51 protein-coding genes and 1 pseudogene (1 of these 52 running past the window's edge) are annotated in these 56,186 nt (G+C 72.2%); 19 read left to right on the plus strand and 33 right to left on the minus strand.

The window, feature by feature from the left end; all coding sequences use genetic code 11:
* Window positions 1–212 (plus strand): pectate lyase (locus tag AB0J42_RS30950; protein WP_364300650.1); only part of this gene is annotated, 212 nt, incomplete at its 5' end.
* Window positions 213–262: 50 nt separating this feature from the next.
* Here the strand turns inward: AB0J42_RS30950 and AB0J42_RS30955 are convergent.
* A complete protein-coding gene (locus AB0J42_RS30955; RefSeq protein ID WP_364300652.1) occupies window positions 263–649 on the minus strand; it encodes a nuclear transport factor 2 family protein in 387 nt (128 codons plus the stop codon).
* A gap of 482 nt (window positions 650–1,131) precedes the next feature.
* Here AB0J42_RS30955 and AB0J42_RS30960 point away from each other — a divergent pair, with 482 nt between their 5' ends.
* Both AB0J42_RS30960 and AB0J42_RS30965 read left to right on the plus strand, forming a co-directional pair.
* Complete coding sequence (locus AB0J42_RS30960) at window positions 1,132–1,695, plus strand: hypothetical protein (RefSeq protein ID WP_364300654.1); 564 nt, start codon at window positions 1,132–1,134, stop codon at window positions 1,693–1,695.
* A 90-nt stretch (window positions 1,696–1,785) separates the two neighbouring features.
* Window positions 1,786–1,929: a hypothetical protein gene (locus tag AB0J42_RS30965; protein ID WP_364300656.1), complete on the plus strand. Its 144-nt coding sequence runs from the start codon at window positions 1,786–1,788 to the stop codon at window positions 1,927–1,929.
* A gap of 90 nt (window positions 1,930–2,019) precedes the next feature.
* Here the strand turns inward: AB0J42_RS30965 and AB0J42_RS30970 are convergent, their stop codons facing one another.
* The 13 genes from AB0J42_RS30970 to AB0J42_RS31030 all read right to left on the minus strand — a co-directional run bounded on the left by AB0J42_RS30970 (window position 2,020) and on the right by AB0J42_RS31030 (window position 19,851).
* Window positions 2,020–3,033 (minus strand): methyltransferase, encoded by a 1,014-nt coding sequence (locus tag AB0J42_RS30970; protein ID WP_364300658.1) that lies wholly within the window; start codon window positions 3,031–3,033, stop codon window positions 2,020–2,022.
* Window positions 3,034–3,102: 69 nt separating this feature from the next.
* Window positions 3,103–4,413 (minus strand): MFS transporter, encoded by a 1,311-nt coding sequence (locus tag AB0J42_RS30975; RefSeq protein ID WP_364300660.1) that lies wholly within the window; start codon window positions 4,411–4,413, stop codon window positions 3,103–3,105.
* Entirely contained in the window at window positions 4,410–8,588 is a 4,179-nt protein-coding gene (locus AB0J42_RS30980) for an amino acid adenylation domain-containing protein (protein WP_364300662.1), read from the minus strand. Before AB0J42_RS30980 ends, AB0J42_RS30975 begins: the two co-directional genes overlap by 4 nt.
* Window positions 8,585–9,235, minus strand: a complete 651-nt coding sequence (locus tag AB0J42_RS30985; protein WP_364300664.1) for a DUF6875 domain-containing protein — start codon at window positions 9,233–9,235, stop codon at window positions 8,585–8,587. Before AB0J42_RS30985 ends, AB0J42_RS30980 begins: the two co-directional genes overlap by 4 nt.
* Entirely contained in the window at window positions 9,232–10,533 is a 1,302-nt protein-coding gene (locus tag AB0J42_RS30990; RefSeq protein WP_364300666.1) for an NAD(P)/FAD-dependent oxidoreductase, read from the minus strand. Before AB0J42_RS30990 ends, AB0J42_RS30985 begins: the two co-directional genes overlap by 4 nt.
* A gap of 6 nt (window positions 10,534–10,539) precedes the next feature.
* The gene (locus tag AB0J42_RS30995) at window positions 10,540–10,719 is read right to left on the minus strand and encodes an MbtH family protein (protein ID WP_364300668.1); all 180 of its coding nucleotides are present in this window, start codon (window positions 10,717–10,719) and stop codon (window positions 10,540–10,542) included.
* Window positions 10,716–12,146: an amino acid adenylation domain-containing protein gene (locus AB0J42_RS31000; RefSeq protein ID WP_364300670.1), complete on the minus strand. Its 1,431-nt coding sequence runs from the start codon at window positions 12,144–12,146 to the stop codon at window positions 10,716–10,718. Before AB0J42_RS31000 ends, AB0J42_RS30995 begins: the two co-directional genes overlap by 4 nt.
* A 24-nt stretch (window positions 12,147–12,170) precedes the next feature.
* Window positions 12,171–13,346 carry a nucleotide disphospho-sugar-binding domain-containing protein gene (locus tag AB0J42_RS31005; protein ID WP_364300672.1) on the minus strand — a complete coding sequence of 392 codons (1,176 nt, stop codon included), beginning with the start codon at window positions 13,344–13,346 and terminating at the stop codon, window positions 12,171–12,173.
* A complete protein-coding gene (locus AB0J42_RS31010) occupies window positions 13,343–13,609 on the minus strand; it encodes a phosphopantetheine-binding protein (RefSeq protein WP_364300674.1) in 267 nt (88 codons plus the stop codon). The genes AB0J42_RS31005 and AB0J42_RS31010 overlap by 4 nt, the downstream gene beginning before the upstream one ends.
* A 968-nt stretch (window positions 13,610–14,577) precedes the next feature.
* Window positions 14,578–16,617 carry a beta-galactosidase gene (locus tag AB0J42_RS31015; RefSeq protein WP_364300676.1) on the minus strand — a complete coding sequence of 680 codons (2,040 nt, stop codon included), beginning with the start codon at window positions 16,615–16,617 and terminating at the stop codon, window positions 14,578–14,580.
* Window positions 16,618–16,695: 78 nt separating this feature from the next.
* Window positions 16,696–18,048: a sugar ABC transporter substrate-binding protein gene (locus tag AB0J42_RS31020; RefSeq protein ID WP_364300678.1), complete on the minus strand. Its 1,353-nt coding sequence runs from the start codon at window positions 18,046–18,048 to the stop codon at window positions 16,696–16,698.
* Window positions 18,049–18,090: 42 nt separating this feature from the next.
* Window positions 18,091–18,969 (minus strand): carbohydrate ABC transporter permease, encoded by an 879-nt coding sequence (locus tag AB0J42_RS31025; protein WP_364300680.1) that lies wholly within the window; start codon window positions 18,967–18,969, stop codon window positions 18,091–18,093.
* 3 nt (window positions 18,970–18,972) lie between these two features.
* Complete coding sequence (locus tag AB0J42_RS31030) at window positions 18,973–19,851, minus strand: sugar ABC transporter permease (protein ID WP_364300682.1); 879 nt, start codon at window positions 19,849–19,851, stop codon at window positions 18,973–18,975.
* A gap of 207 nt (window positions 19,852–20,058) precedes the next feature.
* Between AB0J42_RS31030 and AB0J42_RS31035 the strand changes: the two genes are divergently transcribed.
* From AB0J42_RS31035 to AB0J42_RS31065, 7 genes are all read left to right on the plus strand, one after another.
* Window positions 20,059–21,051 carry a LacI family DNA-binding transcriptional regulator gene (locus AB0J42_RS31035; RefSeq protein WP_364300684.1) on the plus strand — a complete coding sequence of 331 codons (993 nt, stop codon included), beginning with the start codon at window positions 20,059–20,061 and terminating at the stop codon, window positions 21,049–21,051.
* Between the two features lie 87 nt (window positions 21,052–21,138).
* Window positions 21,139–22,176 carry an aromatic ring-hydroxylating dioxygenase subunit alpha gene (locus AB0J42_RS31040; protein ID WP_364300686.1) on the plus strand — a complete coding sequence of 346 codons (1,038 nt, stop codon included), beginning with the start codon at window positions 21,139–21,141 and terminating at the stop codon, window positions 22,174–22,176.
* Window positions 22,173–22,379, plus strand: a complete 207-nt coding sequence (locus AB0J42_RS31045; RefSeq protein ID WP_364300688.1) for a hypothetical protein — start codon at window positions 22,173–22,175, stop codon at window positions 22,377–22,379. Before AB0J42_RS31040 ends, AB0J42_RS31045 begins: the two co-directional genes overlap by 4 nt.
* Window positions 22,376–23,308 carry a PDR/VanB family oxidoreductase gene (locus tag AB0J42_RS31050; RefSeq protein ID WP_364300691.1) on the plus strand — a complete coding sequence of 311 codons (933 nt, stop codon included), beginning with the start codon at window positions 22,376–22,378 and terminating at the stop codon, window positions 23,306–23,308. The genes AB0J42_RS31045 and AB0J42_RS31050 overlap by 4 nt, the downstream gene beginning before the upstream one ends.
* A 10-nt stretch (window positions 23,309–23,318) precedes the next feature.
* The gene (locus AB0J42_RS31055; RefSeq protein ID WP_364300693.1) at window positions 23,319–24,065 is read left to right on the plus strand and encodes an IclR family transcriptional regulator; all 747 of its coding nucleotides are present in this window, start codon (window positions 23,319–23,321) and stop codon (window positions 24,063–24,065) included.
* Between the two features lie 170 nt (window positions 24,066–24,235).
* Window positions 24,236–25,513, plus strand: coding sequence for an acyltransferase (locus AB0J42_RS31060; protein ID WP_364300695.1), 1,278 nt, complete (start codon window positions 24,236–24,238; stop codon window positions 25,511–25,513).
* Between the two features lie 95 nt (window positions 25,514–25,608).
* Entirely contained in the window at window positions 25,609–26,142 is a 534-nt protein-coding gene (locus AB0J42_RS31065) for a DUF5666 domain-containing protein (protein ID WP_364300697.1), read from the plus strand.
* A 68-nt stretch (window positions 26,143–26,210) separates the two neighbouring features.
* Here the strand turns inward: AB0J42_RS31065 and AB0J42_RS31070 are convergent, their stop codons facing one another.
* Window positions 26,211–26,405, minus strand: coding sequence for a hypothetical protein (locus AB0J42_RS31070; protein ID WP_364300699.1), 195 nt, complete (start codon window positions 26,403–26,405; stop codon window positions 26,211–26,213).
* A 131-nt stretch (window positions 26,406–26,536) separates the two neighbouring features.
* On the opposite strand from AB0J42_RS31070, the gene AB0J42_RS31075 reads away from it, so the two are divergent.
* Window positions 26,537–27,973, plus strand: a complete 1,437-nt coding sequence (locus AB0J42_RS31075) for a flavin monoamine oxidase family protein (protein WP_364300701.1) — start codon at window positions 26,537–26,539, stop codon at window positions 27,971–27,973.
* 257 nt (window positions 27,974–28,230) lie between these two features.
* On the opposite strand, the gene AB0J42_RS31080 is transcribed toward AB0J42_RS31075, so the two are convergent.
* From AB0J42_RS31080 to AB0J42_RS31095, 4 genes are all read right to left on the minus strand, one after another.
* Entirely contained in the window at window positions 28,231–28,473 is a 243-nt protein-coding gene (locus AB0J42_RS31080; protein ID WP_364300703.1) for a hypothetical protein, read from the minus strand.
* Window positions 28,474–28,597: 124 nt separating this feature from the next.
* Entirely contained in the window at window positions 28,598–30,688 is a 2,091-nt protein-coding gene (locus AB0J42_RS31085) for a hypothetical protein (RefSeq protein ID WP_364300705.1), read from the minus strand.
* On the minus strand, window positions 30,685–32,256 hold the full coding sequence (locus AB0J42_RS31090; protein WP_364300707.1) for a peroxidase family protein: 1,572 nt from the start codon (window positions 32,254–32,256) through the stop codon (window positions 30,685–30,687). Before AB0J42_RS31090 ends, AB0J42_RS31085 begins: the two co-directional genes overlap by 4 nt.
* Window positions 32,253–33,527: a cytochrome P450 gene (locus AB0J42_RS31095; protein ID WP_364300709.1), complete on the minus strand. Its 1,275-nt coding sequence runs from the start codon at window positions 33,525–33,527 to the stop codon at window positions 32,253–32,255. Before AB0J42_RS31095 ends, AB0J42_RS31090 begins: the two co-directional genes overlap by 4 nt.
* A gap of 189 nt (window positions 33,528–33,716) precedes the next feature.
* Between AB0J42_RS31095 and AB0J42_RS31100 the strand changes: the two genes are divergently transcribed.
* The gene (locus AB0J42_RS31100) at window positions 33,717–34,655 is read left to right on the plus strand and encodes an acyl-CoA desaturase (protein WP_364300711.1); all 939 of its coding nucleotides are present in this window, start codon (window positions 33,717–33,719) and stop codon (window positions 34,653–34,655) included.
* A 16-nt stretch (window positions 34,656–34,671) separates the two neighbouring features.
* On the opposite strand, the pseudogene AB0J42_RS31105 reads toward AB0J42_RS31100, so the two are convergent.
* The 3 genes and pseudogenes from AB0J42_RS31105 to AB0J42_RS31115 form a co-directional block, all read right to left on the minus strand.
* Window positions 34,672–35,955: pseudogene (locus AB0J42_RS31105) on the minus strand (MFS transporter); the annotation flags it as partial.
* 148 nt (window positions 35,956–36,103) lie between these two features.
* Complete coding sequence (locus AB0J42_RS31110) at window positions 36,104–38,635, minus strand: FG-GAP-like repeat-containing protein (RefSeq protein ID WP_364300713.1); 2,532 nt, start codon at window positions 38,633–38,635, stop codon at window positions 36,104–36,106.
* An 82-nt stretch (window positions 38,636–38,717) separates the two neighbouring features.
* Window positions 38,718–42,584, minus strand: coding sequence for a hypothetical protein (locus AB0J42_RS31115; RefSeq protein ID WP_364300714.1), 3,867 nt, complete (start codon window positions 42,582–42,584; stop codon window positions 38,718–38,720).
* 463 nt (window positions 42,585–43,047) lie between these two features.
* Here AB0J42_RS31115 and AB0J42_RS31120 point away from each other — a divergent pair, with 463 nt between their 5' ends.
* Window positions 43,048–43,572 carry an LmbU family transcriptional regulator gene (locus AB0J42_RS31120; protein WP_364300765.1) on the plus strand — a complete coding sequence of 175 codons (525 nt, stop codon included), beginning with the start codon at window positions 43,048–43,050 and terminating at the stop codon, window positions 43,570–43,572.
* On the opposite strand, the gene AB0J42_RS31125 is transcribed toward AB0J42_RS31120, so the two are convergent.
* Genes AB0J42_RS31125 through AB0J42_RS31140 form a run of 4 tightly spaced genes read right to left on the minus strand, consistent with a single transcriptional unit; the run spans window position 43,573 to window position 46,493 of the window.
* Complete coding sequence (locus AB0J42_RS31125; protein ID WP_364300716.1) at window positions 43,573–44,475, minus strand: polysaccharide deacetylase; 903 nt, start codon at window positions 44,473–44,475, stop codon at window positions 43,573–43,575. It lies immediately after the preceding gene.
* 36 nt (window positions 44,476–44,511) lie between these two features.
* On the minus strand, window positions 44,512–45,174 hold the full coding sequence (locus AB0J42_RS31130; RefSeq protein ID WP_364300719.1) for a response regulator transcription factor: 663 nt from the start codon (window positions 45,172–45,174) through the stop codon (window positions 44,512–44,514).
* Complete coding sequence (locus AB0J42_RS31135) at window positions 45,171–46,292, minus strand: histidine kinase (RefSeq protein ID WP_364300721.1); 1,122 nt, start codon at window positions 46,290–46,292, stop codon at window positions 45,171–45,173. Before AB0J42_RS31135 ends, AB0J42_RS31130 begins: the two co-directional genes overlap by 4 nt.
* Before the next feature lie 18 nt (window positions 46,293–46,310).
* On the minus strand, window positions 46,311–46,493 hold the full coding sequence (locus tag AB0J42_RS31140) for a hypothetical protein (RefSeq protein WP_364300723.1): 183 nt from the start codon (window positions 46,491–46,493) through the stop codon (window positions 46,311–46,313).
* A 69-nt stretch (window positions 46,494–46,562) separates the two neighbouring features.
* Here AB0J42_RS31140 and AB0J42_RS31145 point away from each other — a divergent pair, with 69 nt between their 5' ends.
* From AB0J42_RS31145 to AB0J42_RS31160, 4 genes are all read left to right on the plus strand, one after another.
* Complete coding sequence (locus AB0J42_RS31145) at window positions 46,563–47,117, plus strand: DUF2975 domain-containing protein (RefSeq protein WP_364300726.1); 555 nt, start codon at window positions 46,563–46,565, stop codon at window positions 47,115–47,117.
* Complete coding sequence (locus tag AB0J42_RS31150) at window positions 47,117–47,365, plus strand: helix-turn-helix transcriptional regulator (RefSeq protein ID WP_364300729.1); 249 nt, start codon at window positions 47,117–47,119, stop codon at window positions 47,363–47,365. The genes AB0J42_RS31145 and AB0J42_RS31150 overlap by 1 nt, the downstream gene beginning before the upstream one ends.
* A gap of 156 nt (window positions 47,366–47,521) precedes the next feature.
* Window positions 47,522–48,736: an MFS transporter gene (locus tag AB0J42_RS31155; RefSeq protein WP_364300731.1), complete on the plus strand. Its 1,215-nt coding sequence runs from the start codon at window positions 47,522–47,524 to the stop codon at window positions 48,734–48,736.
* Window positions 48,733–49,305, plus strand: coding sequence for a hypothetical protein (locus AB0J42_RS31160; protein ID WP_364300734.1), 573 nt, complete (start codon window positions 48,733–48,735; stop codon window positions 49,303–49,305). Before AB0J42_RS31155 ends, AB0J42_RS31160 begins: the two co-directional genes overlap by 4 nt.
* Window positions 49,306–49,370: 65 nt before the next feature.
* Here AB0J42_RS31160 and AB0J42_RS31165 read toward each other — a convergent pair whose 3' ends face one another.
* Entirely contained in the window at window positions 49,371–49,790 is a 420-nt protein-coding gene (locus AB0J42_RS31165; protein WP_364300767.1) for a DUF5980 family protein, read from the minus strand.
* A 162-nt stretch (window positions 49,791–49,952) separates the two neighbouring features.
* Between AB0J42_RS31165 and AB0J42_RS31170 the strand changes: the two genes are divergently transcribed.
* Window positions 49,953–50,390 carry an NUDIX domain-containing protein gene (locus AB0J42_RS31170; protein ID WP_364300736.1) on the plus strand — a complete coding sequence of 146 codons (438 nt, stop codon included), beginning with the start codon at window positions 49,953–49,955 and terminating at the stop codon, window positions 50,388–50,390.
* Window positions 50,391–50,396: 6 nt separating this feature from the next.
* Here AB0J42_RS31170 and AB0J42_RS31175 read toward each other — a convergent pair whose 3' ends face one another.
* From AB0J42_RS31175 to AB0J42_RS31185, 3 genes are all read right to left on the minus strand, one after another.
* Window positions 50,397–52,454, minus strand: a complete 2,058-nt coding sequence (locus tag AB0J42_RS31175) for an MMPL family transporter (protein WP_364300738.1) — start codon at window positions 52,452–52,454, stop codon at window positions 50,397–50,399.
* Between the two features lie 89 nt (window positions 52,455–52,543).
* Window positions 52,544–53,803: a sensor histidine kinase gene (locus AB0J42_RS31180; RefSeq protein ID WP_364300740.1), complete on the minus strand. Its 1,260-nt coding sequence runs from the start codon at window positions 53,801–53,803 to the stop codon at window positions 52,544–52,546.
* Between the two features lie 79 nt (window positions 53,804–53,882).
* Entirely contained in the window at window positions 53,883–54,605 is a 723-nt protein-coding gene (locus AB0J42_RS31185) for a DUF4097 family beta strand repeat-containing protein (protein ID WP_364300742.1), read from the minus strand.
* Between the two features lie 217 nt (window positions 54,606–54,822).
* On the opposite strand from AB0J42_RS31185, the gene AB0J42_RS31190 reads away from it, so the two are divergent.
* On the plus strand, window positions 54,823–55,479 hold the full coding sequence (locus tag AB0J42_RS31190) for a response regulator transcription factor (RefSeq protein WP_364300744.1): 657 nt from the start codon (window positions 54,823–54,825) through the stop codon (window positions 55,477–55,479).
* A 105-nt stretch (window positions 55,480–55,584) separates the two neighbouring features.
* On the opposite strand, the gene AB0J42_RS31195 is transcribed toward AB0J42_RS31190, so the two are convergent.
* The 3 genes from AB0J42_RS31195 to AB0J42_RS31205 form a co-directional block, all read right to left on the minus strand.
* Window positions 55,585–55,794, minus strand: a complete 210-nt coding sequence (locus tag AB0J42_RS31195; RefSeq protein WP_364300746.1) for a DUF397 domain-containing protein — start codon at window positions 55,792–55,794, stop codon at window positions 55,585–55,587.
* Between the two features lie 97 nt (window positions 55,795–55,891).
* Window positions 55,892–56,092 carry a DUF397 domain-containing protein gene (locus tag AB0J42_RS31200; RefSeq protein WP_364300748.1) on the minus strand — a complete coding sequence of 67 codons (201 nt, stop codon included), beginning with the start codon at window positions 56,090–56,092 and terminating at the stop codon, window positions 55,892–55,894.
* Between the two features lie 89 nt (window positions 56,093–56,181).
* Window positions 56,182–56,186: the 3' end of a DUF397 domain-containing protein gene (locus AB0J42_RS31205; RefSeq protein ID WP_364300750.1), read on the minus strand. It continues 205 nt past the right edge of the window; the window shows 5 of its 210 coding nt (coding positions 206–210); its start codon lies beyond the right edge, outside the window; it ends in the stop codon at window positions 56,182–56,184.

Here is a 56,186-nt window from a genome sequence, read left to right on the forward strand (position 1 = left end):
ACGGCATCACCGCCCGCTCCACCAAGGTCCTGGCCGGGATCAACACCAACTGGGGCGACACCGCCCGCTTCCGCCGCATCACCGTCTACGGCAACGCCACCATCTGCGAGAAGTACCGCGGCGTCCCCAAGGGCAGCGAACCCAGCAAGATCGGCGAAGGCGCCGACGGGACCAACTGCCTGTACTCCTCCTCCGACATCACCTACCGCTAGCCCCCTCCGTCCACCGGCCCGTCACCCGTGATGGGCCGGTGGACGCCTGTTCACGGCGTCCGCACCGGGCTCGCGTGGGCGGCGATCACCCGCCAGCCCGAGCCGGGGACGTGGATCCAGGTCCGGGTGAAGTGCAGGCGGGCGGCGAAGGGGACGCCGTCGAAGGTGCCTTCCAGGGTGCCCCGGAACCAGGTGACACCCGTGGTCCCGTCGGCCAGGACGACCAGGTCCTCCTCCTCGACCTTGGTGAGTTTCTGCCGGCCGGATCGCTGGATGTCGAGGTCGTCCTGCTTGGTGTAGCGGGCGCCGTCCGGGCCTCCCGTGTAGATCAGGCGGTCGTCGAGCAGTTCGGCGAGGGCGGCGGCATCGCCCGCCAGCTGTGCTCTCTGCAGGTCGCGCTCGGCTTCGCGGAGCGCGGTGGTGAGATCGTCGCTCATCGGCCCCTCGTCGTCTTCGGCGTACGGGTCCATCGAAGAGCCTCCGGTGCCCCTTGAGCAACCCTGAAGGGCCCATTTTCGGATATATCTAGATAATCGCCTTCATGTGACATTCGGGGGCACCGCCGCAATTCACTGGTCATATATCCGGGGATTGTGGAACGTACCATCATCCAGGAGTAGATCATGGCTAGCATTGGGAGAATCATGCACTCTCAGGGCAAGAGCCCGCCCGAGATATCGCGAGGAATTCTCATTGATGAGCGGCAAGCGCACGCCGGCCGTGAGGCGTCTGGCGGAGAAGGCGCTTCTCAATCTTCCGGTCACGGTCATTCTGACCGCGGCGACACCGGGTCTCGGGCTCGCCGCCGCGGTGGTCCAGGGCCGGGGCCCTCGCCGCCGTCGTCTCCCTGCTGATCGTCTCCGCCTCGCTGACGGGCGTCTCCGCATGGCTGCGCAGCACCCACAGCGGCTACCGGGAGGTGGCCGCGCTGCTGGCCCGGACGCTCTCCGGCGGCGGGTTACCGGTCATCGTCACGCTCGGGCGGCTGACCAGCAAATACTCGGCGAACGAGGCCAAGCCGCCGGGTGAGGCCCTCAAGCACCAGGTGCTGCGCGCGGCGCGGCGGACGGCGAGCCACACCAGGGAGCCGTCGCTGACGCGGGCCGCCTACTACGAGTTCGGCCAGGACGGATATCTCCATCTGGTCGACGCGCTCTGGGACCCCGGCGCTCCCCGCCGGATGATCGGCGCCGACGGCGACCACGATCAGGATCTGCTGCAGTTCGCCTCGAACCCGCTGCGGGGAAAGCGCGTAGATGATATCGAAGCAGAAGACAGCTTCCTGGACATCTTCGAGATAGGAAAGCGCCGATACCGGAGTTGCATCGCCTGTGCCGTCGGTGTCAAGGAAGCGGATTTCAAGGATGGCCTTCTGGTCGTGGTCTCATCCGAGCCGAAAGCGTTCGCCGAATCCGATCTCGAAGCGCTGCGCCTTCTGGCCGGGGCTTTGGCCGCCGGTCTGGCGCACGTGAAGGGTCTGTGAGACCTTCCTGGTAAGGCATCGACGAAACGTCCGAAAGTGAAAGGGTCTCAGATGAGAAGTCGGTCTCCTAGCGGCGACGATGTCGTCGACATGGCTGAGCGGGTCGCGGACGAACAACTCGACGCGGACGTCTACTACGAAGACGTCGAACGCCGTGCCGTGCTCCTGGTGGAGCAGGAGGCCAGGAGACACCGCGCCAAGCAGGGGTTCTGGGGGCTGGCGAGCAAGGCCTGAGCCGGCGGGCCGGGACGCCGCGCCGGTCCCGGCCCGGTGAGCCGGAACCGTCACGACCGTGACCGGGCCTCCGGAGGGCGGGGAGGAAGGCTACGGCGCGGTCGCCGTCACCAGGGCGTGGGACGGCGAGCGGGCGAGGCCCCGCCACGGGCCGGGAGAGCATCCCGCCGCCTCCAGCCACCCCGTGATCGTCTCGGCCGGGTACAGGGCGCCGCCCTGGGTGTGCCACAGGTTGAGCGAGAACCCGGCCGCGAAGGCGAGGTCGGCGGCGCCGCCCGGGGGCTCGGGCGGGCTCTCCATGACGACCAGCAGCCCGCCCGGCCGCAGGGTGCCCGCAGCCCTGGCGACGAGGGCGGCGGCGTCGGCGGCGCCGAACCCGTGGAGCACGTTGCAGAGCAGGGTCACGTCCTGGTCGCCCGGCAGGTCCGCGGTGAGCAGGTCGCCCTCCCGCCAGGTCAGCGGCCCGTCGGTGCGCTCGGTGACGGCGGCGTCGACGATCGTGCCCGTCAGCCCGGGGACGGCGCGGCAGAACTCCCCCGCGTACAGCCCGTGGCCGCCGCCCAGGTCGAGCAGGCTCTTGCCGCCCTCCGGCACCCGCACCAGCGACACCACCTCCTCCGCCAGCCACTCGGCGAGACCGAGCTGCATCTGGTGGAAGGTGGAGGAGAGCTCGGGGCGGCCGGCGAGCCAGTCGTAGAAGCCGCCCCCCGGGATCCCGGAGCGCACCGCGCCGGCCAGCCCGGTCCACCGCTCCTCGATGATGGTCTGCCAGAGGCCGCGGATGCGTCCGTAGTCGGTGGGCGAGTCCGAGCAGAGCCACGCCGTGGTGGCGGGCGTGTTGGCGTGCCTGCCGTCGTCGCGCCGCACGTACCCGGTGGTACGCAGGACGCCGAGCAGTTGCTCCAGCCCGGCCGGGTCGGCGCCGGTCACGGCGGCCAGCTCACCGGTGGTGCGCGGCCCGGCGGCCAGCGCGTCGAACACGCCGAGCGTACGTGCGGCATTGACGGCGTGGCAGGCCATCAGGCCGATCAGGTCGAGCATCGGCGCCGGGGCGTCTCCCCGGCGGAAGGCGGCCGCCTCGTCGGGCGGCGGATCGACCGGCATGAGCGTTCCTCTCAGGCGTTGTGCGGAAGCCCCGCCCGCCCCGGTGAACGGGCGGGGATCCAGCGGTTCTCAGGCGACCGGGGCCAGGACGACGGGGGGCTGGTCGTCCAGGCGGCGCAGGGCGGGCAGGGCTGCCAGGACGGCGGCCATGCCGAGCAGGAGCAGGCCGTCGAGGAGCATCACGAGGGCGATCCCGCGGCCCTCGCCGACGCCGACGATCAGGCCCGCGGTGTCCGCCAGCGCGCCGCCGGGCTGCAGCGCCGGGTTCAGCAGGTGCTCCGCGAGGGGCGCCGCCAGCATGTAGCCGACGGGGACGGCGGCCGAGCCGAGCGTGTGCGCGGTGCCCATGACCCGCCCCAGCATGGCGGGCTCGACGCGGCTCTGCAGCACGGCGTGCGCGCAGCCGTTCACGACGGGCAGCGTGAACAGGAAGGCGGAGGCGGCCGCGCCCACCAGCAGCGGCGAGGGGGTCAGGGAGTGCAGCACGAGGAACACCCCGCCGAGCCCCATGAACGCCGTCATCCCGACGATCTTCCGCTTCGGCCCGCCCCAGGCGCCCATGACCAGGCCGCCGGCGAGCATTCCCGCCCCGCCGGCGAACATCAGCACGCCCAGCACGCCGGGCCCGGCGAAGGACAGGATCAGCGGCTGCACCAGCACCCCGGCGACGGCGAAGGTGAAGTTGAACCCGGTCAGCGCCGCCACCAGCCCGGTCAGCCCGGCCTTGGCGCGCAGGTGCCGCCACCCCGCCCCCAGGTCCTCCAGGACCGCGGACCGGTCGGTGGTCTCGTTGGGCCGCAGCACCGCGGCGGGCAGCCGGATGAACAGCAGGGCCATCATCGCCACGCCGAAGGTGGTCAGGTCGATCCCGACCACGCCGATCATCCCGACCGTGGCCAGCAGTGTGGCGCCGAGTACGGGAGCGGCGATCTGGATGCCGCTGGCCAGGTGCATGAGCCCGTTGGCGCGGCCCAGATGCCGTTCCGGGATGAGCAGCGGCGTCATGGCCTGGTAGGCGGTCAGGTGGAAGACGCCGCACGCGCCGCCGACGGCCCCGGCCAGGGCGACGTGCCACACGGCGAGCGCGTCCGCCCAGATGAGCAGGGCGACGGCGACCGTCGCCACCGCCGCCAGGGAGTCGGTGAGGATCATCACCCGGCGCCGGTCGAACCGGTCGACGACCACTCCGGCGAACGGGCCGATGAGGATGCCGGGCAGCATGCCGCTGAGGACGACCAGCGCGAACTGCGTCGGCGACCCGGTGCTCTGGTACACCCACACGCCCAGCACGAACGTGGTGAGGCTGGACCCGACGGACGACAGCAGGGACGCCGTCCAGATCAGCGCGAACCTGAAGATGTCCGTACGTGCCGGGCTCATGCGTTGATCACCTCCATGCGGCCGGCGTACAGCCTGATGAGGTCGCCGTCGGCGGGCGGGCAGACGATCCCGGCGCGGGCGAGGACCCGCTCGGTGTGGCCGCAGTCGAAGACAGGCCGCCGGAACTGCGGGTCGGCCGCCTCCAGCGTCTGGGCGAACGGCGCCATCGGGCTGTCGGGGCCCAGGGCGGCGGCCCGCGCCCGCCAGGTGTCCCACGGCACGCAGTCCGCGCCGAGGGCTTCGGCGATCTTCCGGTAGGAGATCGTCCGGCTGTTGAAGTAGTGGTAGTCGCCGGTCGTCTCCGGGTCGGCGATCAGGTGGCCGATGGCCGCCGCGACGTAGTCCACGGGCGCCAGGTCCTCCTCGATCGGCAGGTCGGGCACCAGGCCCAGGCGGACGCAGGTGGCCAGCATGCGGCCGAAGTGGTCGCCCGGGTTGCCCGCCCCGGTCCGGCTGTGGCCGCTGACCCGCGCGGGCCGGTGCACCACGACCGGCAGTCCCCGGTCGCGGGCGCGGCGCACCAGCCGGTCGGCGATCCACTTGCTCTGGTCGTAGCCAGTCTCCAGCCCGGCCGGGTCGTCGGGGGCGACCGCCTCGGTCAGCACCCGGCCGTGGTGGGGCCGGCCCAGGAAGACGCCGAGGGTGGAGACGAAGTGCAGGCGGGCGCCGCCGAGCCCGGCCAGCCGCAGGGCCTCGACCGTGCCGCCGACGTTGACCGGCAGCATGCGGTGGAGGCTTTCGTGGAAGTTCACCTGGCCGCCGTTGTGGCAGATCACCTCCACTGTGGCGGCCAGCTCGGCGAACGACTCCCGCTCCAGGCCGAACCGGGCCGCGCCCAGATCGCCGGGCAGGCCGCGGATCCGGTCCGGCGGGGCGTCGAGGCCGTAGGCCCGCAGGTTGTCCAGCACCCGCTCTCTGGCCTGCTGCTCGCCGGACGCCCTGACCAGGCAGATGATCTCGGCATCGGTACGGGCCAGCAGCTGTTCGATGAGGTGGGCGCCGAGGAAGCCGGTGGCCCCGGTCAGCAGGATCGCCCGGCGGCGCCCCGCGTCCCCGGTCCGCACCGTGAAGTCGGCGGGCAGGACGGCGAGCGACTCCAGGTCGTGGTGCTCCTGTTCGACGCCGCCGCGCTCGGCCACGGCGGCGAGCTCGGCCAGGTCGGACGTCTCCAGGACGGCGCGCAGCGGCAGGTCCGCGCCGAGCTCCCGCCTGATCTCGGCCACCACCCGGCCGGCGAGCAGCGAGTGGCCGCCCACGTCGAAGAAGTTGTCCGACCTGCGCACGTCGGGGATGCCGAGGACCCGCTGCCACACCGCGGCCACCGCCGCCTCGGCCGGGCTCGCCGGCGGCTCGCCCTCCGGTCCCGGCGGTGGCGGCAGCCGCTCCTGGTCGACCTTGGCGTGTGCGGTCCGCGGGATGGACTCGACCAGGACGAACGACGACGGCACCAGGTAGCCGGGCAGCCGGTCGCGCAGGAAGGCGCGTAGCGTGGCCGGGGTCAGGTCCTTGGCGGCAGTCGCGGCGTAGGCGACGAGACGGTCGCCGGAGACGACGACGGCGCTGTCGGTGACGGCCGGATGGGCCCTGACGGCGTGCTCGACCTCGGCCGGTTCGATCCGGTGACCGCGGATCTTCACCTGGCGGTCGCGCCGGCCCAGGAACTCGACCTCGCCGCCCGGCCGGATGCGGGCCAGGTCGCCCGTACGGTACAGGCGCGCCCCCGGCGGGCCGTCCGGGTCCGGGACGAAGGCCGCGGCCGTCAGCGCCGCCGCGCCCACGTACCCGTCGGCCAGCCCGGCCCCGCCCAGGTGCAGCTCGCCCACACCGCCGATCGGCACCGCGCGGCCCGAGCGGTCCAGGACGCGGGCGCGGACGTGCGGCAGCGGCCTGCCGATCGGCACCCGGCCCAGGTCGCCGAGTTCGTCGGTGCCGCCGATGCGGTGCACGGTGGCGCAGACGGTGGCCTCGGTGGGGCCGTAGTGGTTGAACAGGTCGCACCTGCCGCGGGTCAGCCGCTGCCAGGCGCGCACGTCCTCGACCGGCACCTCCTCGCCGCCGACCATCATGATCTCGACCGGCCAGCTCTCGGGGACGCCCGTCTCGGCCAGGTCGGTGACCCAGCGCCGCCACAGCGCCACCGGCGCGTCCACGGCGGTGACCCCGTGCCCGGCGCAGAACCGTACGAGTTCCGCGCCGTCGAGCCGGGCCGGCTCGGGATGGATGACCAGCGTGCCGCCGGAGGTGAGCACGGGGAACAGGTCGCCCACGGAGGCGTCGAACGTGAGGGGCGGCAGCATCAGCACCCGCTGCCCGGGGCCGAAGCCGTGCGCGTCGACGAACGAGCGGTTGAACTCCGCGACGGCCCCGTGCGGCACCACCACCCCCTTGGGCTCCCCGGTCGACCCCGACGTGAAGATCACGTACGCGGGGTCCCCTGGGCGCAGGTTTCCGCCCGCGACGTCCGGGCCGTGCGGCCCGGCGGGCGGGGCGGGGGGCGGCAGCTTCGTTCCCGGGTAGGCGTCCAGCCCGGCCAGCAGGTCGGGCGGGGCGATGACCGCGACCGCCCGGGCCCGCTCCAGGAGAGCGGTGACGCGGGCGGGCGGGTGTGCGGGGTCGAGCGGCAGGTACGCGGCGCCGGCGAGCATGACGCCGAGGATGGCGGAGATCCCGTCCGGTCCCGCGGGCAGCGCGACGCCGACCACCGGCCGGGTGTCGCCGGTGAACGGGCCCAGCCGAGCCGCCACCTCCCGCGCCCGCGCCACCAGGTCTCCGTACGTCAGCCGCTCCCCCTCGGCCACCACCGCGGCCTGGTCCGGGGTCTGTCCGGCTTGACGCACGATCTGGTCGGCCACACTCTCCCAGCCCCCGGACACGGAGGCCGGGGCGGCGGCTTCGGGGCCGGTGTGGAAGGGGATGTGGCTGAGGCGGAGGTCGGGGTCGGCGGTGAGGGCTTCGAGGGCGACCATCAGGTGGTCGGCCAGGGTGGCCACGGTCTCCGGGTCGTACAGGTCGGCCGCGTAGTCGAAGTACAGCTCGATCTCCTCGCCGACCGTCACGTACAGCGTGAGGTCGAAGCGGGCCTCGGGGCCGAGCAGCGACCAGTGCTCGACCAGCAGGTCACCGGCCCTCCGGACCGGCTCGCCCACGTGGTCGACGGCGAGCATGACCTGGAAGAGCGGGTTGTGGCTGAGGTCGCGGCGCCCTCCGGTGAGCTCGACGACCTCGTCGAAGGGGGTGGAGCCGTACGCGAGGGCCTCGGCGACGGTGCGCCGGCTCATCGCCCGCACGTCCGCCACGGTGGGGTCGTCGCCGAGTGCCAGCCGCAGGGCGACGGTGTTCGCGAACATGCCGACGGTCCGCCCGAGCTCGGGCCCGGTCCGGCCGTCCATGGGGCTGCCGATCACGACGTCGTCCTGGTCGGCGCAGCGGGCCAGGGTGGCTCCCAGGGCCGCGAGCATCATGGCGAACACCGTGGTACGGGTCTTGCGGGCGCCGTCGACCAGGGCGGTGCGCAGGTGCGGAGGGAGTTTCCGGCGGTGCTGCCCGCCGCGGCCGCTGGGCACGGCGGGGCGGGGCCGGTCGGTCGGCAGGCCCAGCAGGGTGGGCGCCCCGGCGAGCCGCTTGCGCCAGTACTCGCGGGCGGCACGGGCACGCTCCGGGCTGCCCTGGCCGAGCCGGGCGACGTACTCGGAGAACGGGACGACGGGCTCGGCGGGCTCGAACGTCCCCGCGAGCATCTCGAGCAGCTCGCCGAGGAGGATCCGCAGCGAGTGGCCGTCGCACACGGCGTGGTGCAGGCAGAGCGCGAGCACGTGGTCGTCCGGGCCGAGTCTGACGAGCAGCGCCCGTACGAGCTGCCCGCCCTCCAGCGCGAACGGCCGGGCCACGAACGCGTCGCAGATGGCCTGCGCCTCGGCCTCGTCGCGCGCCTCGGCGGTTTCGAGGCGCAGGGAGGCCACGTCGCTCACGATCTGGACCGGGCGGCCGTCGTTGTCGGCCATGGTGGTGCGCAGCGGTTCGTGCCGCGCGGCCAGGCGGTTCAGCGCCAGGGCCACCCGTTCGGGGTCGAGCGGGCCGCGCAGCCGGTGGCCGCTCGCGATCTGGTAGCCGGACGGGTCGGCCTGGTGCAGGAACCAGAGCCGTTCCTGGGCCGGCGTCAGCGGGAAGGTCGTCATGACTTGGTCACCAGGTTCCGCAGGTGGCCGGGCACCTGCTCGCCGAACAGGTCGCGGTACGCGGCCAGGTGGGTCTCCTCGGACATGAGGAAGGGCAGGTCGGTGGGCACCATGTGCCGGATCACCAGCATCGGCACCGGGCTGCGCAGCGGGCGGAAGCCCGGGTTCCACAGCCCGGCCTTCTCGGGCGGCCCGTCGTGGAACTCGCCGATCATCAGGCCGTGGACCACGTACGCGTCCTTGAGCGCGCACTGCGCGGCGTCGATCACCTCGCGGGCGTCGCGCATGCCGGGGAGCAGGACGAGGATGGTCGCGGACTGCGAGCCGGGCCTGCCGCGGGGCGCCAGGTCGAGGAACCAGTCGCGGTAGGGGGCCAGCAGGGTGCTCAGCGACTCGACCGTGTGGCCGCCGCCGGGCTGGACGGCCAGCCGGAAGGTCCGGCGTTCCAGGGACGACTGCGCGTACGGGCAGACCGGCCCGATCCGGCCGAGGTCCGGATGCGGCCGGCACAGGTACTCGCGGGCCCAGGCGACGACGGCCCGCAGATCCGCGCGGTGCTCGCCGATCAGGGGGTGGGGTACGGGGTCCTGGTCGAGGTCGTCCGGGTCGAACAGGACGAGGTCGTCGTCGTGCGGGTGCTTGATCATCGGTGGTTCCTCCGGTGGCGCCGGAACGCGGCGAGCAGCCCGGCGGCGCCCAGGCCGGCCGTGGTCGCGGCCAGCGCGGCTGCCACCCGGTCCTGGCGCCGGGCGCGCCGCAGCGCGTCGCCGTACGGCACGGTGGTATGCGAGACGAGCGTGTACAGCGGCACCCACGTGCGCGGGAAAGCCTTGTGCAGCAGCAGGTCGAGCCGGTTCTTGGCGAGGCGGAGCGGCGAGCGCATGCCGTCGCGCAGCTCCAGGAAGTTCAGCTCCGACAGGTCCGCCAGCACGTCGGTGTGCGGCTTGCGGGCGCGTTCATAGGCGGAGAAGGCGGCCTGCCTGTCGTACGGGTGACGGGCCAGCATGCGGTCCAGGACGAGGCAGTCCTCGAAGGAGGAGTTCATGCCCTGGCCGTAGAAGGGGTAGATGGCGTGGGCGGCGTCTCCGAGGATGACGAGCTTGTCCTGGTAGTGCCACTGCTCGGTCCGTACGGTCGTGAGGTGGCTCATGGGCGCGGCGGTGGCCTGCTCGTCGAGGTCGGGCACGAGCGTGGCGAGGTGCGGGAACACCTCCGACATCCGCTCCGGCGACTCCTCACGCGGCACGAACAGCGTGACGGTCAGGCTGTTGTCGACGTTGGGGTGAGCCACGCCGAGCCCGCGCTCGCCCGGCCAGATGTGCAGCGCCTCCAGCGGAATGGCGGGCGCTCCGTCGGGCGTCGCCCGGATCGTCACCTCCTTGTAGCCCCATTCGAGGTACTTGCGGCTGAAGTCGGCGGGCAGGCCGCGCTGCAGCTCGGTCCGGACGAGCGAGGACGCGCCGTCGGCGCCGACCACGAAGTCCGCGTCGAGCCGGGTGCCGTCGGCGAGGGTGACGCCGGGGGCGTCCCGGTCGACGCCCACGCACCGGTTGTCGAAGTGCAGCCGCACGCCGGGCTGCTTCTCGGCGTGCTCGACCAGCAGGCGGACCAGCGCGTCCCGCCTGATCGAGTGCAGGATTTCCGACGGGTCCTTGCCGTAGGGGTAGAAGGCGGGTTCGCCGCCGTTGTGCACCATGCGCCCGCGCATCGGCACGGACAGCCGCCGGGCCTCCTCCCACAGGCCGACCTCGCGCAGGGACGTGATCGCCCGCGCCGACATGCCGAGATTGATGGACCGGCCGCCCTCGTGGCGGACGGCGCGCGGGTCGGGGCGGCCCTCGACCATGTCGACCTGGTGTCCGTGGCGGGCGATCATGCTGGCCAGCAGGGGGCCCGCCAGGCCCGCTCCGACGACGACGGCCCGGGTGTCAGCGGTGGTTTCCATGCCGGTTCACCTTCCGCCGCGCGTACTCAGGGGACGCAGGTCGGTCCAGACGGCCTCGATGTGCGCCAGGCACTCTTCCCGGGTCCCGGTGAAGCCGGTGGCCCGCCAGCCGGGGGGCGGCTCCCGGTCCGCGGTCCAGATGGAGTACTGCTCCTCGTGGTTGACCACCACCAATGTGTCGCTCACACCTTCTCCTCAAGGGCGCGCCGATCGATCTTTCCGTTCGTGTTCAGTGGCATGGAGTCCAGGGGGATCACCCGGGTCGGCACCATGTACGCGGGCAGGGTGGTCGCGAGCCGGCTGCGCAGGTCGGGGCAGGCGCCGACGATGAAGGCCACCAGGGCGTCGCCGGAGACGACGGCCACCGACTGGCGCACGCCGGGCAGGGCGTCCATGGCGGCCTCGATCTCGCCGAGTTCCACGCGGTGGCCGCGCACCTTCACCTGGGTGTCGATCCGGCGCAGGAACTCCAGGCCGGCCTCCGTGCGCCGCACCAGGTCGCCGGTCAGGTACAGCCTGCCGCCGGGCTCCCCGTACGGGTCGGGGACGAAGCGTTCGGCGGTCAGGGCGGGCCGGCCGAGGTATCCGGTGGCGAGGCCCACGCCGCCGATGGCCAGTTCGCCCTCCGCGACCTCGTTCAGGCCGTCGTCCACGACGTGGACGGTGGTGCCGGGCAGCGGGTCGCCGATGGAGATCGCCTCCGCGTCGTGGGGCACCTCCCACGTGGTGGTCCAGATGGCGGCCTCGGTCGGGCCGTACAGGTTGAGGAGCCGTCCGACTCTGGGCCGCAGCTCCTGGGCCAGGGCGACGGGCAGCGCCTCGCCGCCGGTCATCGCGGTCAGCCGGGGGTCGCGGAATCCGGCGTACAGCAGGACCCGCCAGCCGGACGGGGTGGCCTGCATGTGGGTCACGCCCTCGCGCTCGATCAGGGCGGCGACGCGCTTGCCGAGGATCGCGGCGCGGGAGTCGAGGAGGATCAGCCGGGCGCCGGTCATGAGCGGCAGGCAGATGTCGAGGATGGAGATGTCGAAGGTGGGCGAGGCGACCGAGAGCCAGACGTGGTCCTCGGTCGTGGAGAGCAGCTCTCCCATGCCGGCCAGCAGGTTGGACAGGCCGCGGTGGGTGGCGACGACGCCCTTGGGGCGGCCGGTGGAGCCCGAGGTGTAGATCACGTACGCGGGGGACGCGGGGTCCGGGGTGACGGCGGGGACGGGGGCGGCCGGGGGGTGCTCCTCGTCCAGCCGGATCACCGGCACGGCGGTGGTGACCGGTTCGCTCTCGGTGAGCAGCAGTGCCGCGCCGGAGTCGGCGAGCACGAGTTCGAGGCGGGCGGGTGGGTGGGTGGGGTCGAGGGGCAGGTACGCGGCGCCGGTCCGCAGGACGGCGAGCATGGCGGCCACGAAGGCCGGCGACTTGGCGGCGCAGATGGCCACGAGCGTGCCGGGCCCGGCTCCGGCGGCGGCGAGCCGGGCGGCCAGCCGGTTCACGGCGTCGTCCAGCTCGCCGTACGTCAGCCGCTCGTCGCCGGCCACCAGCGCGGTCTTGTCCGGGGTGGTCGCCGCGTGGCGCCCGAATAACTCGATAACACTTGGGAGCGCTCCCAAGAGGGTCATGGTCAAACTCCGCTTCAACGGGGATCAGACGGTCAGCAGTTCCTCGATGGCCTGGGCGGCCGCCGGCAGTCCCGGCTGCGCGGCCTGCGCGTACGGGGCCACCCGATCGCGGTAGCCCTCGTCGGCCAGCGCGGCCCGCAGCAGCGGGACGATCTCCTCCGGCGTCCAGCGCCGCTCGGGCAGCCAGGACCCGAGGCCGAGCCTGGCCAGCCGCATGCCGTTGTCGGAGCGGTCGAAGCCGTGCGCCAGCAGCACCTGCGGGACCTGTGCGGCCACGGCCCTGACGACGGTGCCGATGCCGCCGTGGTGCAGCACCAGGCGGGCCCGTCCCATGACCTGATGGAAGGGCAGCCGGGGGAACCAGGTCATCCCGTCGGGCAGAGTCTCGGGCACCAGGTCGCGGTGCCGGGCCACCACCAGGGCAGGCAGGCCCGCGGCAGCGCAGGCCGCCACCGCGGCGTCGTAGAACTGCCTGCTGATCATGCGGCCGGTGCCGCCCGTCACGATCGCCGCGCCCTCGTCGAGCAGGCGCTCGGCCTCCGGCGGAACCAGATCGGCGAAGGTGTCGTCGCCGTAGGGCGCCCCGGTCAGCCGCGCCCGCGACGGCGCCTTGACCCCTGCCTGGTCGAACCATTCCGGCCAGAGCCCCAGGTGCAGCCGGGCGGAGGTGAACCAGGCGGTCCAGTCCTCGATCGGCTTCAGCCCGAGCGAGGCGCGCACCTCGTTCAGGGGGTCTCGCATGCTCTCGCGGTACAGGTGCACGGTCGGGCGTTCCGACATGTACTGCACCGGAGTGACCGCGACCCAGGCGGTCGGCACCTCCAGCAGCTCGCCGACGAAGAGCGTCGAGAGCGCCGTGGTGTGCCGCCCGACGAACACCGTCTCCCCAGGGGTGTGGCGGGCCTTGAGCGTCTCGCACTCGAACTTGATCTGGTCGTACAGCCCGGTGGCGTCGTAGAAGCGCCGCCAGCGGTCCATCCCGGAGCCGAGCAGGATCGGCGTGTCCTCCAGGAACCGCTCGTACTCGCGCTCGGTGTCGACGGCCGTGAACCCCAGCCCTTCGCGCCGGGCCACCTCCCCGAAGGGGGCGTGCGTGAGAAGCTCGACTTGGTGCCCGCGGTCGCGCAGAATCCGCCCCAGGCTCACGAACGGCAGGACGTCGCCGTGCGTGCCGTGGGCGACCATGACGACGGTGGTCAAGAGCCCTCCCCCGCCGTGACCCGGGCTCGCGCGCTCTCACCGAGGGCGCGGGCCGCCTCGGCGACCGTCAGGCCCTCGACGAAGAGCACCTCGACCGGCAGCTCGATCTGGAACTCGCTCTCCACCATCGCCAGGAACTGGACCATGGCCAGCGACTGGCCGCCCAGCTCGAAGAAGTCCTGGTCAGCGGAGGTGACCTCGACGCCGAGGATCTCGGACCACAACCGCATGACCTCGTTCTCGAAGACGTCGAGTATTGCCATGACACCTACTTCTGGTAGTGCGGAAACGGACACCGTCACCCAAACGGGTAGGGTCGTGCGCCGTCGAAGGTTGGGCATGGAGCGGAACCTGCCCCCGGTCAGCAAGATCACGGGAGCGCTCCCAATTGGAACGCTAAGCGCGCGTCGATATGTGAGTCAACCTTTTCAACTTCCCCTTCTCATCTGTTAGGAGAAGGGTTGGGAGCGCTCCCAGAACTCTGTTCGGTTTGCCCGCCAGGGCTTGACACGGGAGGTGATCCCCTGCCGGCCCGCGCCCGGCCGCCCGGGCCTCCCGTGCGGATCAGACCGTCGCCGGACAGCTCGCCGGCTCCGGCGTACGGCTCCCGTCGAAGGGTTTCGACACCTCTCCGGAATCGCTGAATCCACTTCCGAATTTATTATTCGGCTTTATTCGCGATCGCCATTCAATGGTCTTATATCCGGGGTTTCCGGAAGCACTGTGATTGAGGAATTCACGGCTACGCGGCATCGAGAACCACGCACCGCGATGGTTCAGGGCCGGGGACCTCGCCGCCGACGGCGACCATGATCAGGACCTGCCGCAGGTCGCCTCGAACCCGCTGCGGGGAAAGCGCGTGGACGATATCGGGGCAGAAGGCAACTTCCTGGGTGCCCGAGTTGGCGAAGCACCGAAACCGGAGCCGCACCGCCCGCGCCGCCGGTGTCAAGGAAGCGGATATCGAGGATGGCCGCCCCGTGGTGATCTCGTCTGAGGCGAAAGCTTTCGCCGAATCCGATTCGAATACCGCGCCGTGCTCCCGGTGGAGCGGGAGGCCAGAAGACACCGCGCCGAACAGGGGTTCTGGTGGCCCGCGAGCACGGTCTGACTGACGGGCCGGGACGCGCGCCGGTCCCGGCCCGGTGAAGTCAGAAGGACGGGTCAGAGAGAACCTTGATCATCAACCCCGAACCCGGATCTTGTGGAGAACGTCCGCGCCGCCCCGTGGTCAGGCACCGCACCGCAGCACCTGGACCTGGCGGGGGCCGAGGGTGAGGTCCGCGGCCAGGGCCGGGCCGTGGAAGGGCTCGCCCGGAAGCCCCGACAGATCCACCCCCTGATCGGTGCGGTTGATCACGAACCAGTAGTCGTCCGTGCCGTCGGTGCGGATCGCCAGGTCGACCAGGCCGCGCAGCTCCGGCGGCAGCTCGGAGCCGACCCCGGCGACCTCCAGCAGGCGGGGCAGGAGCACGGCCAGGCCGTCCGGCCCGAGCCGGGTGGAGACGTAGCAGGCTGTCCCGGTCTCCGTGCGGCGCAGCGTGATCGCGGGGCGGCCCGCCTGGTCTCCGGTCTTGTACGTGGCCAGCACCTCGGTCCCCGGGCCGGTGCGGGTGATCTTGTCGGTCCACAGGGTGCCGGTGACGCCGAGGTCGAGTTCCACGGCGTCGCCGTCGAGCAGCGGGGCGAACTCCTCGATCCGGATGCCGAGCAGGTCGCGCAGCGCGCCGGGGTAGCCGCCGAGCCGTACGTGGTCGTGCTCGTCGACGATGCCGGAGAAGTACGTGGTGACCAGATGCCCGCCTGCCGCCACGTACTCTTCGAGCCGCCGGGCGAGCGGGCCGGGCACGACGTGCAGAATCGGCGCGACGAGCATCGCGTAGCCGGAGTAGTCGGCGCCGGCGGGGATCACGTCGGCGCGGACGCCGGCGGCGAGGAGCGCCGAGTACCAGTCGAGCGCCTCCTGCCGGTAGCGCAGGTGTGAGGTGGGGTGGGAGTCCAGCTCGCTGGTCCACCACGACTCCCAGTCGAACACGATCGCGACCGGCGCGGGGCGGCGGCGGCTGCCCGCGATCGGCGCGAGGGCGGCGAGGGTGGCGCCCAGGCCGGCGACCGAGCGGAACACGTCGCTGTCCCGGCCCGCGTGCGGCAGCATCGCCGAGTGGTACTTCTCGGCGCCGCCCGCGGACTGCCGCCACTGGAAGAAGCAGACGGCGTCGGCGCCATAGGCGACGTGGGTGAGGGAGTCGCGGGCCAGCGCGCCGGGCTGCTTGGCGAGGTTGACCGGCTGCCAGTTGACGGCGCTGGTGGAGTGCTCCATCAGGTACCACGGCCGGCCGCCGGCCAGCGAGCCGGTGAGGTTGGCCGAGAACGACAGCTCGTCGCGCGCCTGCGGCCCCGGCTGCACGTAGTGGTCGTTGGAGACGAAGTCGACCTCGCCGGCCCAGTCGGCGTAGTTCATGCCCTTGGTCTCGCCCATCACCATGAAGTTGGTGGTGACCGGGATGTCCGGGGTGAGTTCGTACAGGATCTCGCGCTCGGCGCGCAGGTAGTCCTTGAGCGCGTCGGAGGAGAACCGCTTGAAGTCGAGCTGCTGGGTGGGGTTGGGGAAGGTGGCGGCCAGGCGCGGCGGCAGGATCTGCGCCCAGCCGGAGTAGTGCTGCGACCAGAACGCGGTGGCCCAGGCGCGGTTCAGCTCCTCCAGCGTGCCGTACCGGCGCCGCAGCCACTCCCGGAACGCGGCGGCGGCGTCGTCGGAGTAGTCGTAGATGTTGTGGCAGCCCAGCTCGTTGGAGACGTGCCAGGCGGCGAGCGCCGGGTGGCCGCCGTAGCGTTCGGCCATCGCCCTGACCAGCCGGAGCGCGTGCCTCCTGAAGATCGGGGAGGTGGGCCGCCAGTGCTGGCGGCCGCCGTGCCAGACCGTGCGCCCCTCCCGGTCGACGGGCAGGACCTCCGGGTGCGCGGCGGTCAGCCAGGGGGGCGGCGAGGCCGTGGCGGTGGCCAGGTCGGCCGCGATGCCGTTCGCGTGCAGCAGGTCCATCACCTCGTCGAGCCAGGCGAAGTCCCAGGTGTCCTCGCGCGGCTGGATCCGCGCCCAGGAGAAGATCGCGAGGGAGACGATGTTCACCCCGGCTTCCCGCATCGCCCGCATGTCCTCGTCCCAGACCTCGCGCGGCCACTGCTCCGGGTTGTAGTCGGCGCCGAACGCCAGCCGTGCCCGTGCCGGCTCCGACGGCCAGCGCAGCCACCGGTGACCCAGGTCAACTTTCACGGACGACTCCTGTTCTGTGGTGTTCCTCGGACATGACGACGCCCGCCGCGTGCGCGGCGGGCGCCTCTCGGGGGTGGCTCACCGCATGGTGAAGCCCTGCTCCTCGCCGTACTTGACGGACGCGTCCTGCCAGTTCTTCAGCGCGTCCTGCAGCTTGACGCCGGAGGTGTACGCCTGACCGGCGGTGTCGTTGAAGATGCTGTTCGCGTACACCTGGAAGGGCAGGTACGACCAGCCGGGCACGACCTGGGCGGCCGACTCGGCCAGCACCTCGTTGACCTTCTGGCCGCCGAAGTAGCCGAACTCCTTGTTCAGGAACGCCGGGTCCTTCAGGTGGGCGGTGGTGGCGGGGAACGCGCCCCCGTCGAGCCGGGCCTGCACGCCCTCGTCCACGGTGGCGTACTTGACGAAGGCGTAGGCGAGGGCCTTGTTGCCGCTCGCCTCGGGGACGGCCAGGGAGCTGCCGCCGTTCTCGGCGGTGGCCTGGCCGCCCGCCTCCCACTGCGGCATGGGGGCGACGCGCCACTTGCCGTGCGCGGCCTTGACGCCGGACTCGAGGTTGGCGGGCATCCACGCGCCGATGACCAGGGTGGCGATGGTGCCGTCGCCGAGGCCCTTGTACCAGGCGTCGGTCCAGCCGGTCACGGGCGCGACCAGCTTGCCGTCGATGAGCTTCTGCCAGGTCTCGGTGAACTTCCGCGTGCCCGGCTCGGTGAAGTCGATGCCGACGGTGGTGCCGTCGACCGTGTACGGCTTGCCGCCCGCCTGCCAGATCATGCTGGTGGTGAAGCCGGCGTCGCCGGTGTCGCTGGTGATGTAGGCGCCGGGGTCGGCGGCGTGCAGCTTCTCGGCGGCGGCGACGTACTCGTCCCAGGTGGCGGGCACCTCGATGCCGTGCTTGTCGAAGACGTCCTTGTTGTAGAACAGGGCCATCGGGCCGGAGTCCATGGGCAGCCCGTAGACGCCGGAGCCGGCGTGGACCGAGCCCCACGGGCCGGGAGTGAAGGTGCCGTCCAGTTCGGCGGCGCCGAAGGAGTTCAGGTCGGTGAGCGACTTCGCGAGGGCGAACTGCGGCAGCGCGTAGTACTCGATCTGGGCGACGTCCGGCACCCCGGAGCCGGCCTTGATCGCGTTCTGCAGGGCGGTGTACTGGTCGTTGCCCGTCCCGGCGTTGACCAGGTCGACCTTGACCTTCGGATACTCGGCCTGGAAGTCGGTGACGACCTTGTCCAGGGTGGGCTCCCAGGCCCAGACGGTGATGGTGCCGCCCTCGTCCAGGGCCTTCTGGAGATCGGCGTCGGAGACCGAGGCGGCGGCGGTGTCCTGCGTGCTGCCGGTGCCGGGGTCGCCGGCGGAGCCGCAGCCCGCGGCGGCGAGCGACACGGCCAGGGCTGCTCCTGCCAGGAGGGTGCGGCGGCGGGTTGTCGTCATTGATTCACCTTTCGGGGGTTTTTCCGGGGGTGGTGGCGCCGATCACTCCTTGACGCTTCCGGCCGTCAGGCCCGACTGCCAGTACCGCTGGAGCAGCAGGAACGCCGCGATCAGCGGCACGATGGTGAGCAGCGATCCGGTGATCACCAGGTGGAAGACGGCCTCGCCGCCCGCCGTGCCGGCCTGCTTGTTCCAGGCGTCGAGGCCGAGGGTGAGCGGATACCAGGCCGGGTCCTTGAGCATGATCAGCGGCAGGAAGTAGTTGTTCCAGGTGGCGACCACGTTGAACAGCAGGACGGTCACGGTGCCGGGCGCGAGCAGCGGCAGGGCGATCCGGAAGAACGTCTGGAACTCGCGGGCGCCGTCCACCCGGGCCGACTCCAGCACCTCCCGGGGGACGGCGTCGGCTGCGAAGGTCCACATCAGGTAGAGGCCGAACGGGGAGACGAGCGACGGGATGATGATCGCCAGCGGCGTGTTCGTCAGGCCGAGCTGCGAGAACATCAGGAAGGTCGGCACGGCCAGCGCGGTGCCGGGCACCGCCACCGCCCCGATCACGATGGCGAAGACCGCCTTCTTGCCCGGGAAGTCGAACTTGGCCAGCCCGTAGCCGCCGAGCGCGGCCAGCAGGGTCGCGCCGCCCGCGCCGAGCACCACGTAGAGCAGGGTGTTGAGCAGCCAGCGGGTGAAGACGCCGCCGTCGTAGGTGAAGGTGGTGGCGATGTTCTCGAACAGGGCGAAGTCGCCGGCGAACCAGAGACCGAAGGAGTCCATCAGGCCCTCCTGGGTCTTGCTCGCGTTGATCACCAGCCAGGCCAGGGGCAGCAGCGTGTAGAGCAGCATGAGCCCGGTCAGGGCCGTCAGCAGCGGGTCGCGCCGGTCGCGGATGGAACGGCGCCGCACGGCGGGGCGGATCTTCATGGCTCAGACCGCCTTCCGCATGCCGCGGAGCTGGACCAGGTAGGCGATGACCATGGTGATGACGCCCATCACGATGGCCACGGTCGCCGAGTAGTTGAACTGCTGGCCCGCGAAGGACAGCGAGTAGGCGTAGAGGTTCGGCGTGAAGTAGGTGGTGATGGAGTTCGGGGCCAGGGCCTTGAGGATGCTCGGCTCGTTGAACAGCTGGAAGCTGCCGATGATCGAGAAGATGGTGGCGATGACCAGTGGCCCGCGCAGCGCGGGGAGCTTGATCGCCCAGATGATCCGTAACTGCCCGGCCCCGTCGATCTCGGCGGCCTCGTACAGCGAGGGGTTCACCACCCGCAGCGCCGAGTAGAGGATCAGCATGTTGTAGCCCACGAACTCCCAGGTCACGATGTTGCCGATGGCGGCGAGGATGAGATCGGGCGAGAGCGGGTCGGGCAGGGTGATCCCGAAGGCGTCGTTGAGGTTGCCGACGAGACCGAAGCGCGTCCCGTACATGAAGCCCCACATCAGCGTGGCGACGACGGCGGGCACCGCGTAGGGCAGGAACACCGCGATGCGGAAGAACCCCGACCCGTAGAGCCGGCCGCTGTCGATGGCGAGGGCGACCAGCAGCGCGAGGAACAGCATGATCGGCACCTGGACGGCCAGGAAGAGCGCCACCCGCCCGAACGCCGACCAGAACTGCGGGTCCTGCAGCACCTTGACGTAGTTGTCCGCGCCGACGAAGGCCGTCCCGCCCACTAACCGGGTGCGGAACAGGCTCAGGTAGATCGAGTAGGCGATCGGGGCCAGGAAGACGAGCGCGAACACCGTCATGAACGGCCCGACGAACCGCCAGCCGGTCCACGACCGCCGCCGAGCTTTCGAGACCACCGGCCCACTCCTCTCGTCGCCTATGTTTACGTAAACATAGCGCCGATGTTTACGTAAACATCGTTGCGGTATGGTGGCACCCGTCACGACAGAGGGTCAAGAGCGACTTCCGGAGGAGCGCGACAGAGCATGGATCCGGACCGTCAGCCCCCCAGCCTCCGGGGCGGATCCGGCGTTCCAGGCGGACGCCGCAAGCAGCGCGTCTCCATGGCCGACGTCGCCAAGCTCGCCGGCGTGTCCTCCCAGACCGTCTCCCGGGTCTCCAACGGCCACCCCAGCGTCACCGGCACCACCCGCGAGCAGGTCCTCGCCGCCATGCGGCAGCTCGGCTACCGCCCCAACAGCGCCGCCCGCGCGCTGCGGTACGGGCAGTTCAACACGATCGGCGTGATCCTCTTCAACCTCGACTCCACCGGCAACAGCCGGACCGTCGAGGCCATCGCCACCCACGCCGCCGCCGAGGGCTACGCGATCACCCTGATCCCCATCGACGTCCCCACCCAGGACAACGTGCTGGGCGCCTTCACCCGGCTCGACGAACTGGCCGTCGACGCCGTCATCGCCATCATGGAGATCCACCTGCTCGACGCCGGCACCGTGAAGCTCCCTCCCGACACCCACATCGTGGTCGTGGTCGACTCCGACGCCGGAGACCGCTACAGCGTGGTCGACACCGACCAGGCCGAAGGCACCCGCCTGGCCGTCCGCCACCTCCTCGACCTCGGCCACCACACGGTCTGGCACGTCACCGGCCCCGAGACGTCCTTCGCCGGCCAGCGCCGCGCCCACGCCTGGCGGCTCACCCTGGAGGAGGCCGGGCGGCCGGTCCCCCCGCCGCTGCACGGCGACTGGTCCGCCGAGTCGGGTTACGCCGCCGGTCTCCGGCTCGCCGACGAGCCGTCCTGCACCGCGGTCTTCGCCTCCAACGACCAGATGGCCCTCGGCCTGCTGCGGGCCTTCCACGAGCGGGGCCGGCCGGTGCCCGCCGAGATCAGCGTCGTCGGCTTCGACGACCTCGCCGACGCCGCCTGCTTCATCCCCCCGCTGACGACCGTCCACCAGGACTTCGCCGAGGTCGGCCGCCGCTGCGTGCAGGGCGTGCTGCGCCAGATCCGCGGCGAGGCCGCCTCCCGTCCCGGCACCGACCTCGTCCCCACCCGCCTGGTGATCCGCCAGAGCACCGCCCCGCCGCCGTCCTGATTCTTTTCCGGCATCCGGGAAAGCCGATTCCCCTCCGAGGTGAACGGGGTCACGATCGTGCCCGGGAACCAACGAAGGAGCCGCACGATGCCGGGCATTCCCCGCGATCAGTGGTACGTCGCCGCGTACGGGAGCGAGATCGGACAGGAGCTGTTCGGCCGCACCATCTGCGGCGAGCCGATCCTCTTCTGGCGCACCCGCGCCGGGACCGTCACCGCCGTGTCCGACCGCTGCGTCCACCGGCGCTTCCCGCTCTCGCAGGCGCCCAGCCGGCTCGTCGACGACCAGGTGGTCTGCGGCTACCACGGCTTCACCTACGGCGCCGACGGCGGCTGCGTCGCGGTCCCCGGCCAGAGCCGGGTGCCCCGCACCGCCCGGCTGAAGAGCTACCCGGTCGTCGAGCTGGACTCGTTCGTCTGGGTCTGGATCGGCGACCCCGCCCTGGCCGACCCGGACCGCATCCCCCGTGCGCCGTGGCTGACCGACCCCGCCTACACGACCGTGGCCGGGATGGAGCCGCTCAACGCCCGCTTCGAACTGCTGGTGGACAACCTGCTGGACCTGTCGCACGAGACGTACCTGCACGGCGGCTACATCGGCACCCCCGAGGTCGCCGCCACCCCGATCACCACGGAGGTGGACGAGGAGGCCGGCGTCATCTACGTCAGCCGCCGCATGGACGACGCCGAGTGCCCGCCCTTCTACGCCAAGTCGACCGGCCTGACCGGGCGGATCATGCGCTGGCAGGACATCGAGTACACCCCGCCGTGCCTGTACAAGCTGCACTCGCGGATCGCCCCGCTCGGGGTGCTCCCCCGCCCGGACGGCACCGACCCGGACGCCTTCCACGTCGAGGTGGTGTACGCGATCACCCCGGAGACGGAGCACACCACCCACGACTTCTGGGCGGTGGCCCGCGACTTCGCCCTCGACGACCAGAGCGTGTCGGACTTCCTCGCCGAGCAGAACCGGACCGTCGTCCTCCAGGACGTGGCCGCGCTCGACGTGCTGGAGCAGGTGATCGCCACCGAGCCGGAGGGCTACCAGGAGCTGTCCATCAACATCGACACCGGCGGACTGGCCGCCCGCCGCATGCTGGCCAAGCTCGCCGCGGCGTCGTCATGAGCGCGGGCCTGCTGCGGGTGGTCTGGGTCCCGGGCAGCGACCTGCTCCGCGGCGTCTGCCACTGCGGCGCCACCCACGTGGCGGACGGCCCGATCGAGGTCTGGGACTGGCTCCTCGCCCACCCCCACGGCCACGAACCCCCACTGCCCGACCACGCCTCCCCTGCGAGCCGTGTGCTTCCGTCGCGCGGAGCCTCGCCATGACCGTTGAGCGGAAGCTGGTGGTGCACGCCCGCGACCAGGCCGCCGACGGCGTCATCACCCTCGACCTCCGCGACCCGTCCGGCGCCGGCCTGCCCGCCTGGACCCCGGGTGCGCACCTCGACCTCGTCCTCGCCCCCGGCCTCGTCCGCCAGTACTCCCTCTGCGGCGACCCGGCCGACCGCACCACCTGGCGCATCGCCGTCCTGTACGAGCCGGACGGCCGCGGCGGCTCGGCCCGGGTCCACGACGAGGTCCACCCGGGCACGATGGTCCTCACCCGCGGCCCGCGCAACAACTTCCCGCTCGTCCCCGCCGGCGACTACCTGTTCATCGCCGGCGGCATCGGCATCACCCCCATCCTCCCGATGATCGCCGCCGCCGAGGCGTCCGGCGCGCGCTGGCGGCTCGTGTACGGGGGCCGCAGCCGCACCACGATGGCCTTCGCCCGCGCCCTGCACCAGACCCACGGCGCCAAGGTGACCCTCTGGCCGCAGGACGAGCACGGGCTGCTCGACCTCGACACGATCCTCACCGGGTGCGCTCCGGACACGCTCGTCTACTGCTGCGGCCCTCCCCCGCTGCTGACCGCCGTCCAGGAACGCCACCCGCCGCACACCCTCCACCTGGAACGGTTCACGCCCGTGGAGACGACCGCCCCGACCGGCGCGTTCGAGGTCGAGCTGGCCGTCACCGGCCGCACCCTCACCGTGCCGCCGGACCGGTCCGTGCTGGACGTCGTGGAGGAGGCGGGCGTCCAGGTCCTCTACTCGTGCCGCGAAGGCACCTGCGGCACCTGCGAGACGGCGGTGCTCGCCGGCGAGGTCGACCACCGCGACTCCCTCCTCACCCCGGACGAGAGGGCGGCCCATGACACCATGTTCATCTGCGTCTCCCGCGCCGCCTCAGGAAAGCTGGTCCTCGATCTCTAGGAGGCCGCCGATGCCGACGGCCGACCGCCCCGGCCCGGTGGTGACCCGTGCCCTGCGGATCCTGGCCGCGTTCACCCCCGACCGGCCCTCGCTCACCCTCAGCGAGCTGTCCCGCCAGTCGGGGCTGCCCGTCTCCACCGTCCACCGGCTGGTCACCGAGCTGACGGCCTGGGGCGCCCTCGAACGCGACCCCGCCGGCGGCTACCACATCGGCCTGCGCCTGTGGGAGGTCGGCTCGCTGGCCCCGCGCGGTCTCGGCCTGCGCGAGGCCGCTCTCCCGTACCTGGAAGACCTGTCCCAGGTCACCCGCGAGAACGTCCAGCTGGCCGTCCGCGAAGGCACCGAGGTCGTGTTCGTCGAACGGATCGCGGGCAGCAAGGCCGTCCCCGTCCTCACCCGGGTCGGCGGCCGGTTCGCGCTGACCGCGACCGGCGTCGGGCTCGTCCTGCTCGCCCACGCCCCCGCCGACGTCCTGGACCAGGTCCTCGCCTGCCCCATCACCCGCTACACCGAACACACCCTCACCACCCCGTACGAACTACGCGCCGCCCTCGCCGCCACCCGCGCCCGCGGCTACGCCGTCAGCGACCGCCAGGTGACCACCGACGCCCTGTCCGTCGCCGCCCCCATCCACAACGCCCAGGGCGATGTGGTGGCCGCGGTCTCCCTGGTCGTCCACCACGGCACCGTCTCCCCCCACACCCTCGCCCCGCTCCTCCGCACCAGCGCCCGCGCCATCTCCCGCGCCCTGACCTGACCCCTCGTGGAAAAGCGGCGCCCGCCCTCTCAAGAGGACCAGGACGCGGCGGAAGCCGAACCCCCGCATGACACCCACCCCCGTGTCGCAGCCCGGCCGCCCCCACCTGCGTGACGTCACTCCCCGCAGCCCTGTGTGACGACCCGGCTCCGGCGGGTAGGTGATCGCGCATGCGGGCGATGCGGCAGATTCGGGAGCTGGCCGGCGACACCCCGGCACACCGGAACCGGCACGCCGATCTGCTGCGCGCGATCGCGATCGCCGCCGTGGTGACGGGTCACTGGCTGGCCGTGTACGTGACGTACGACGGCACGCTGCAGGGCGGCAGCGTGCTGGACACCGTTCCGTGGGCCCGCTGGCTGACCTGGCTGTTCCAGGTGATGCCGATCTTCTTCCTGGTCGGCGGGTTCGCCGGGGCGGCCTCCCTCACCTCTCACCGGGAGCGCGGCGGCACCGCCGTGAGCTGGATGCTCGTCCGTACAGGAAGACTCGTCCGCCCCACCACCATGCTCCTGGCCGTCCTCACCGTGAGCGCCCTAGCAGCGCGGGTGGCCGGGGTCGATTCGGAGCTGGTCGGCACCGGGGTGTGGCTGGCGGCGATCCCGCTCTGGTTCCTCGTGGCGTATCTCGCCGTGGTGGCTCTCACCCCGTTGATGTACGGGTTGCACCGCCGGTACGGGCTGGCCGTGCCGATCCTGCTGACCGTCCTGGTCGGCGTGGGGGACGTGGCGCGGATGGCCGGAGGCGTCCCTTACGTCGGGGACGCGAACTACCTGCTCGCCTGGCTGGCCGTCTACCAGCTCGGCTTCTCCTGGCAGGACGGGCGGCTGCCCGCCGAGCGCTCCACAGGTCTGCCGCTCGCCCTGGCCGGGCTGGTGGCCCTGGTGTCGCTGACGGTGCCCGGGCCGTACCCGGTCAGCATGGTGGGGCAGAACACCTCCCCGCCCACGCTGGCCCTGCTCGCGCTGGCCGCCACCCAGACGGGGCTGGCCCTGTGGCTGCAGCCGGGCGCCGATCGGTGGCTGCGCCGCCCGCGCCCGTGGACCGTGGTGGTGGCCGTCAACTCCGTGATCATGACGGTGTTCCTGTGGCACATGACGGCGGCGGCGCTCGGCGTCCTGGCGCTGTACCCGACGGGGGTGCTGCCGAACGAGCCCGCGGGCTCACCGGCCTGGCTGCTGCTGCGGGTGCCCTGGCTCCTTGTGCTGGCCTTGATCCTCGCCGCCCTGGTAGCGGTCTTCGGCCCGGTCGAGCGCCGCCCCGGCGGACGCCCGGACCCGCGCGGCGCGCCGGTCCTGCCCGCCCTGGCCGGGATGGCGGCCGTCCTGGGGGGCCTGCTCACCGCCGCCGTGGCCGGGCCCGGCGACCACGGCCCGGCCGGCATGCCGACCGCGGCCCTGATCGCCTACTTCGCCGGCGCGGCCCTCCTCCGCCACGCCCGCCGCTAGTTGTAGCCCTTGGCGGGCACGGGCCACGCTTACCGCGGCTTTAAATCCCTTCCTGCATGCTTTGTCCCAACATGTCCGATTCGAGGGAGGGAAAGATGACCACTGGACCCAGCACCACGGAGACGCCCAGGCGACGCGTCCCCCGGTCCCTGCTGATCGCCGCCACCACCGCGCTCGTCGTGGCCACCGGCGCGGGCGTCGCCGGGGCGACCGCGTTCGCCGCCCCGCCGTCCCCGACCCCCACCCCCACGGCCACGAGCAGCGAGACCCCGTCCGACGCGCCCGCCCGCAAGGGACACCGGCGGGGCCCCCTGCGCGGCGAGTTCGTCGTGCCCGCGCGCGACGGCGGCTACATGACGGTCGCCATCCAGTACGGCGAGGTCACCGCCGTCAGCCAGGACTCCGTCACGGTCAAGAGCGACGACGGCTACAGCAGGGAGTACAAGGTCACGCCCGACACCAGGATCAACCGCGGCGACACCGGCATCGACGCGATCAAGACCGGTCAGCAGGTCAGGGTCGCGGCGAAGGTCGAGGGCGACACGGCCACCGCCAAGTCCGTCCGGGACGTCTCCAAGCGCGGCAAGCACCACAATGGCCACCCCGGCCACCGCCCGCCGGCTTCCTGACCCGGCGCCGGACCGGCCCCGCCCGTCCTGCCTCGAAGTCAGCCGCTCCGGTAGGGGTTGCCGCCCGGCTACACCGCCGGGTCGGTGTAGCCGGGCGGGACGATCAACGCCCCCAGCGGTAGAAGACGTTGCCCAGCGACAGGATCGTGACCTCGCTGCCGCCGTGCCGGTTGCGGGCCGAGGGTGTCGTCGTCGAGCACGGCGGCGCGTTCCAGCAGCGCCGGCGTCGGACGCCACTCCCACGCGTTCACGTCCAGCCGCACCCCTCCAGGCGCCTCCAGCCCATGCCGCCGGCATCCGCCCTTGACACCTCTATGGACGTTTAGTAGTCACGTCATTACGACATGTAGCCACGAGTAAGGGGCGTGACACTCTGGAAGCGAAGTCCTCGGGCGTGCCCCGTCCGCGCCACGATCTCCGGGTCCCCGCCGAGCTGGTCGCGACGGCCGGGCGCGGGCTGGGCGCCGGCGGCCGGCCGCGCAAGCGCGTGCTGGTGCTCGGAGCCGGGATGGCCGGGCTGGTCGCCGCCTACGAGCTGATGCGCCAGGGCCACGAGCCCGTCGTCCTGGAGGCCCAGCAGCGGGTGGGCGGGCGGGTGCTGACGCTGCGCGACTTCGCCCCCGGCCTGTACGCGGAGGCGGGCGCCATGCGGATCCCCCGGGTGCACGATCTCACGCTGGCCTACTGCGCCAGGTTCGGGCTCACCCTGCGCCCCTTCGTCATGGACAATCCCCGGACGCTCGCGTACATCCAGGGCGTCCGCACCACCGTCGGCGAGCTCGCCCAGGACCCGCAGCTCGTCGACTTCGGCCTGGCCGAGCACGAGCGCGGCCGCACGTACGACGATCTGTGGCGCGCCGCCACCCAGGAGATCCACGACCTGTACGAGCTGGAAGGCGAGAAGGCGCTCGACCGGATCTGCGCCGAGTACGACCGCTACTCGATCCGCAGTTTCCTGCGCGAACGCGGGTTCTCCGAAGGCGCGATCGAGCTCTACGGCGTGATGAGCTTCCGCGAGGCCAACCTCAACGCGGCCGTCATCGAACAGTTCCGCGAGATCATCGGGCGGGCGTTCGAGGACATGCAGGAGATCGTGGGCGGCGCCGACCGGTTGCCCGTCGCGTTCTACCGGGAGCTGAAGGCCCACATCCGGTTCGGCCACGAGGTGACGGCCATCGAGCAGGACGACCACTCGGTGACCGCGCACGTCAGGACGGGCTCGGGGCGGGTGGCCATCACCGGCGACCACGCCGTCTGCACCATCCCGTTCTCGGTGCTGCGCGACATCGAGATCCGGCCCGCGTTCTCCCGGCGCAAGCAGCGCGCCATCCGCGAGCTCAACTACAACGCCTCCACCAAGATCCTGCTGCAGGTGCGGCAGCCGTTCTGGGAGCGGACCGACGGCATCGTCGGCGGCACCACCGTCACCGACCTGCCCATCCGCCGCATCTGCTACCCGTCACACCCCGCCGGCGACGAACGGGCGATCCTCCTGGCCAGCTACACCTGGGGCCAGGACGCGCTCCGCTGGGGCGCCATGCCACCGCAGAAACGGATCGAACAGGCACTGGAGGACGTCGCCAAAATCCACCCCGAGATCTACGACCACTTCGAGTTCGGCGTCTCCCACGCCTGGTACCACGACCCCTACGCGGCCGGCGCCTTCGCCCTCTTCGAACCCCACCAGCAGACGAACCTGCACGACGCCATCATCGCCCCCGAGGGCCGCGTCCACTTCGCCGGCGAACACTGCTCCCTCTGGCACGCCTGGATCGAAGGCGCCCTCGAATCCGGCCTCACCGCCGCCCGCGCCATCCACCAAGCCCCCTGACCCCCTGCTCGAACCAACCCATCCTGTACGACCGCCGCACCTAAACGGCCCGACCGGCTGCGTCACTCGTACAGCACCCCAAGCGGAAGGATCAGCGGCGAGCCCGATCGACGTAACACCGGCAGGCGGGCCTACCGAGCGGGAGGGTCAGCGGCGGGTCCGGTCCGCGTAACACTGCAGGCGGGCCAACACTGCGGGAGAGTTAGCGGCAGGCCCAGTCGAGTAACACCGGCAGGCGGGTCAAGCGGGCAGGACGGTCAGCGGCGCGCCTCGCCCGCGTACCGCCACAGGCGGGTCGCGGCCTCGTCGAGGTCGGCGGCAGCGGCGTCACAGGCGGCGGCATGGGCGTCCACCGAAGCGCGCAGCCACGGCGGCGCGACACCGGCCGCTTCCAGCCGCGCCCCGATCTCACGCAGACGTTCAGCACAGGCGGTGAGCGCCCGGGCATCAGTGCTCAGCACTTCGGCGTGGGCGGTGAGCCCGGCGTGTTCGACCGGCATGGCTCCTCCTTCAGGGCCTCAGCAGCAGGACGGCGACACTCCTCAGGAGTACGGGTGCCCCGGGTTGGCCGCAGCGGGGCTCCTCGCGCGGGGGGAATCCTCAGGTGGGGCGTAGGCGGGTTCCTCAGGTGGGGCGCAAGGGGACGGCGGCGTCTCGTAGCGTCTGGCGGGCGGGGGATGACAGGCAGAGGAGCGCGCGGGCGCCGTCCAGGCCCAGGGCGCGGAGCTGGTCGGCGAGGGGGTGGCCGGAGCCGGGTTCGGCTGTCAGGCGCAGCAGCGGCAGGGGGTGGAGCAGGCCCGGGCCGCGGGTGCGGACGCAGGAGCGGAGCGCCACCCCGTCGGCGGCGGTGTAGGCGACGAGGTCGCGGTCGCCGACGGGGAGGGCGGGCCCGAGCCGTCCGGACAGGGTGAACGCCCCGGGGACGGTGACCCGGGCGTGTCCGGCGTCGAAGCGCAGCTCCACGGGGGCGAGGTGGGTCTCGCCGCCCCACAGGCGCGGCGCGATGGCCCGTACCGATTCGGCGTCGACGGCGGAGCCGACGAGGAAGCTGCCCGAGCGCCGCAGTGCCGCGCCCCGGAAGGGGTCGAGCAGGCGGGGGCGCCCCGGCCCGGGGACGGCGATGCCGAGGTGGGCTTCGCGGTAGGCGCCCGCGCTGGTGTGCCGGTTCCAGGCGGCGTGCAGAGCGACCAGGGCGCGGCCGGCGAAGGGCAGCGGGACGAAGCCGGTCCCTTTGAGCAGGCCCGCCGCCGCGGCCCGGTCGGCAGCGAAGCAGGCGGTGAGGGCGCTGCCGCCGCGGCAGCGGATGGGCAGTTCGGCGCCGGAGAGGGTGTAGGTGGGGACGGTGAGGAAGGGGAAGCCGGGCGGGTCGGGGGCGCGGTCGAACAGCTGGTAGGCCTGGGTGCGGACGACCGGCCCCCGGTAGGGCGTGAGCCGTGTGTCGATGTGGTCGCGGGCTTCGGGGAGGTCGTGGGCGAGGTTGCGGATGTACTGCTCCAGGCCGTGGCAGAGCGGGAAGAGGTGGGTGGGGTCGGCGTAGTCGACCACGTACCAGCCGGGGCGGGGGTCGAAGCAGGTGCCCGCGCCCTGCCCGTCGAGGGTGGGGACGATGTCGTGCTGGTTGGTGACGCTGGCGACCCAGGTGCGCGGGTCGGCGGGCCGTTTGAAGTCGACGGGCGAGCCGACGGCGATGGCGTGGGTGACGGTGTGGCGGGCGCAGAAGCGGCGGTCCTGGGCGAGGTTCATGATGGCGGCGCCGCCGGCGCTGTGGCCGACGAGCGCGACTTCGGCGCCTTCGGGCAGCCCGTAGTCGGCGACGGCCGCGGCCAGGGCGCGGCTGTAGGGGTTGCTGTCGAGGACAGCGCTGCTGAACGCGCCGAGCAGGTCCTGGGGTGAGTCGCCGTCGAGCGCGGCGGCCATGCCGGGCGCCTGAATGACGTGGCGGATCACTCCGTCGGGGCCTTCGACGCTCTGGATGAGGATGCGGCCGGTGGTGCCGATGGCGCGGATGTTGCCGAGGAAGCCGAGGAGGGATCCGCGGGTGCTGAGCCGGGCGGTCTCGGTGCCGGTCAGCGTCACGCGGCGGGCGGCGCCCTCGCCGGTGTCGAGGAGGGCGATGATTCGGTTGCTGAGGCCGGTGACGGGGTCGGCGGTGGCGCGGCCCCGGCCGGTCGCGATGAGCCAGGCGGTGGTGTCGTTGAGCGGGTTCTCGTCGAGCAGTGCCCGGAGCGCCAGCACCTCGCCGAGGATGGGGGCGAGCCCGCTGAGCGCGCGGGCCGCGCCGCGTTCCCGGAGCAGGGCGCGCAGGGCGCGGACGGCGTCGAGGTCGCGGTCGGCGGCGGCCGCGTCGATCAGCCGGCCGATCAGCGGGTCGCGGGCCAGTTCGGGGTGGTCGGCGGTGACGGCGGCGATGCGCAGCCGCAGCGAGGTGGCGAGCACCCGCACGGCCAGGCTTTCGGCCCCGGCCATCGCTCCCGCCTTGGCGGCCAGGGTGACCAGCGGCCCGCCGGTGAGCGCGTACCCGAGACCGCGCCTGCTGGTGGTGGCCCGCAGCAGCGCGCGGTAGGCGGACCGGCCGGCGGCGGGGGCGGCCGGGAGGGCGCGCAGCAGCGCGGGGTCGGTGAGCGCGGCCGTCGCGTGGGCGGCCGCCTCGCGGACGGTGACGGCGACGTCGACGAGTTCGCGGGCGGCGGCGCGCAGCGGCCCGGCCGGGGTCACGTGAACTCCTGCCTGGCCATGCTGACGAAGCGGGGGGTGGGGTCTTCCGGGGTGTTGCGGCGTACGACGTCGGCGAGGGTGCGGGTGCCGGCGATGACGCGGACGCCGGTCGGGGAGAAGGTGGCGGCGTTGAACACGCGGGGCGCGAGCAGCGGGTTGGTGAGCGCCTGGGAGAAGGCGTCGATGGCGATGATCTTCGTGAGCAGCGGGGGCAGGATGGCGTCGGGGGATCCGGGTTCCTCGGCGAAGAGTCCCACGTACAGGTCGACGTCGTCGACGCTCCGGTAGAGGTCGCGCAGCGCGCCGGAGACCCGCCGGTCGGCGGAGATGTGCTCGAACTTCCGTACGCGGGGGAAGCGGCAGTGTTCGCGGTAGTGGTTGTACGGGGCGAGGCCGAGCACGCGTGAGTCGGCGATGCTGGCGACGTCGACCTTCCGGAGCAGCGGGTCGGTGTTGAACAGCCCGATGCGGCCGGCCCGCTGGTGTGAGGCGTCCTCGAAGAGCCGGCCGAGCCCGGGGCCGGGGATGAGCGCGCCGCCGGTCATGGTCCGCGCGAGCGGCAGTTCGTCGCCGCCGACGGTCAGGTGGGACGGGATGAGGCTGTGCCAGCGGTAGACGAGGTTGAACTCGACCGAGGCCCAGTTTTCCCGGTGCCAGGGGGCGTGCGCCAGCAGCGACGACAGCTTCGGGTCGAGGGTGAAGCGGAAGTGGTAGGGGGTGATGTGGTTGATGTACTCCTCGACCACGAGCTTGATCAGCAGCACGATGAGGATGTTGCGGGTCGTCTGGAAGAGCCGCTCGTCGTCCCAGCGCGGGTGGCGGTGGGCGAGCAGCCGGGCCACCCGGTTGTGCTCGCGCAGGAACAGGACCGTGAGCATGGTGAAGCCGAGCTGGATGTTGCCCCGGTCGCTGCCGGTGGCGAAGAGCGTGTCGCGCTGGGCGTCGGTGAGCTCGTCGAAGCGGATGACGCGGAGCGGCGCGAACTCCGGTTTGATCTTGCCGTCCTCGCACAGGTGGGGCGGGAACTCGCCGCCGTTGATGAGCTGGCTCTTGAGCAGGCCGCCGTCGAAGGTGCGCAGCGCGGCCGTGGCCTCCTCGTCGAGGCCGTAGACCTGGTTGAGGTCGATGTGGTGGTTGGAGCTGTTCTTGCGGGGGTCGCGCGGGATGTTGACGTCGCCGCGCAGGAAGCCGTCGGTGAACCACTGGGCGAAGTACGCGAACAGCACCGTGGAGCGCGGGCAGCAGGTCATGGACTCGCCGCGGGTGAACAGGTCGGCGGCCCGCTCGGGGGTGGGCAGCCGGTCCTCGGCGACGGCGACCGGGGGCAGGTGCCTGCCGCTGTAGGTGCGGTCGGTCAGCGAGGTCCAGGAGGTGTAGCCGGCCATCGTGCTCAGCGGTTCGGGCCGGGGCGGCATCTCGCGGACGGCCTGGTCGATGAGGGCGGCGTTGACTCTGCGCCGCAGCGGGCCGACCTGCTGTACGAGGTCCCAGGCCGGTCTGCCGTGGGTCAGGGCCAGGAACCTGAGCCGGTTGACCAGCCCGTCGGTGGCGACGCGGCGGGCCGTCACGCCGCCCGCCTCTCGGCGCCGAGCCCGAGCGTGAAGCGGTCGGGGAAGATGCCGTGGGAGCGTTCGACGCGGCCTTCCGGCGGTGGCAGCAGGCGGACGCCGGGCCGCAGCAGCAGGCGGCGCACGGTCTCGGCGACGACGACCTTGGCCGGGTGGACGCCCAGACAGGCGTGGTGGCCGTGGCCGAAGAACAGGTGGTGGTGCGCGGGGCGGTCGAGGCGGAACCGGTCGGGCTCGGGCACCGCGTCCGCGTCGAACATGGCCGACGCCGGCGCGGCGAGCACGAACGTACCGGCCGGGATGAGGGTGGCGCGCGGCGTGCCCGCCGCGAGCACGTGGTCGCGTTCGCAGATCCGGGGCAGCAGCTTGAAGAACGGGCTGAACCGCAGCGCCTCCCAGACGTACCGGTCGAACCGCTCGGGGTCGCCCGCCGCCTGGACGGCTTCGGCCAGCACCTGCGGGCGGAGCAGGAGCTGCTCGGCCGCCTCCGTCATGGCTCCCGGCGCGCTCTCCACGAAGCCCAGCGGCAGCCCGGCCATGTTGATCACGATGCGGTCGTCGGTCGCCCGCCCGAAGCGGACGAGCCGGGCGAAGACGTCGTCGGGCAGGTCGCGCGCGGCCCGGTAGGCGGCGAGCCGGTCGCGGAGGTAGGCGATCATCTCCGCGCCGGCGCGCACGGACTCCTCCTGGATCGCCCGGTCGCCGTGGTAGTTGGCGAACCCGTCGGTGACGACGGCCCTGGTCCACCGCCCCAGCGTCGCCGGGTCGGGCCCGGGGAAACCGAAGTAGTCGGCGCAGACCCGCAGGGCGACCGGCCGGAACAGCCCGTGGACGGCCTCGATCCGCCCGGCCGGGCGGGCGGCGTCGAGCAGTTCGTCGGCCGCGCTCCCGGCCAGTTCGCGCACCCGGGGCACGTCGTCCGGGTCGAGCATGACCCGCATGAGGCCCTTCTCCCGCCAGTTCATCGGGGTGGCGTCGCGGCCCAGCATGAACGGGCCGCCCAGGGCGGCGTCGAGGCGCGGCCCGAAGGCCCGTACGGAGAAGACCTCCTCGCGGGAGAGGACCTCGGTGACGTCGGCGTGGCGGGTGACGACCGTGAAGGCGGGCGTGACGAGGATCGGGCGCCGTTCGCGCAGCTCGGCGAACAGGTCGCGCCACTCGGTCCGCATCCACTCCCTGACCAGCCCGAAGGCGGCGCCCGGGGCGCGTGACAGCGCCTCGTCGTACCTCTCCAGATAGCCGCCCGTGGTCGCCTGGCCGACAGCACCCATTCCGCGCACCTCTCCCGACGGTGATCATTCTGTGTCACCACAATCTAGGGAGCGACGGAACGTTTCTTGATGACTACTTTACGCAGTCTTTTGCCTCCGTCGAGTAATCGAGCCGTCACTGTCAGGTCATAGGCGTACTCCCGGGGGGCCGCCGTTCAATGGGGTCCGGTCTCGTACAGGGGAGGAAGCTTGACGTCAGCCACTCCGCGACCCGGCACGGCGGAGACGGTGGAGATCACCACCGGCCGCCGCGCCGTCTACCTGATCGTCCTGGTGGTGCTGCCCGTGCTGCTTCTGGCGCTGGCGGTGCCGGCCGCCTGGGGCTGGGGCATCGGGCCGCGCGACCTGGTCATCGCCGCCGTCATGTACGCCGTGAGCATCTTCGGGATCGCCGTCGGCTACCACCGGCTGTTCACCCACCGGTCCTTCCGCTGCAACCGGGGCCTGCGGATCGCGCTCATGCTGGCGGGCGGCATGGCCGTCGAGGGGCCGGTGACGCTCTGGGCGGCCGAGCACCGCAGGCACCACAAGTACGCCGACCGCGAGGGCGACCCGCACTCCCCCTGGCGCTACGGCGAGAGCGGCCTGGGCCTGCTGCGCGGCATGCTCCACGCGCACGTCGGCTGGTTCTACACGGCCCGGCGCCGCTCCAGCGCCGGCCACTGGGTGCCGGACCTGCTGGCCGACCCGGACGTGCGCCGCTTCGACGCCGCCTACCCGGCCGTCGTGGCCCTGTCCTTCGTGCTGCCCGCCGCCGCGGGAGGGCTCTGGTCGTGGTCGTGGGCGGGTGCCTGGAGCGCCCTCTTCTGGGGCGGCCTGGTCCGCTACGCCGTCGTCCACCACGTCACCTGGTCGGTGAACTCGGTCGCGCACACCTTCGGCGACCGGCCCTTCCGCACCCGCGACCGCTCGTCGAACGTGTGGTGGGTGGCGCTGCTGACGTTCGGCGAGGGCTGGCACAACTGGCACCACGCGGAGCCGGCCTGCGCCCGCCACGGCGTCCTCAGGGGCCAGCTCGACCCGAGCGCGCGGCTGATCCGCTGGTTCGAGCGGGCGGGCTGGGCTCATCACGTCCGCTGGCCGGACCCGTCCCGTCTCTCCGCCCACCGCACCGACCGGCTGCCGTGACCGCGTCCTCCAGGCGGAACGCGCGTACGGCCAGGCCGCCGGTGGCGAGGACCGCCGCGGCCATGAGGTAGAGCGCGCCCGGGCCCCATCCGGCGTCCAGCAGCCAGCCGGCGGCCAGGGGCGACAGGATCGCGCCGGCGCGGCCGACGCCGATGCCCCAGCCGACGCCGGTGGCCCGGACCTCCGGGGGATAGATCGAGGGGGTGAGCGCGTACAGGCCCGCGACGGCGCCGGTGACGAACACGCCGATCAGGGTGCCCACCGCGAGGAGCAGCCCGTACACCGGCATGGCGGGGACGAACAGGGCGAGCAGCGCGACCGAGGCCAGCACGTAGCCGAGGAGCACGCGCCGGAGCGCGAAGCGGGCCGCGAGCAGGCCGAGCAGGGTCGTGCCGGCGATGCCGCCGAGGCTGAGCAGCAGCCCGCCGGTGATGCCCTCGGTGGCCGACATCCCGGCTTCCACCAGGAGTTTGGGCGTCCAGCTCGACACGAAGTAGAAGCCGAACATGCCGGTGAAGAAGCCCGCCCAGGTGAGCAGCGTGTTGCGGCGCAGCGCGGGCGAGAGGAGGTGGCGGAGGCGGGGCGCGGGTCCGGCCGCGTCGGGTTCGGGGATCGAGCGCAGCGGCGGCTGGCCCATCGCGGTCAGCAGGGCGTTGAGCCTGCCGAGGGCGCGGGGTGAGCGGCGCGTGAGCAGGAAGTCGAGCGATTCGGGCAGCTTCCAGAGCACGGCGGCGATGAGCAGCGCGGTGGCGGCCCCGCCGGCGGCGAACACCGAGCGCCACCCCCACGCGTCCTGCAGCACCACCGCGGCGACGCCGCCCGCCGTGCCGCCGACGGCGTAACCGGCGGTGTTCAGGCTGACGGCCAGGCCGCGCCAGCGCCGGTTGGCGTACTCGGCGGCGATGACGTTGCTGCCCGCGATGACGCCGCCGATGCCGACCCCGGTGACCAGCCGCAGCAGCCCCAGCTGGAGGGCGTCGCCGGCCAGGGCCGACAGCAGCATCCCGGACGCCGACAACCCCAGGCAGGCGAGGATCAGCGCCCGCCGCCCCACCCGGTCGGCGACCGGCGCCAGGAACAGCGACCCCAGCGCCATCCCGACCAGCGCGGAGCTCAGCAGCAGGCCCAGCTCGACCCCCGACAGCCCCCACTCGGCGGAGACCGCGGCGGCGGTGAACGACATGACGAGCACGTCGGCCCCGTCGACGACGTTCAGCAGGACGCACACGGCGATCGCCGACCACTGCGTCCGGGACATCGGGGCGTCGTCGATGCGGGCGCGCAGGCGCGAGGGGCTCATCCGACCGGTCTCAGCCGCGGGTGAGGCGGAGGGCGCGCGGCCGGGCTTCGTCCGGCGACTCGAGGATCGAGCTCATACCCACCAGTATGACCGCGGATCCGTGGCGATATTGGCGGGTATGGGCAGTATTGCCACGGATCCGTGGTGGTCAGCCGATGGCTATGACGGTCCAGCCGGTGCCGATCCGGTAGCGGCTGCCGAAGCGGCCGTCGCCCCGGCCGGGATAGATCCACAGGCCGCCGCCGGAGTCGATGGCGACCAGGTCGATCTTGCCGTCACCGCTCAGGTCCATGGCCGCGACCTTGTAATTGCTCCAGCCGGTGCCGGACTGGGTGCGGGGCGCCAGGCTGACGCCGCCGTCCGGGTTGGTGTTGGCGGAGAACCAGAGCCTGCCTGATCTGTCGATGGCCATGACGTCCGCGCGGCCGTCGCTGTCGAAGTCGCCGGGGAAGATCCGGTAGTTGGACCAGCCGCTGGTGCCGATCCTGGTCTTGCCGCCTCCGTCGGGGTAGTGGAAGAGCTCGCCGGTGCTGTTCTTGATGCCGTACAGGTCGGCGTGCGGGTCGCTGTTGGCGTTGCCGGCGGCGAAGTTGTACTTGTGCCAGCCGGTGCCGATCTTCTTCCGGTTGCCGCTGGACGGCCTTCCGTTCTGGTTGGGATACAGCCACAGGACACCGTCGGAGTCGGCCATGACGATGTCGGCCATACCGTCGGCGTCCCAGTCGGTGACGGTCCACCGCAGGGAACCCCAGCCGGTGCCGATCTTGACCCGGTTGGCGACGCTGACCGTGTTCAGTCCCGAGCCGCCCTGGCTGGGATACAGGTACAGGTCGCCGGCCCTGTCGGTGATGATGATGTCGTTGCGGCCGTCCCCGTCGAAGTCGTGGTGGTTGCGCTCGGGGGTGAGCGCGAGCTTGTTCCAGGTCCGGACCGTGGACAGGACGCCTTCGAAGTGGCCGCCGAGGCTCGCGCCGGTCTTGTGCGCGCCCACCCGCAGCGCGCCGGCGGCCTTCCATCTGCTGGTGTGGCGGACGCTGGCGACGTTCTCCCCGTCGACCCAGAGGATCGCCACGCCGGTGGCCGCCTTGTAGGTCACGGCGACCTCTGACCAGGCACCCGCCGTCGCGCTGCCCGCGGGGGCGACGACGGTGTCCCAGACCGGGCTGGCCGCGTCGGATCGGCTCATGGCGAAGCGCCAGGATCCGTTCTCGGCCCAGAGCCTGAATCCGGCGGTGTTGACGCCGTCCTGGGAGAGCACGGTGCCGCCGCCGGCGGCGGGCTTGGCCCGGACGCTGAGGCTGAAGTCGGCGTCGGTGACGACGGCGGGGCCGCCGGCCGTGAGGGAGCCGGTGGCGCCGTCGAGCTCGACGGCCGGGCTGAAGGAGTCGCCGGTCTTCCACGTCACGCCGGCGGCGGCGGTCAGGGGAAGACCCGTTCCGGTGAAGGCGCTGTCGGCGCTGCCGGTGACGGCGGTGCCCCCGGCTGCCTCGGCGGGCAGGTCGGCCAGTGGCCAGTTGTGGTCCGCCGTGGAGGTGGTGAGGGCGCCGATCCAGGTCGCGAGATCGTCGGTCCGGGCGGCGGTGAGTGAGCTGCCGCTCCCGTCGGTGCCGGGGCAGCCGGCCTGGCCCGCCTGACTGATCACGGCGGCGAGCTCGCCGCCGTGGAGGACGGGCGCACCGGCCATCCCTTCGCACACGAGCGGGCCGGACGCGGCGGTCAGCACCGTGGCGGTGGCGTCGGTGAAGGTGACCCGCGCCTCGCGCTGCCGGTCGGTGGTCCAGTCGGCGTCCGACATGCCGGCGCGGCTGTATCCGGCGGTGGACAGCTCGACACCGGTGGGCGCGGCGGTGGCCGGCGGGACGGGGGTGATCCCCTCGACCGGGGCGGCCAGCCGGGCGAGGACCACGTCGCGGCCGGGACGCGGGCTCAGCCAGTCGACCTTGGTGGCATCCTTGCCGGGGAACACGACATGGGTCTCGCCGGGCGGTGCTCCCTCGTCCAGCCGGGGCTGGGCCGGATCGGCGGCCAGGCAGCTCGCGGCGCCGAGCGCCCAGCGCGGCGCGACCAGCGTGACGGTGCACTCCCGGCCGGGGGCGGCGAGCTTGCCGACCGCCGCCAGCTCGCCGCTGACCGGCGCGGGGCCGGTGCCGGTGCGCAGCTGTACCAGCATGGTCGGCGACGCCTCCGGGTCCGCGCCCAGGCCCACCTGCGTGCTGCCGTCCGGGTCCACCTCCACGGTGAGCTCTTCACCGTCGTCGCCGCGCAGCTCCGCGGTCACCTCGTGGCCGGTGCCCCGGCGCTGCCCGTCGCCGCGGATCTCGTACACGCCCGGAACGGCGAGGTTCAGCACGCCGGAGGGCGCCGTCACCTTGAAGCAGACCCGGCCGATGCCGTCGGAGCCGATGGCCTCGTCCGTGGTCCAGATCTTCAGCAGGCCGATGTCGCCCTGCGCGGGGGTGGCGCAGTCGGCCAGCACGATGTGGCCGTCGCCGGAGATCAGCCTGACGTTCTGGGCTTCCAGGATCGCCGCCGCGTCCGGGTACGGGTGGAGGCCGTCGCCCACCAGCGACGGGGGTGACATCGCGGACGCCCCGGCCGGTGAGGGGCCGAGTGCCGCCGACAGGGACGCCGCCATCGCCGCGGCCAGGCCCAGCGTCGCCCAGCGGGGTGGTGGTCTCATGGTCAGGAACCTCCGGTGTTCTCTCGTCGCGAACCGTTGCTGCCGTCCGCGGCACGCACCGGGAACGGGGGCGGGTGAATCCTCATGCGGCCTGGAGGGCGAGCGGGGCCTCGACCGGCAGGCACTCGGACTCGTTGGTGATCACCCGCGGCTTCCGGGTGGTCAGGTCGATTGCGGTGATCTTGGTGACGCGGGGGTTTTTCAGGAGCTCCTTGCATTCGTGTCTCAGCCAGACGCTCTGCTCGCGTACGTCCTGTCCGAGGACCACCTTGACCTCGCCGGAGGCGCCCCGGGCGTAGGCCAGGGACACCTGGTCCCACGCGTCGTTCACCTGCCGCTGGATCTCGGGCCACGCCTCGTCACTCCATTTCGCCTGCGGGATTCCGCGGCTGTCCATGAGGATCTCGAGGGTGGTGCCGTTGTGGCTCTTCGCGATCACAGCGGCCTCGTCAGGTCCGGCGTTCCGGTATTTGTCAGGACCCACTTTGGTACGGCCGGACCAGAAGAAAGCGGTGTCCTTGACGCTGGAGTAGTCACCGGCCCGCATGGCCCGGACTTCCGCGAGGACCCGCTTGTGCTGGGTCCGGACCAGGACGACCTGGAGCTTCGAGAGCGCACTCGAACTCGCCCTGCCGGCCGTGGCGGCGTTCTTGATGGCCCGGAAGCCGGCGCTGATCAGTTTGCCGATCCCGTAGAAGACCAGCTCTTCCAGAGCGATCACGCCGATCTTGAGCAGTGTCTTGCCCAGTCCCTGGTCACCCTTGACGAGGCGGTGGATCTCCATGCCCACCTGGGCGACGGTGAGCGCTGCACCGCAGACCGCGTTGGCCAGACATCCGGCGGCGAGAGGTACGAAGCCGCTGAAGAACCACGCGGCGCCGTACTGAAGCGCCTGCAAGGTCACGGTGAGCTGCTGCGTCCCGACGAACGCCGGATCCAGGACGGAGTTGAGGCAGTTCTGGTAATCCTGGCTGTCCTGCGGATACAGATCACAGAAACCGGAGTTGACGTACGCCCGGGTGGCCAGATCCTCCGGTGACCCCAGGATGTTCTCGACGCAGTTGCGGTAGAACTGGCCCTCTTGGTCGTAGACGTCCTCCAGACGCTGGTACTGATCGCTGGAGTACTGGTGATAGCAGTCGACGATTGCCACGCCGACGGCGTACTCGTGGGCCTCGGAAGCTTCGGTGGCCGCTTCCACCGCTGCCTCGGCGTCCTCGCCGGCTCGAACGGCTTCCCGGTAGGCGGTGCGGGCCGCCGCGCCCGCCCGGTTGGCGGCGGCGACCGCCCTCTCGTAGGAGGCGATCGCCCAGGTGGCCGACCGGACGGCGCTGCGAGCCGAGGCCCTGGCCCTGGTGGCCGCCTCGCGGGCGGTCTTGACCGCCGCCGCGGCCTTGTTCGCCGAGGCGGCGGCCCGGTCGGCGTGGGCATCGGCCTGCTCGGCGTACCCGGCGGCCCGCTGCGCCGCGGCGATCGCCTGCTGGGCGTAGCCCGCGGCCTGCTCGGCGTCGCCGCGGGCGCGGGCGGCCACGCTCTGCGCTTCCAGCGCGCTCTCCAGGGCCGTCTCGGCGACCTCGTCGATCTTCTTGAGCAGACCGGCGACCACGGCGAGGTGGACGGCGTTCTCGTGGTCCCGCTCGGCGGCGGCGTGGTGGCCGCTGTCGAGGAACTTCCGCAGCCCGGGCGCGGGCCCGTCCAGGGCGATCTGCGCGGCCGCCCGCGTCTCCGGCCCGCTGTCGGGGTCGGCCAGGATCTGGTTGACCAGCACGCGTTCGCCGGTGAGCGCCGCCGTGTACCGGCCGGTGTCGAGGAAGTCTCGCAACGCCTGCGGCGTGTCGGCGTCCAGGGCCTGCTGCGCCCGTTCCGCCAGCACGACGTCACCGGTCGCCCTGGCCTCGCTCAGGATCCGGTTGACCTCCAGCCGGTCCGCGCTGTAGCGGCCGGGATAGGTCTGCGTGCGCAGGAACGCCGCGACCTCCTCGTCACTGCCGGCCAGCGCGTCCTTGGCCGCCGCGGCCAGCGCGGCGTTCTCGGTGACGCCCAGGTTGGTCACCGCGAGGCGGTTGTCCCGCGCCTCGGCGCGGGGCAGGCCGGTGCGGACGAACTCCAGCACGAGATCGTCGTTGCTGCCCAGCGCCGCCCGCGCCGCCTCCTTGGTCCAGGCGCCCTGGCCGGAGGCCAGGTTGAGCGCGGCCTTGCGGGCCGCCGCCACGGCGTCGGCCCGCTCGGTGGCCGGGGCCCGCGCCACCTCGATGAGCCGGTCGGTCTCCTCGTCCCGTTTGGCGGCCTGGTCGACGTCCCAGTCGGCGATGCGCTGCTGCTCCTCGTACTGGGTGTTGGCCTCCCGGGCGATCTCCAGCCCTTCGTCGCGGGCCACCGCCAGGCGCTCGGCGTCGGCGGTGCGTGCCGCCTCGTACACCGCGGCTGCCTGCTCCGCGGTCTCCAGCGCCTGCTGGGCGGCGTCGACGGCGGCGTTGGCATGCTCGGTGGATCGTTTCGCCGCCTCCGCGGCGTCGCCGGCGTGCTCGGCGGCCTCCAGGGCCGCGGTCGCCGCCGCCTGGGCGTTGGCCGCCGCCCGGTTGGCGGCGTCTCGTGCCTTGTTCGCGGCGCTGATGGCCACCCGCAGATGGTTCTCGGCCGCGCGGGCGGCCCGGAGGGCCCGCGCGGCGTTGGCCCGCGCCCTGGACGCCGCGGCCACCGCCTCCCCGGCCTCCGCGCCGGCCGCGTTGGCGTACCGGACGGCGTCCTCGTTGGCGGCCGCCGCCGCCATCGCGTGCTCGGCCGCGGACACGGCCGATTGGACGGCCTTCTGGCCGTTCTCCAGCGCGTTGGCGGCCGCCTGCGCGCTGACGGCGATGTCGCGCGCCTCCTGGGCGATCGCGTTGGCCGCCTGTGCCGCCTGGCGTGCGACGTTCGCCCTGCCGGCGTCCACGGACGCCTCGGCCGCGGCCCGGTAGGCTTCGGCGGCTTTCTGATTGGCCCTCGACGCCAGCTGGGCCGCCCGTGCCGCCGCGCCGGCCGCGGCACGCGCCGCCCGGTCCGCCGCCGCGGCGGCCTGCACGGCCACCCGCGCCGCCGCGACCGCCTTGTTCGCCGCGGTCGCCGCCCGCTTGGCCTGCGCCTTCGCCTCGGCCCTGTCGCCGCGAGCGGCCTCGGTCGCGGCGGCGGCCTCGGCGGCGGACCGGCGCGCCGCCGCCGCGGCGTCATCGGCGCGGCCGGCCTCCTCGACCGCGCCGGCGGTCTCCTGCTCCGCCAGCTCACCGGCCGCCTCCGCCTGGCCGAGCAGGTCCTGCAGCGTCGCGGTCTCGTCGTCGCGCGCCGACGCCACCGCCCAGCCGTACGAGAAGAACGCCTCCAGTGCCTCCGGCGTCTCCGCGTCCAGTGCCTTCTGCGCCGCGGTGCGGACGTGCGGGCCTCCGGTGGCCATGATCTGGTTGATCCGGAGCCGCTGGTCGGAGTTCCACTGCGTCTGCCAGCCGGACTCCAGGAACTCCCGCAGCTTCCCGGGGTCTCCCTGGTCCAGCACGGCCTGCGCCGCCTGCTTGACCTCTTCGCCGCCGGCGCTCATCAGCTGGTTCACCGACACCCGCACGTCGATGTCCGCCGGGCCCTGCCATCCGTTCTTCAGGAACGCGGCGATCGCGTCCTCGTCGCCTGCCGCGTCGGCTTCCAGGGCGGCCTGAGCCTTCGCGCGCAATGCGGGGCCGCCGTCGCTGATGACGCCCGCGAGCTGGTCCCGCTCGTCGAGCCGCCGGGCCCGGTCCCACCCTTCGGCCAGGAACGCGCCGACCTGCTCGTCGGTGCCCAGCAGCGCCGCCTCCGCCGCCTCCCTGACCAGCGGGCCGCCCTCCTGCCAGGCCAGCACCACGTGGGAGCGGTCAGCGGCGACCGGCTCCCCGGCGTATGCCGGCGTCACGTGCAGCAGGTTGCCGAGCAGAACGAGGACCACACATAACGCGATCGTCGCCTGCCGGCGCATCAAGAAAGGGCGCGACGGACCATTCACGGCCGGTATCCACGCACGCGCTTTCAGCCGCACGACTGCCTCCTCCACCGTTCGAGTTCGCACACCGGAACACTGAAGAGGCAGGATGATCACTGTCTATTCAGCATCGCGGAGTATGGCACGAGGCTCGAAAAGGAGGCAATCGAGAGCGAAACTTCCATGGCGGCGGAAAAAGACATCGCAAGATGCGGCCCAAGAGCGCGAGGCGCCCCCGACCTGGTATGAGCGCGCGATATACCGCCGACATACCGGCTTTGTCTACCCTGGTCGCGTGCCCGCTTCACGTTTATCGCGCCGACACACGGCGCTCAACGCGGATTCGATTCCCCCGCGGGATCACGTCAGGCCGAGAGGGAATTCGCCGACGAACCGGCTCGGACTCGATCCCGCCGTCCGGGCCGGAAGAATCGGCCTTTCCCTTCCTACGGACCTGCCATTCGACGCATGGCGCAGAATAGGCGACCAATTAGGCGTGATCAACGGTTCGTCGGCATGGTGGCTCGGCGATTGGCTGGTCTACGGCGAGAAAACCTTCCCCGGCCGGTATCGGCTGGCCGTCTCCCGGACGCGTCTGTCGTACAAGACGTTGCGCAACTACGCCTGGGTCGCCCGCAACGTCCCGATGTCCCGTCGGCGGGACACGCTGAGCCTGCAGCACCACGCCCAGGTCGCCGCTCTCCCCGGGGACGAGCAGGAGCGATGGCTGGCGCGGGCGGAGCGGGAAGGCTGGCCGCAGAGCCGGTTGCGCAGGGAGATCCAGGCGAGCCGGGAGCCGGGCTCCCCGCCCATCAGGATCGCCATCACCGTCAAGGTCTGCACCGAACGGGAACAGCGGTGGAAGGCGGCCGCCGAGGCGGCGTCCATGCCCCTGCCCGAGTGGATCGCGCGGACCCTGGACCAGGCCGCACGCGATGCGGCGACGCCAGAATGATCAGTGGACGTCGGCCGGGCGGGCCTTGCCCTCGAACGGGTAGCGGGCCCGGAAGTCCTTCTCGGCCTCGGCGAACGACATGAACCGCACGCCCTTGTGGCCGCGCATGTGGTGGATCAGCCGTTCCAGCATCAGCAGCACCTGCGGCCGTCCGCCCACGTCGGGGTGGAGGGTGATCGGGAAGACCGCGTAGTCGAGCTCGCGGTACACCCAGTCGAACTGGTCGCGCCACTGCTGCTCCAGGTCGCGCGGGTTCACGAAGCCGTGGCTGTTCGGCGACTTCTTGATGAACATCATCGGCGGCAGGTCGTCGAGGTACCAGTTCGCGCAGAACTCGACCAGATCGACCTCCTCGCCGTGGACGAGCGGCTTCATCCAGGTCGAGGCGTCCTTGTCGTAGTCGATGCGGGTCCACTCCTCGCCGCGGCGGGCGTAGAAGGGCTGGAAGTCGCGGTACGACTGGGAGTGGTCGTAGCTGAAGCCGTAGCGGAGCAGCAGGTCGATGGTCCGGGTCGACATCTCCCACCAGGGCGCCGTGTATCCGCTCGGCCGGACGCCGAACTCCTTGTCCAGCAGCTCGACGCAGCGCGCCAGCACGTCCTCCTCCTGCTGGGCTGACATGGAGACGGGGTTCTCGTGCATGTAGCCGTGCGCGCCGACGTCATGCCCCGCCTCGACGATCATGTGCGTCTGTTTCGGGAACGACTCCGCCGAGTGTCCTGGTACGAACCAGCTCGTCCTGATTCCTTCCCGGGCGAACAGCCGCAGCAGCCGCGGCGTCCCCACCTCGGCGGCGAACACGCCCCGCTGGATGTCGTTCGGCGAGTCCTGCCCGCCGTACGAGCCGATCCAGCCGGCCACCGCGTCCACGTCCACCCCGAAGCACACATTGATGGTTTTCATGCCACACCAGTACCCAGAGCGTCGCCTCGTACCAGATCAGTCTTCCGCCAGCCCCTGACGGTGGGCGTAGCGCACGGCGTCGGCCCGGCTACGTGCCCCGATCTTGGTGAAGACGTTGTTGACGTGCGTCTTCACCGTCGTCTCTCCGATGAACAGCGAGGCGGCGATCCGGGCGTTGCTCAGCCCCTTCGCGATCAGCCGCAGGACCTCGACCTCGCGGGGGGTGAGCCCGTCGGGGTTGCGCCACTCGGCGTCCGGCTGCTCGGCCCGCAGCATGGCCATCACCAGCCGGCGCGACACCGCGGCGTCGAAGGTGGACTGGCCGGCGGCGGTGGAGCGCAGCGCCGCCGCGATCTCCGCGCGCCCGGCGTCCTTGGTCAGGTAGCCGCGGGCGCCCGCGCGCAGCGCCGCGGCGATCGAGTCGTCGTCTGCGTACGTGGTCAGCACCAGAACCGCGACCCCCGGGTGCCGCCGGATGATCCGCCGGGTCGCCTCCACCCCGTCCAGCACCGGCATCCGCAGGTCCATCAGGACGATGTCGGCCGGGGTCCGGGCCAGCAGGCTCAGCGCGGCCTCTCCGTCGCCCGCCGAGCCGGCGACCTCGACGCCGTCGAGCAGCCCGAGCAGCGCCACCAGCCCTTCCCGGACGATCTGCTGGTCGTCGACGACCACGACCCGGATGGGCTCCGTCCCGCTCACGCCGGCACCTCCGCCGCCACCTGCCAGCCGCCTTCCCCGGTCGCTCCGGCCGAGAGGCTGCCGCCCGCGAGGGCCAGCCGCTCGCGCATCCCCGCGAGACCGTACCCTCCCGGGCTCGGCCGGTCGCCTCCGGCGAGGACGTTGCGGACCGTGAGGCGCACGGCGCCGGCCCGGTAGTCGAGCTCGACCGTGATCGGGGCGCCGGGCGCGTGCCTGGCGGCGTTGGTGAGCGCCTCCCGGGCGGTGCGCAGCAGGCAGACGGCGGCCGGCGGCGGCAGCGGGCGCGGCGTGCCGCCGACCTCGAAACGGATCTGCCCGGGGTGGTCGCCGCCGTGCGCCGCGACGAGCCGGGCGACGGCCTCGTCCAGCGGCGGGACGTCGTCGCGGAGCGCGGCCACGACGTGGCGCGCCTCCGCCAGGCCGTCGGTGGCCAGCCGCCGGGCCCGCCGTACCCGCTCCAGCCCGTCGTCCAGGTCTCCTTTCTCGCTCAGCAGCGCGTCAGCCAGTTCCAGCTGGACGCTCAGCGCGCCGAGGGAGTGGGCGAGCACGTCGTGCAGTTCGCGGGCGATCCGGGTCCGCTCGTCGAGCGCGGCGGCGCGGGCGTGCTCGGCCTGGGCGCGCCTGGTCTGTTCGAGCAACTGCTGGGCGTGCTCGGCCTGGACGCGGTACTGCCTCCTGCTCAGCCCCAGCACGACGACGACCAGCATCACCGCGGCGTTGCCGAACGCGTCACCGGCCGAGGGCGCCGAGAGCGCGGCGGCCGTCACCACGACCCCGGTGACCATGGTGATCACGAGCGGGCTCGGCCTCGTACTCATGGAGAAGGCGGCCAGCCCCACACAGGCCATGATCATCGCCGTGCCGTCGGCGCTCGGTCCCACCGCCGCCGCCAGGGCCGACACCCCCGCTACGACGAGCGCGATCGCGGGCGCCCTGCGTTCCAGGGCGACGAAGACCAGCCAGCAGCCGAGGCTCAGGCCCAGCAACGTCCAGGTCAGGCCGTTCAGCACGCCCGGGCGCGCGGTGAGCGGCGCGGCCACCATCATGATCGTGCCGACCAGCCGCTCCACCCGCCACCCGGGCGACAGGTAGCCCAGCCAGGCGGGTCGTCTCCTCATGGGGCGGCTCCTCTGACGCTAGCGGCGCAAATTGGAGATGAGCTCGAACACCAGGAGCCGGTAGGCGATGAACCCCCCGAGCACGATCACTCCAACGACGGCCAACGCGACTATAGACTTCACGCCCGCTTTCCCCCCATTCAGAACCTGGCGGATGACCTGTTTGATCAGGTCGTGCCGGTCCCCGTCTCGTCCGTTCATGGAAGGACCGTACGAACAGACCAGGTCACGCCCCCACCTCCGGAGGATGGAGATCCGGGTGGAGATCAGGTGGAGACGACGCTCCCCACCCTCAGCGTCTTCGCCGTCTTCGGCGACTCCAGGACCAGCACGCGCCAGGTCTTCGTCAACCCCTACGCGACCGCCACCACCGCCGACGACCCGGCGCCCGCACCCACCGGCCCTCCCGGGACGGTCAGCCTCACGGAGCCCGCTTTCAACGCCACGCTGACCATCAGCGACCCCAGCCCCTGGCAGAGCTTCCTTCTGATCCTGCCCGAGCTGATGCTCACACTGGCGCTCTGTGTCGTCGCGGTCTTTCTTCTCCTGCTGATGCGCAGCTTCCGCGCCGGTGATCCCTTCACGCCGGACAACGCCAGAAGGCTCGCCGTGATCGGCGTCCTCCTGCTCTGTGTCGCCGCGATACCCCTGGTGGACGAAGTGGTCCTGCGCACACTCGTCTCCGGCACCTCACTGCAGGGAGCGGGCCTGCACGCCGCGGAAGACTACCGCTGGGCGATGGTCGTCGGCCTCGGCGTCCTGGCCCTGGCCGAGTTCTTCCGCCAGGGCAGCAAACTCCGCTCCGACCTCCAGGGCCTGGTCTGATGCCGCCGGAAGACGACCATCGGATCACCGTCCACCTCGACAAGCTGCTCGCCGAGCGCGGCCTGACCCTGACCGAGCTCTCCGAGCGAGTCGGTGTGACGATCGTGAACCTGTCGATCCTGAAGAACGGCCGCGCGCGGGCGATCCGCTTCTCCACACTCTCCGCGCTCTGCCGGGAGCTGGGCTGCCAGCCCGGCGACATCCTCCGCTATGAACCACCCGGCGCAGCCGATCAGCGGCACTCCTGATCGAGGGCAGGCGTCCGCGCTGCCTGGCAGCGCGTCTCGTCCGTACGAAGCAGCTCCGGAGGACGGAGACCGGGCCAGGCATACGGCTTGAACCGGCCAAACAGTACGGCAATGATCGAGCCAGACAACACACGGGGAACCAGGTGAAGGAGACCGATGGACTCTCAGTCGATGCCGGATACCTCCGATCCGGCCGGAGGGTCCGCACAACGGTCCCCCTGGGGGACGATCGCCGCCATCTACCTCGGCGGGGTCGTCACCGCGATGAGCTTCGGCAAATTCTCGCCGGTCGGGCCCGAGGTGGCGGCCGAGCTGCGGCTGTCGCTGTCGGAGCTGGGCTGGGTGATCTCGACCGTGGTCGGCGTGGGCGCCGCGGCCGGGCTGCCCGCCGGCTACCTGATCCGCCGCTTCGGGGCGGCACGGTCGCTGGTCGCGGGGCTCGTCCTGGTGGCGGCGGCGAGCGCGGCGAGCGTGGCCGCGGGGAACTTCGCCTGGCTGCTGACCGTCCGCGGCATCGAGGGCATCGGGTATCTCCTGGTGACCATCTCGTGCCCGGCGCTGATCGTACGGCTGGCCGTCGGGCGTGACCGGGGCATCGCGCTGTCGATCTGGGCCACGTTCGTCCCGATGGGGATCGGGGCGAGCACGCTCGCGGGCGGGGTCCTCGGCTCCGCCTGGGGCTGGCGCGGCTGGATCGCGCTGGTCGCGGGTCTGACGCTGGTGATGGCGCTGGTCCTCCGGGCGCGCCTGCCGCGCGGATCCGAGCGCCAGGCGGCCGGACCCGTCCCCCGGGCCGGCGCGCTGCTCTGGCCGGTGGTGCTGTCCGCCGCGTTCTGCCTGGCCGTGCTGGTGACCCTGCCGGTGGTCGTCCTGCTGCCCACGCTCCTCATCGAGCAGCACGGCCAGTCGGCCTCCGCCGCGGGCGCCGCGACCTCGGTGATCTCGCTGCTCGGCGCGCTCGGCGGGCTGGCCGCGGGCGTGCTGCTCCGCCGCCGCGCGCCGATCGGGGCTCTCGCGCTGGCCGGGCTCCTCACCGTCCCGGCCGCCTGGCTCCTCTACGGCGGCCCCGACTCGACGGCGGCGGCGCTGACGGGCGCCGGGACCATCTCGATCATGAACGGGTTCGTGGGCGCCCTCGCCATCTCCGCCCTCCCGCTGGTGCTGGAACGGCTCGACCACGCGGACGTCGGCAACGGCGTGCTCGCCCAGGCGGGCAGCCTCGGCTCACTGCTCGGCCCGCCGCTGTTCGGCCTGGTGGCGGGCGGGCTGGGCTACGGCGCGCTCGTCCCGGTCATCGCCGCCGGCATCGTGGTCTCCGTCGCCGGACTACTCCTGGCCGGCGGCCGGGCGGCCCGGCCACAGACCCCATGAGTTCACCCCGGCGCCAGTGCCCTCCTGACGTCCTCCGCGAGCTAGTCGGCGACCCCCACTGGCGGATCCGGTGGTCGACGCCGGACCACCCCCAGGCCGACATCGGCGTGAAGAGGGCGATCGTCGCCTCCCCGGACAGCACGCTCCGCCGGCTGCTGGCGGAGCTGGACGACATCGAGCCCGAGATCACGTACCTCCTCACGGAGGACGACGCGTCGGAGGTCAAGGCAGGGCTGGCCGCGCATACCGCGCTTCCCGGCGTGCTCGCCGCCCTCGCCACAGATCCGGACGCCAAGGTCCGCGCCGGCGCGGCCCAGAATCCCAGGACGACGCCCGAGCAGCGACGCGCCCTGGCACGCGACCGGGCCGCGCTGGTAAGGGCCAACCTCCTGAAGTTCGTGGAGCTCGACGACGAAAAGCTCCGGCTGCTGGCCCACGACCGTTCGATCAACGTCAGATGGTGGCTCGCCTCCTGGCCCACCACCCCGGACCACATCCTGGAGATCCTTGCCCGGGACCCCCATCCGGACGTCGCGAACCAGGCGGCGGCAGAATGGGCCCGGCGGTGAATGCGCGAGACGGCCTCAGCCCGCGTCGAAACGCTGCTTTTCGGACGCGGAAATAGACGCGCGTTTTAGGGGCAGCGTTCCTTGACCCTGATGGTGATGGGGTCGGACAGGGTCTGCGTTCCGTCCGTGGCCGTCATTTGCGCCGTGTAGACGCCGATGGGAAGCGGGGCGAACTCTACGGTGACCCAGCCGTTGAGCGTCGTCGAACCGTTGGGCCTGGTGTGATTCGATCCGGGGGGAAGCGCGTCGGCCTGGGTGAGGACCGCACCCGGCGGCAGGTCCTCCACCGTGATGTGGACCGTCGACGACCAGTCGCCGACGATGGCGGCTACGAAGTAGGTCCAGTAGGAGTGGGGGTGCTGGATGCAGATCTGGTTTTCTCCCCAGAGGTCCCAGCTTGACGCCGAGGCGGGTGTGCTGCCGGCCACGGCGATGGCCAATCCCGCCGTCACGCCGAGCGCCGCCTTGGCGGCGCGGTGACTCATTTTCACCACTTGCCTCCCTTAGTGCTTATGCCGGAAATTTCCTGACTCCGCAATCATTGATTCTTCAAAGACCTCTGACAAGAAAATTTCGGCATTCTTATGAAATTTTCATGCCGAAGGGAAGGGACCGCCGCGATCCCGGCGGTCGGGTAGATTGCCCCGGTGATCATCGTGCGTGTCACCGGAATCCTCGTCGAGGACGGGCGCATTCTGCTGCTGGATCAGGATGTCGACGATCGGTCGTGGTCGCTGCCCGGCGGGAGGGTCGAGCCCGGCGAATCTCTCGGCGACGCGCTCGTACGGGAGATGCGCGAGGAGACCGGGCTCGACGTGCGCGTCGAAAGACTGCTGTACGTGTGCGACCACCTTCCCGTCGGCGGCCCGCACGTCGTCCACATGACGTTCGAGATCTCCCGCGTCGGCGGCGAGCTGGGCCGTCTCACCGAGGGGGTCGACACCAACCGGATCAGGGGTGTGCGGTTCGTCCCGTTCGACGAGCTGACGGGGCTCGGGTTCGGGTCCCGGTTCGCGGAGCTGGCGCGGGCGGGGTGGCCGGGGGCCGGCTCGTACGCAGGCGCGAAGAAGAACATCGGCCTCTGACGCCCGTCATGCCTTGGTGAGGACCTGGCTCTCGCGCAGCCCGAAGCGGGCGTGGAAGCGGCGCAGCGGCCGCGGCGCCCACCAGTTGGCCTCCCCGCACAGCGTCATCACGGCCGGTACGAGCAGGCAGCGCACGATGGTGGCGTCGATGAGCACCGCCACGAAGAGACCGACGCCGAGCTGCTCGATGTCGCTCAGCCTGGCGGTGCCGAAGCAGGCGAAGACGATCAGCATGAGCAGCGCCGCGCAGGTGATGATCCGCCCGTTGACCTGGAGCCCGCGCCGGACGGCGACGTCGTTGGCGGCCCCGTCGTCCACGGCCTCCTTGATCCGGCCGAGCAGGAACACCTCGTAGTCGGTGGAGAAGGCGAAGGCGAAGACGAACACCACCAGGAACACATAGGGACTGAGCCCCGGCAGGGTCAGCAGGTCCAGCGGCCCGGCCAGCCAGCCGTGCTGGAACAGCAGCGTCATCACCCCGAACGTGGCCGCCAGCGACAGCAGGCTCATCACGAGCGCGCTCAGCGGCACCAGCAACGACCCGGTCATGAGGAACAGCAGCACGAACACGGCCACGACCACCGCGACGGCCCGGGGCAGGGCGGCGGCGGTCTCCTCCGTAAGGTCGATCAGCACGGCGGCCTCCCCCGCCACCCAGGAGCCGCCGGGCGGCCGGTCCGCGCGGACGCGTTCGACCAGGTCCCGCGCCTCCCGGCTCTGCGAGCCCGCCCGGGTGTCCAGGACGACGGAGGTCAGGCCGGGGCCCTCGGTCACGACGGGGCGTACGGTGGCCACGGCCGGGTCGTCGCGCCACCTGGCCGCCCACGCGGTGAGGGTGGCCTCGTCGGCGCGGGAGACGACCATGACGGCCGGGTCCACGCTCTGCCCGTAGCGCTCGTCCAGCTCGTTGGCGACGCGCACGGACTCCAGGTCCTGCGGGAGCCCGGCCAGGTTGGGCTGGGCCACGTTCACGGTGAGCAGCGGCGCGGCGATGCCCAGCAGGATCGCCGTGGCGGCCACGGCCACCAGGCCGGGCCTGCGCTGGGTGAAGCGGCCGAGACGGGCGAACGGGCCCGTTCCGGCGAGGTCGGCGGAGCGCCGCCGGGCCGGTTTGACGTGCCGGCCGAGGACGCCGAGCAGCGCGGCGGTCAGCGTCAGCGCGGTCAGCAGCGCGATCAGCGTGGCGGTCATGCCGGCCGCGCCGAGGGTCCGGAGCCGGGGCACGTCGAAGAGCATCAGGCCGCTCAGAGTCGCGATCACGGTGAGGCCGCTGAACAGGATGGTCCGCCCGGCGGTGGCCCAGGTCCGGGTGACGGCGGCGGCGGGCGCGTGCCCGGCGGCGAGCTCCTGCCGGTACCGGGCCACCAGCAGCAGCCCGTAGTCGATGGACAGCCCCAGGCCCATGAGCGAGACGACGCTGACGACGGTGGTGTCCATCTCCACGAACGCGGTGAACACCAGCACCCCCGCGAGCGATCCGCAGATCGTCACCACGGCTCCCAGCACGGGCAGCACGGCCACGGCGATCCCGCCGAACACGAAGACCAGCACGACCAGCGTGAGCGGCAGCGCCAGCATCTCGGCCCTGGTCAGGTCGCTCTGGGAGGTCTCGTCGGTCTCCCTGGCGATCATGTCGTCGCCGCCGATCCTGACCGTGGCGCCGGGCAGCGCGCGCAGGCGGTCGGCCACCCGGTCCATCACCGGGTCGCCAATCCGCCAGTCCATCTTCTCCAGGGAGACGGTGAGCGCCAGGCCGCGCCCGTCCGGTGCGGGCAGCGGCTCGTCCACCCGCTTGACGCCCTCGATGGCGCGGACGTCGCCGAGGGCTGCGCGGACGGCCGGGGCGGCCCCGTCCACCAGCGCCACGAGCTGGGCGCCGTGGTCGCGCCCGTCGGCCAGGGTCTGGAGCGCCACGTCGGACTCGGTGCCCTGCGGGGCCCGGTTGGCCGCAAGGGAGGCGAACAGCGGGCCCGCCGAGCCGAGCCCCACCGCCGTGATGACCAGCCAGACGGCCACCACCCACCAGCGGCGGCGGAAACAGGAAATGCCTAAACGTGCGATCATGCGACCAGGCTCGCACCCGGCATAGCCGCAGGTCACGGATGGTAGTGCCCGTTTTATGGTGGCACTAGGTACAGGTCGCCCTCCCGCGTTCAGTCCACGTACGGAAGCGCGACGTCGATCGTGGTGCCCGCGCCCGGCCGGCTGTCGAGGGTGAACGTCCCGTCGGCGGAGGCGACCCGCTGGCTCAGCCCGCGCAGCCCGGTGCCCGCGCTCATGTCCGCGCCGCCGCGCCCGTCGTCGGAGATCCGGACGCGCAGCCCGCCGTCGTACGCGCCGACGGTCACCTCGGCCTGGCTCGCGCCCGAGTGCCGGGCCACGTTCGTCAGGGCCTCGCAGACCACGAAGTACGCGATCGACTCGATGAGCGGCGGCGGGCGGCCCGGCAGGTCCACGCTGATCGCCACCGGCACCGGCGAGCGGCTGACCACGCCGGACAGCGCCGCGTCGAGCCCGCGGTCGTCCAGGACGGAGGGGTGCAGGCCGCGGATGAAGCCGCGCAGCTCGGCCAGCGCCCGGGTGGCCTCCTCCTGGGCCTCGGCGATGGCCCGGCGCGCGGCCTCGGGCAGGTAGGGCAGCGTCTCCCCGGCGATGGCCAGGTTGACCGCCAGCGCGGTCAGCCGCTGCTGGGTGCCGTCGTGCAGGTCCCGCTCGATCCTGCGGCGCTCGGCCTCGACGGCCTCCAGCAGCCCGGCCCGGCTCTCGGCGAGCTGCTTCTCGCGGGCGTTGCCGAGGAGCGCCATCGCGGCGCCCACGTCGATGGCGGTGGCGGCGCGGGCCACCCAGGGGGCCAGGAAGAGCGCGGCCAGCCCGGTCGCCACCATCAGGGCCAGGGTGAGCGGGTCGGCGAGCCGCCAGCCGAACATGTTCATGCCGGGCAGCGCCCATATGTAGAGGGGGGCCAGGGTGAACGTCAGCGCGGCGGCCACGGCCAGGGCCGTCACGGCGAATCCGGCCCCGCCGATCAGCGGGGCGATCAGGTGGTAGCTGAGCTGACGCCAGGTCGCCTCCCTGCGCGCCTCGCTCAGCACCCGGGCCAGCCAGCGGCCCTCGGCGGGCCTCCGTACGACGGGGATGTCCACGCCGAGCAGCGCCGCGAACCGCGAGCGCTGCACGGCGGTGCAGCAGCGTACGGACCACGCCAGCGCGGCCTGCGCGAACACGGCCATCACGGTCAGCACGATCGACAGCGACAGGCTCATGGTGAGCACCCCGAGCACGCCGAGCACGACGAATCCCGCCAGAGCCACGGGCAGCCCGGCGGCCAGATGCAGGATCGACCGCCAGGTGCGCCCGCTCACCGGAGCCCGCAGGACAGCGCCTAGCACCCCACGCCAAGGGGCGTCGTCCACCGTGGGAGCGTCTCCCGGTATGGCCCCGATCCCCCGCCGGGGACCCGTCCCGGTCGTGGGAGCGTCCTCGCGCCTGTGTTCACCAGGCATAGGAGGGGTCCCCCACGGTGATGTCGGCGGTCTCCGTGCGGGCCTCGATCGTGGCGGGCGCGCCGGGGTCCTGGCCGACCGCCACGGTCGCCACGCCTTCGGCGGCTTCGGCCCGTACGTTGTAGGCGCGTCCGCGCGGCACCGTGACCGTGATGTCCCCCGACGACGTGCGCACCGCGACGCGGCCGGGAACGGCGCTGAAGGCCAGCGCCACGTCGCCCGTCCCGCCGGTGGCGCTCACGTCACCGGCGCCTAGCCCGCTGCCGCGCACGTCGCCCGACGCGGTGTCGACGGTGATCCGGCCGCGCAGGTCCGCCAGCCGCACCGCGCCGGTCGAGGTCCGCACCGACACCGGCAGGTCCGCGGGCACCCACACGTGGTACGCGGTCGAGCAGCCGGGCAGCTGGGGCCCGGCCGGGCAGTCCGTGCTCAGCCGCAGCGTGTCGCCCCGCCACTGCTCGCGCGCCGCGGGCTTGGCCGAAGCCCAGGTCAGATGGCGCTCGACCGATACGCCGCCGGACTCGTACGCCTGGAGCACGACCTCCGTGCTCTGCACGTCGATCTCCAGCAGCGCCGGCCGCCGGTATTCAAGCCGCTGCGTCTCCGACTGCCTGCCCAGCCACGACAGCAGGCTCACCATGCACGCCAGGACGGTGAAGACCAGCACCACCCCGCCCACGGCCAGCCATAACGAGCGCGCGCTCTCCTGCACAGAGATCAGGCTACGCGCGGCCCCGCACGTCGGGACAGATCGGCAGGAAACCCACGGCCGCGCCTCCTGCACAGGCGTCGGCTAGGCGCGGCGCCTTTGCGCCGGGACAGATCGGTAGGATCACTCTGGCGATCATGGCTTTGCCGGATCGGCCGTCCAGGCCCGTAGAGTGGGGCCGGCTCAAGTGATGCTGACGTTGCGTGATCTGGGAGAAGCCGTGCGCGTGGCTGTCGCTGAGGACTCCGTTCTGCTGCGGGAGGGCATCACCCGGATCCTGGAGGCCAGTGACATCGAGGTCGTCGCGGCCGTCGGCGACGCCGAGGCGCTGCTCGCGGCGGTGGAGACCGCCTCTCCCGATGTGGTCGTCGTGGATGTCCGGATGCCACCGACCAACACCACCGAGGGGCTGCGGGCCGCGCTGAAGCTGCGCAAGGAGCGGCCGGAGATCGCGGTGCTGGTGCTGTCGCAGTTCGTGGAGGAGCATTACGCGACCGACCTGCTCTCGGGTGACATGTCCGGCGTCGGCTACCTGCTGAAGGACCGGGTGGTGGACGTCAAGGGCTTCGTCCGGGCCGTGCGGCAGGTGGCCGGGGGCGGCACGGTGCTCGACCCCGAGGTGGTCTCCCAGGTGCTGGCCCGGCACCGCGACCCTCTCAAGGAGCTGACGCCCCGCGAGCTGGAAGTGCTCGGGCAGATGGCGCAGGGGCGCTCGAACTCCGGGATCGCCGCCGCGCTCTCGGTCAGCGAGAGCGCGGTGGCCAAGCACGTCAACAACATCTTCGCCAAGCTGGGGCTGGCGCCGGCGGACTCCGACCACCGGCGCGTGATCGCGGTGCTCCGGTTCCTGCGGTCAGCGGGCGCGCCCCGCTCCTGAGCATCTGTGGCCCGGTGGCGGGGCCGGCCGGGCGCGCTTCCCGCATCCACTCCAGAGGCAGGGCGCACCAGCATCAGCACACGCCGGACGCCCGCCCGTGACGGGTCAGGCCAGGTCGAACTCGCCGTCCTTGACGCCGCCCACGAACGCCCGCCACTCCCCCGGCGTGAAGACCAGGGCCGGGCCGTGGGGGTTCTTACTGTCGCGCACGGCGACGGCACCGGGAAGATTGGTCGCCACCTCGACGCACTGACCGTTGTCGCCGCTGGCGGTCGCCTTGCGCCATTCCGCGTTCTCGAGATTCAGGGGGTTCATTTCTTTACCGCTCCTCTGGGCATCGAGCTAGGGCGTGGATCGCGTACGGACGACTTCCCCCACAGGTCGCCCCTTTCCGGCCAGCGGGGAGAGCCGATCACGCCAGGTCGAACTCCCCGCCCTTGGCCCCGTCGACAAAGGCCCTCCACTCAGCCGGAGTGAAGATCAACGCGGGGCCTTGGGCGTCCTTGCTGTCTCGGACGGCCACGTCACTGCCCTCAAGAAAGGCGACCTGCACACACTGGCCGTTCGAACCGCTGAAGCTGCTGGTCCGCCACTCGGCACGGGAAAGATCCATTTTGTGTGCCTCCTCTCCCCTGGTGCTTACCCAGCAGCTCTCCTGGCCGCTGCTCGCCTCCCGGTCACCAGTGCCGGGTGTGAAGGCGATCAGG

It is taken from the genome of Nonomuraea sp. NPDC049649 (assembly GCF_040675175.1).
In the GTDB taxonomy this organism is placed as follows: domain Bacteria; phylum Actinomycetota; class Actinomycetes; order Streptosporangiales; family Streptosporangiaceae; genus Nonomuraea.

Bases quoted from the DNA above. Each gene is read 5' to 3' on its own strand.
- AB0J42_RS31110 (WP_364300713.1), bottom strand. From the start codon at position 38,635: ATGAGACCACCACCCCGCTGGGCGACGCTGGGCCTGGCCGCGGCGATG.
- AB0J42_RS31055 (WP_364300693.1), top strand. From the start codon at position 23,319: ATGCCGACGGCCGACCGCCCCGGCCCGGTGGTGACCCGTGCCCTGCGG.
- AB0J42_RS31135 (WP_364300721.1), bottom strand. From the start codon at position 46,292: ATGAGGAGACGACCCGCCTGGCTGGGCTACCTGTCGCCCGGGTGGCGG.
- AB0J42_RS31035 (WP_364300684.1), top strand. From the start codon at position 20,059: ATGGCCGACGTCGCCAAGCTCGCCGGCGTGTCCTCCCAGACCGTCTCC.
- AB0J42_RS31155 (WP_364300731.1), top strand. From the start codon at position 47,522: ATGGACTCTCAGTCGATGCCGGATACCTCCGATCCGGCCGGAGGGTCC.
- AB0J42_RS31010 (WP_364300674.1), bottom strand. From the start codon at position 13,609: ATGGCAATACTCGACGTCTTCGAGAACGAGGTCATGCGGTTGTGGTCC.
- AB0J42_RS30970 (WP_364300658.1), bottom strand. From the start codon at position 3,033: ATGCCGGTCGATCCGCCGCCCGACGAGGCGGCCGCCTTCCGCCGGGGA.
- AB0J42_RS31020 (WP_364300678.1), bottom strand. From the start codon at position 18,048: ATGACGACAACCCGCCGCCGCACCCTCCTGGCAGGAGCAGCCCTGGCC.
- AB0J42_RS30980 (WP_364300662.1), bottom strand. From the start codon at position 8,588: ATGACGACCTTCCCGCTGACGCCGGCCCAGGAACGGCTCTGGTTCCTG.
- AB0J42_RS30975 (WP_364300660.1), bottom strand. From the start codon at position 4,413: ATGAGCCCGGCACGTACGGACATCTTCAGGTTCGCGCTGATCTGGACG.
- AB0J42_RS31060 (WP_364300695.1), top strand. From the start codon at position 24,236: ATGCGGGCGATGCGGCAGATTCGGGAGCTGGCCGGCGACACCCCGGCA.
- AB0J42_RS31095 (WP_364300709.1), bottom strand. From the start codon at position 33,527: ATGGGTGCTGTCGGCCAGGCGACCACGGGCGGCTATCTGGAGAGGTAC.
- AB0J42_RS31140 (WP_364300723.1), bottom strand. From the start codon at position 46,493: ATGAACGGACGAGACGGGGACCGGCACGACCTGATCAAACAGGTCATC.
- AB0J42_RS31195 (WP_364300746.1), bottom strand. From the start codon at position 55,794: ATGAACCCCCTGAATCTCGAGAACGCGGAATGGCGCAAGGCGACCGCC.
- AB0J42_RS31050 (WP_364300691.1), top strand. From the start codon at position 22,376: ATGACCGTTGAGCGGAAGCTGGTGGTGCACGCCCGCGACCAGGCCGCC.
- AB0J42_RS31080 (WP_364300703.1), bottom strand. From the start codon at position 28,473: ATGCCGGTCGAACACGCCGGGCTCACCGCCCACGCCGAAGTGCTGAGC.
- AB0J42_RS30955 (WP_364300652.1), bottom strand. From the start codon at position 649: ATGAGCGACGATCTCACCACCGCGCTCCGCGAAGCCGAGCGCGACCTG.
- AB0J42_RS31045 (WP_364300688.1), top strand. From the start codon at position 22,173: ATGAGCGCGGGCCTGCTGCGGGTGGTCTGGGTCCCGGGCAGCGACCTG.
- AB0J42_RS31165 (WP_364300767.1), bottom strand. From the start codon at position 49,790: ATGAGTCACCGCGCCGCCAAGGCGGCGCTCGGCGTGACGGCGGGATTG.
- AB0J42_RS31065 (WP_364300697.1), top strand. From the start codon at position 25,609: ATGACCACTGGACCCAGCACCACGGAGACGCCCAGGCGACGCGTCCCC.
- AB0J42_RS30985 (WP_364300664.1), bottom strand. From the start codon at position 9,235: ATGATCAAGCACCCGCACGACGACGACCTCGTCCTGTTCGACCCGGAC.
- AB0J42_RS30990 (WP_364300666.1), bottom strand. From the start codon at position 10,533: ATGGAAACCACCGCTGACACCCGGGCCGTCGTCGTCGGAGCGGGCCTG.
- AB0J42_RS31025 (WP_364300680.1), bottom strand. From the start codon at position 18,969: ATGAAGATCCGCCCCGCCGTGCGGCGCCGTTCCATCCGCGACCGGCGC.
- AB0J42_RS30965 (WP_364300656.1), top strand. From the start codon at position 1,786: ATGGCTGAGCGGGTCGCGGACGAACAACTCGACGCGGACGTCTACTAC.
- AB0J42_RS31160 (WP_364300734.1), top strand. From the start codon at position 48,733: ATGAGTTCACCCCGGCGCCAGTGCCCTCCTGACGTCCTCCGCGAGCTA.
- AB0J42_RS31125 (WP_364300716.1), bottom strand. From the start codon at position 44,475: ATGAAAACCATCAATGTGTGCTTCGGGGTGGACGTGGACGCGGTGGCC.
- AB0J42_RS31150 (WP_364300729.1), top strand. From the start codon at position 47,117: ATGCCGCCGGAAGACGACCATCGGATCACCGTCCACCTCGACAAGCTG.
- AB0J42_RS31000 (WP_364300670.1), bottom strand. From the start codon at position 12,146: ATGACCCTCTTGGGAGCGCTCCCAAGTGTTATCGAGTTATTCGGGCGC.
- AB0J42_RS31040 (WP_364300686.1), top strand. From the start codon at position 21,139: ATGCCGGGCATTCCCCGCGATCAGTGGTACGTCGCCGCGTACGGGAGC.
- AB0J42_RS31200 (WP_364300748.1), bottom strand. From the start codon at position 56,092: ATGGATCTTTCCCGTGCCGAGTGGCGGACCAGCAGCTTCAGCGGTTCG.
- AB0J42_RS31175 (WP_364300738.1), bottom strand. From the start codon at position 52,454: ATGATCGCACGTTTAGGCATTTCCTGTTTCCGCCGCCGCTGGTGGGTG.